This window comes from Actinomyces sp. HMSC08A09 (genome assembly GCF_001807465.1).
Lineage (GTDB): Bacteria > Actinomycetota > Actinomycetes > Actinomycetales > Actinomycetaceae > Actinomyces > Actinomyces oris.
In genome coordinates, this window is the sequence record NZ_KV789120.1 from 1 (window position 1) to 56,137 (window position 56,137).

The window sequence follows — 56,137 nt, forward strand, 5'->3', positions numbered from 1 at the left end:
GGCCGCCTCCCCTCCCGGGAGGCGGCCGACGCCGTTCTTCGCCTGCGGGGGCGTGCCAGTCCCCGGGGCCTGCCCGGGGACCGCCCGAGTCCTCCACGGGGGCATCTGCCCATGGTCCGCGGGGTGCCGCGCTGGCTACGGTGAAGGCGTTGGTGGTGCACCGAATGGGGGAGGGGAGTGGAGAAGCCGGTTGTCCCCGTCCTTGTCTCTCCCTCTCGCAAGGACGGGGACGACCTCTCCGCCTTGTGAGAGTCCCGGACAGACCTCAGCTGTTCTTGACGGGGATGTCGGTGAGGCGGAAGGCGAAGTCGGCGACTTCTTTCCATGCTGCGTGGTCGAGGGTGACGGTGTCGCCGCCGGGGTCGGGCCAGATGACGCAGACGGTGGTGGTACCGGCCTTGATAGTGGGAACGAGCTCGAGCTCGGTGAGGGGGACATGGGTCTTGAAGCCGGCGTCGAGGTAGTCGGCGGGGTAGATGCGCTCGCCGCCGGCCAGGAGGGTCAACCCGTCGGAAGAGAACTCGGTGGCCTCGTTGCTGCCGTCCTCGCTGCGGGAGTTGGAGAAGAGAACCTCTTTGTCGCCGAGCCAGATCTCGAGGCCTCTGGGGGTGGAGCCCTTCTTCGCGCTGATGGTGGTGTGGAGCTGGCCGAGGAGGTAGCCACCGGTGCGGGTGACGTGGTCGATGGTGATGGTGAGCTGGTCGTCGCCACTCTCACTTTTGACAGTGACGCCTTCAGATCCCTTGGCGACCGGGCCCTTGGTCTCGGGCAAGGAACCGGTTCCGGCGGACGGGGCAGTGTTCGTGGACGTGGTGCCGCCGGTGGGGGTCAGGGTGATCTCGACGCGTCGGTTGACGGCCCGTGCCTCGTCACTGGTGTCCTTGACCTTGGGCTCGGACTCGCCCTTGCCCGAGACGGATGTCTGCCACTTGTCGAGCGTGGTGAGCTGTGCGAGCCTGGTCTTGACCGCGTTGGCTCGTTTCTCGGAGAGGGTCTGGTTGTAGGCGTCGTCCTGGACGTCGTCAGTGTGCCCCACAATGGACAGGGTCCCACCGTTGGGGTGCTGCTCGAGCTGGCCGGCGACGGTCTTGAGCTGGGCGTCGGCGGCGGAGGTGAGGTCGGCTGAGTCTGAGGCGAAGGTGACGTCGCTGGCGAGGGTGACGGTGATGTCCTTGCTTCCGGTGTGGGTGCTGGTGGAGTTATCCAGGGCTCGTGCGAAGCGCTCAATGGGCACCGGGGCTTCCAGCGCCTCGTGGGGTTTGGCCTTGTCTCGGGAGTAGCCGATGGTGGCGACACTGTCAAAGGCCTTGTCCATGGCTGCAAGGTCAACGCCGGAGGCGGTAGGGGCGTCCTTGCCCACGACGTCGACAGTGACGAAGCCGGCCTGGGGGACGAAGACGGTGACCTGCTTGGCATCCACCGCCCCGAAGAGCACGAAGCAACTGGTGGACTCGCCCGGCTTAAGTGCCAGCTTGTTGTAGTTGTCCTTGACCTTGTTCTCCACACCGGTGGTGGCCACCCACACCCGGTTCGTGGACAGGTCCAGCGGGCGCACCCCGGTCGCACCCCAGTCGAAGGGCGAGAGCCGATTGCTGCTGGGGCGCGACAGTGGTCGGGTCGCCTCGAAGGTGTCGGTGTACTCATTGCCTGAGGAGTACACGGCCTGGGCGATGTCCTTGACTGCGGCGTCGTCCTTGGCCCGCGTCAGTCTCAGGGCCAGGACGGTGGTCTTGTCGTCGCGGCGCACCAGTGGTGAGACCTGGAACCCCAGGTGATGACCCATGACGTGAGCGTCGAGCTCCTGCCAACCCTGAGGCGCCGCCGACGCCGCAGGCACGGCCGCCCCTGACGCCCCACCCGCAGAGGCCGACGCCGAAGTCGGGCCGGCCTGATGCCTCGACTGCCAGGGCAGCTTGCACCCGGCCAGCATCGGCAACCCGACACCGGTCAGAATTGCTCCGGAGAGAAACACACGACGACGCATGGCTGCGGGTCCTTTCAGCTGTTCTTGATGGGGATGTCGGTGAGGCGGTAGGCGGTGTCGGGGGTTGAGTACTTGCCTTCGGGGTGGTCGAGGGTGATGGTGTCGCCGCCGGGGTCGGGCCAGACGACGCAGATGGTGGTGGCTCCGGTCTTGAGGTTGTCCACAAGACGTAGCTCGGTCAGGGGGAGGTGGTGGTCGACGTCGGCGTCGTTGTAGTCGGCGGGGAAGATGCGCTCGCCGTTGCTGAGGAGGGTCAGGCCGTCGCTGGCGTAGAAGGTTGAGATGGCGCCGCTCTCGGAGCGTTGGTTGGTCAGTGCGGTTTCGGGGTCGTCGAGCAGGGGGTGCAGTGGTGCGCCGGTGGATCCGTCCTTGACGGTGCAGGTAACGGTGCCCAGCAGGTAGCCGCCTTTGCGGGTGACCTGGTCCAGGGTGATGGTGACATCCCCCTGGGTGTTGAGGCCCTTGGTGGTGAGGGTGACGCCCTCGGATCCCTTGGCGACGGGGCCCTTCGGCTCGGGCAGCTTACCGCCACCACCGCTGTTGGTGGGGGTGGCGGTGCCGCTGTTCTTGGGGGTGGTGCCGCCGGTGGGGGTCAGAGTGATCTCGACGCGTCGGTTGGCGGCCCGGGCCTGGTCGGTGGTGTCCTTGATCTTGGGCTCGGACTCGCCCTTGCCGGACACGCTGGTTTGCCACTTGTCGAGCTTGGTGAGCTGTTCGAGGCGGGTCTTGACAGCGTTGGCGCGCTTTTCGGACAGGGTCTGGTTGTAGGCGTCGTCCTGGACGTCGTCGGTGTGCCCCACGATGGTGAGCGTCCCGCCATCGGGGTGCTGGCCCAGCTGGCCGGCGACGGTCTGGAGCTGGGCCTCGGCGCCGGAGGCGAGTTCGGCGGAGTCGGAGGCGAAGGTGACGTCTGATGCCAGGGTGACGGTGATGTCCTTGCCTCCGGCGTGGGTGCTGGTGGAGTCGTCCAGGGCGCGGGTGTAGCGCTCGATGGCGACGGGGTCGGCGAGCTCGGGGACGTCGTTGGAGGACTGCTTGAGTGCGGCCTGGGCGATGGACAGGTCGATCTTGGCTTTCTTGGCGTCTTTGGCGTCCAGGACTGAGACGGTGGTGAAGCCGGCCATGGGGACCATGACGGTGACGGTGTCGGTGTCGACCTTGCCGAAGGACAGGTAGGAGGTCATGTCCTCGCCGGGGGCGAGCTCGAGGAACAGTCCGCTGCCGTTGACGGCGCTCCACACGCGCCCCGAGGCGGTGTCCAGGAGCTTGACCAGCGAGGCCCCGGTACCAGCACGGAAGGGGCCTGCTCCCAGGTAGTCGGAGATGCTCAGCTTGTTGTCCTTGCTGCTGTAGGAGCTGGCGTCGACGGCGTCGATGGAGGCGTCGTCGGATGCGCGGGTGAGCTTCACGGCGATGTAGGAGCTCTTGTCGTCCTGGCGGACGACGGGGGAGACCTCCACACTCACCTTGTGGCCCATGATGTGACCGTCGAGCTTCTGCCACTCGGTGCTACCCGCCTGAGCCGGAGCGCTGGCCGAAGCAGATCCCCCGGCCGAGGCTGTGGAGCCCGACGGTGAGGCCGATCCACCCTTGTCCTTGGAGACTCCCGGCAGGTCACACCCGGCCAGTACCGGCAACCCGAGTCCCGCCAGGGCCGAGAGAACCACGAAGGACCGACGAGACGGTGCCGAAGGAACACAAGAAGAACCAGACAATGCGGGCAACACAAGAACTCCTTCATGGGTCCGCCGAAATTACTCAACGACCGAGAGTAATCATAACGTAATCATTACAGCAAGCGGGGCTCCCCGGGTACTCCCCATCGCTCCCCGGGTACTCCCCATCGCTCCCTGGGTACTCCCCATTGCTGCGTGGGGAGCATGTGAATCCCCTGGGGTCCCCGTAGAGCACCGGGTACTGCACAGTATTTCCCCGTGGGAGTCTCCCCATTTATCGAATGATGAGTGCTGCATAGAGTCTCGGTATTCCTCAGGCCGACATGGCCTGATCGAGAGCAACGGAGGTTCCATCATGATGACTGCTTCGAAGCGAATCCTGGCCGCCATGAGCGCCATTGGCGTGGCGGCAACCCTGGCGTCCTGCCAGCTGCCAGGAGGTTCGGGGGCGAACGGGGAGGGTGCGTCGGCGTCCGCGTCCGCATCGAAGTCGGCGCAGGCCGGGGGCGGCGGTCATGGCGCGGCCATTGAGTCTCATCCCACGACCGTTGACAGTAAACCCGGGACTGTCTCCCTGAACTCCGTGTCCGGGGCGGGAACCACGATCACCGTCATGTTCTCCGTGACGAATAATGACAAGAAGAACGACATGTGGATCTACGACTCATTCTCCGACGGAGACGACTCGGTGCCTCAGCCCAGTGGAAAGGCGAGCCCGGGAGGGAGCACGAACAACGCTGACGGGCTGACGCTCATTGAACCGTCCTCCTCAAGCATCTACCGCGTCTCCTACGACTCCCAGGGCGGCTGCCTGTGCTCCAGCGACCTCACGGAGTACATCAAACCCGGTCAGACGATCGCGCTTCAGGCGACCTTCACCGGTGTGCCGGCCGAGGCGAAGAACGTCACCATCACCATCCCGAATGGAGGGACCTTCAGCAACGTGGCGGTGACCCGATGAGACGGCAGATGAATGGGGGATGGGCAAGGGGCGCCACGTCTCGGCCTCGGTCAGGGGTGCTTGCCGCCGCGGTCGTCGTCGTGTGGGCAACATCGTGGTCAGTGTCCGCCTCGGCTGCTGCTGTACCCGCAGCACCGCAAGCGGGCCGCCCGTTGGCGGCTGCGAGTAACAGCGCCACAGCCGACCCGACGACGATCACCAAGCAACCGGAGAGCGCCGGGCCGGGCAACCCCCGGGTGGCTCAGACCGTGGACCGCGTCGTCACGCCGGTGTCGCGTTCGAGCAGCTCGGACAGCGCGGTCACCTACTCCTCGGACGGCCAGACCACGGTGGCCTCACTGTCCGGAGACGTCACCTTCGACGTCGACTCCTCGGCCCTGACCGACCGCGCCAAGCAGGTGCTCGACGAGATCGTCAAGCGCTGGAACGGTAAGCCGCCCGCCACGGTCACCGTGGTGGGGCACACGGACTCCGTCGCCGACGACGCTCACAACCAGACGCTCTCCGAGCAGCGGGCCAAGGCCGTCGCCGACTACCTGACCTCCAAGGTCCCCTCCCTGAACGTCCAGTCCTCCGGCAAGGGGGAGAGCGAGCCCGTGGCTTCCGAGACCAACGCGGACGGCAGTGTCAATGAGGCGGGCAAGGCCGCCAACCGTCACGTCGATGTGCGGTGGGGCTAAGTGCGCAAAATTGTCCCGTGGGGTCACGCCACTGCGAGCATCCATGCCAACCAGGCTCCTAGCGACAGATAGGGGCCGAAAGCAATGAGTGTCTTGCGGTCCGCCAGGCGACAGGCCATGAGCGCTACGGCGATGAAACCACCGATGAAGAATCCGAGGATAATGCCCATCGCGGCATAGGTTCCGCCGAAGTATCCGAGCCACAGGCCAAGAACCGCACACAGTTTCGCATCACCCAGGCCCATGCCCGATCCGGGCAGCAGCACCATGGCCCCCACGATGACTCCGGCACTCACTGCGCACAGGATGGACCTGAGGATCGCCCAGCTTGCTTCGGGGAGGGGCGTCCCCGTGGTCGCGTTGAACAAGCCAAGAGCCAGCGTCGCCGTGCCGGTCCACATAGCGGCCTGAGCGAGAAAGTGATTGGGGAGGCGGTGGCACACGGCGTCGACGCTGCATGCTGTGCCGAGCAGCGCCACGATGGGAAGAGCGACGATCGCCTCGCCCCATGCCCCGGCAGCCGCTCCCCGCATGAGCGTCGCCGCGCACAGGGCGGCGGCCAGAATGCCCTGAGAAGTGGGAGTCAGCAGCCACAGGGCACGGAGTTCTCGCGGCTTGGCGGTGGCGTCACGGGATGAGGCGGCCCCGGTCCGTGCCCTGGCCTGGTCCAGGTCGGACACATACCGGCGGGCGAAGGCTGAGGCTGGGCGGGTGACGACTGCGATGGCTGCGCCGCCAACGGCGATGGTGGCCAGTAATGCGGAGACGTTCACCTCCACACTCTCGCACGTTCGCTACCTTCGAGGTGGGGAAAAATGGAGAAGACTCATGCGTGTCTCGCGTCCTCCATTGAGTCCTCGGCCGTCGACATCAGTGTGCCCGCGCCTGTCCACACGGTCCTTCGGCGTGTCCAGCACCACGCCCTCACCTCGCCCTCCGCCCTGGCGCCCTGACGCGGCGAACGGGTAGCCTGGCCGACGGTGCCCGCAGACGGGTCACCGCATCTCCATTCCGTTCCCAGCGACGTCGGCTTCGTCCAGGCCTCAGGTCTGCTCGGCTCAAGTGCGACATCGTGACGCGGGTCTGCCGCGGCGGGAACCGACGGGCCCCTGACTGCGGGGCTCCGGACGTCGTCTTCGGGCTCGCCCCGATCCCGGCGGGCCGGCCCTCTCCGCGGTGGCGTGCGCCGTCGAGCCACCAATGGGGGAGCGGCCCGGCACGCAGGCAGCAGCCAGATACAGACTCACGTCCCCATGGAGAATCAGTAGTGCCTACCATTCAGCAGCTGGTCCGCAAGGGCCGCTCGACGAAGCGCTCCGCGTCCAAGACGCCGGCGCTCAAGGCCAGTCCGCAGCGCCGTGGCGTGTGCACCCGCGTGTACACCACGACCCCTAAGAAGCCGAACTCAGCCCTTCGTAAGGTCGCCCGTGTGCGCCTGTCCACCGGTATCGAGGTCACGGCCTACATCCCCGGTGAGGGCCACAACCTCCAGGAGCACTCCATCGTGCTCGTGCGCGGTGGTCGTGTGAAGGACCTTCCCGGTGTCCGCTACCACATCGTGCGCGGTGCCCTCGACACCCAGGGTGTCAAGGGCCGCCAGCAGGCACGTTCCAAGTACGGCGCCAAGAAGGAGAAGAAGTAATGCCTCGTAAGGGTCCCGCACCCAAGCGTCCGCTCGTCGTCGACCCCGTCTACGGCTCGCCGGTCGTCACCCAGCTCGTCAACCGCGTTCTGCTGGACGGCAAGAAGTCCACCGCCGAGCGGATCGTCTACGGCGCCCTGGAGGGCGTGCGTTCCAAGACGGACCAGGACCCGGTCTCGGTCCTCAAGCGCGCTCTGGACAACATCCGCCCCGCCCTGGAGGTCCGCTCCCGTCGCGTCGGTGGCGCCACCTACCAGGTGCCCGTCGAGGTCCGCCCCGGCCGCGCCACCACCCTGGCGCTGCGCTGGCTCGTGGACTTCTCCCGCCAGCGCCGCGAGAACACCATGACCGAGCGTCTCATGAACGAGATTCTCGACGCCTCCAACGGCCTGGGCGCCGCGGTCAAGCGCCGTGAGGACATGCACCGCATGGCCGAGTCCAACAAGGCCTTCGCCCACTACCGCTGGTAGTGCCGGAATCAGCTCCGTACCCCACACGAACGAAGGACACCACCAGTGGCACTTGACGTGCTGACAGACCTCACCAAGGTCCGCAACATCGGCATCATGGCCCACATCGATGCCGGTAAGACCACCGTGACAGAGCGCATCCTGTTCTACACGGGCATCAACTACAAGATCGGCGAGACGCACGACGGCGCCTCGACGATGGACTGGATGGAGCAGGAGCAGGAGCGCGGTATCACCATTACCTCCGCGGCCACCACCTGCTTCTGGAAGAACAACCAGATCAACATCATCGACACCCCCGGACACGTGGACTTCACGGTCGAGGTCGAGCGCTCCCTGCGCGTGCTCGACGGCGCCGTGGCGGTCTTCGACGGCAAGGAGGGTGTGGAGCCGCAGTCGGAGACGGTGTGGCGCCAGGCGGACAAGTACAACGTCCCGCGCATCTGCTACATCAACAAGATGGACAAGCTGGGCGCGGACTTCGACTTCTCCGTCCAGACCATCCGTGACCGCCTCCACGCCACCCCGATCGTCCTCAACTTCCCGATCGGCGCCGAGAACGACTTCTCCGGCCTCGTCGACGTCCTGGAGATGCGGGCCATCCGCTTCCCCGAGAAGGACGCCGACGGCAAGGAGACCCGCGGCTCCGTCGTCGAGTACGAGGAGATCCCCTCCGAGCTGGTCGCCAAGGCCGAGGAGCTGCGCGCCCAGCTGGTCGAGACGGTCGCCGAGGCCGACGACGCCCTCATGGAGAAGTACCTCGAGGGCGAAGAGCTCAGCATCGCCGAGCTCAAGTCCGGCATCCGCAAGCTCACCGTGGCCGGTGAGGCCTTCCCGGTCCTGGCCGGGTCCGCCTTCAAGAACAAGGGCATCCAGCCCGTGCTCGACGCCGTCCTGGACTACCTGCCCTCCCCGCTCGACGTTCCCGACGTCGAGGGCCACGCCGTCGGTAACGAGGAGGAGGTGCTCACCCGTCCGGCCGACGAGAAGGCTCCCTTCTCCGCCCTGGCCTTCAAGGTGGCCACCCACCCCTTCTACGGCAAGCTCGTCTACGTGCGCGTCTACTCCGGCAAGGTCTCCCAGGGTGAGATGGTCCTCAACGCCACCAAGGGCAAGAAGGAGCGCATCGGCAAGCTCTTCCAGATGCACTCCAACAAGGAGAACCCGGTGGAGGAGGCCCACGCCGGCCACATCTACGCCTTCATCGGCCTCAAGGACGTCACCACCGGTGACACCCTGTGCGCCCAGGGCTCCCCGATCGTCCTGGAGTCCATGACCTTCCCGGCCCCGGTCATCCACGTGGCCATCGAGCCCAAGACCAAGGGCGACCAGGAGAAGCTGGGTGTGGCCATCCAGAAGCTCTCCGAGGAGGACCCCACCTTCACCGTCTCCCTCGACGAGGAGACCGGCCAGACCGTCATCGGCGGTATGGGCGAGCTCCACCTGGACGTGTTCGTGGACCGTATGCGCCGCGAGTTCAAGGTCGAGGCCAACGTGGGTGCTCCGCAGGTCGCCTACCGCGAGACCATCCGCAAGAAGGTGGACAAGGTCGAGTACACCCACAAGAAGCAGACGGGTGGCTCCGGCCAGTTCGCCAAGGTGCAGATGAGCTTCGAGCCCCTCGTGGCCGACGAGGCTGCCGAGACCGCCGACGGCGAGAAGGCGCACTACGAGTTCGCCAACGCCGTCACCGGTGGCCGCGTGCCCCGCGAGTACATCCCCAGCGTGGATGCCGGGGTCCAGGACGCCATGCTCACCGGTGTCCTGGCCGGCTACCCGATGGTGGACATCAAGGCCACCCTCATCGACGGCGCCTACCACGAGGTCGACTCCTCCGAGATGGCCTTCAAGATCGCCGGCTCCATGGCGTTCAAGGAGGGTGCCAAGAAGGCCTCGCCGGTCCTCCTCGAGCCCGTCATGGCCGTCGAGGTCCGTACTCCCGAGGAGTACATGGGCGACGTCATCGGTGACCTCAACTCCCGTCGCGGCATGATCGCCTCGATGGAGGACGCCGTCGGCGTCAAGGTCATCCGCGCCAACGTGCCCCTGTCGGAGATGTTCGGCTACGTCGGTGACCTGCGCTCCAAGACGCAGGGACGTGCCGTGTACTCCATGACCTTCGACTCGTACGCCGAGGTTCCCAAGAACGTCGCCGACGAGATCATCGCCAAGGTCAAGGGCGCCTGACGCCCTGCCTCCGGGGTCCGCACCGGCTGCACGCAACCGCGGCGGACCCCGGCCCGACGGCGCCCCTCGGGTGCCGACCGGGACCCAGTTCAGTAAGATTTCCAACATCCACCAGTAGAGACTCTCGACGCCCGGGCGGCTAGCATGTGTGCTAGTCGAATCCCGACGAAGAGAACTACCCGAGTCCCAGGAGGACACCAGTGGCCAAGGCCAAGTTCGAGCGGACCAAGCCGCACGTCAACATCGGAACGATCGGTCACGTCGACCACGGTAAGACGACGCTGACCGCTGCGATCTCCAAGGTTCTGCACGACGAGTACCCCGAGCTGAACCCCTTCACCCCCTTCGACGAGATCGACAAGGCTCCTGAGGAGCGTCAGCGCGGTATCACCATCAACATCGCGCACGTCGAGTACGAGACCGACAAGCGCCACTACGCGCACGTCGACGCCCCCGGGCACGCCGACTACATCAAGAACATGATTACCGGTGCCGCCCAGATGGATGGCGCGATCCTCGTGGTCGCCGCCACCGACGGCCCGATGGCCCAGACCCGCGAGCACGTCCTGCTCGCCCGCCAGGTGGGCGTCCCCGCCCTCCTCGTGGCCCTCAACAAGTCCGACATGGTGGACGACGAGGAGCTCCTCGACCTGGTTGAGATGGAGGTGCGCGAGCTGCTGTCCTCCCAGGACTACGACGGCGACGAGGCTCCCGTCATCCGCGTCTCCGCTCTCAAGGCCCTCGAGGGCGACGCCGAGTGGGCCGGCAAGATCAAGGAGCTCATGGACGCGGTGGATGACTTCATCCCCACCCCCGAGCGTGACATGGACAAGCCCTTCCTCATGCCCATCGAGGATGTCTTCACCATCACCGGTCGCGGCACCGTCGTCACCGGTCGTGTGGAGCGCGGCAAGCTCCCGATCAACTCCGAGGTCGAGATCCTTGGTATCCGCGAGGCCCAGAAGACCACGGTCACCGGTATCGAGATGTTCCACAAGCAGATGGACGAGGCCTGGGCCGGCGAGAACTGCGGTCTGCTCCTGCGCGGCACCCGTCGCGAGGACGTCGAGCGCGGTCAGGTCGTCTGCAAGCCCGGCTCCATCACCCCGCACACCGAGTTCGAGGGCCACGTCTACATCCTCACCAAGGACGAGGGCGGCCGCCACAACCCCTTCTACTCGAACTACCGTCCGCAGTTCTACTTCCGTACCACGGACGTCACCGGTGTCATCACCCTCCCCGAGGGCACCGAGATGGTCATGCCCGGCGACACCACCGAGATGACCGTTCAGCTCATCCAGCCCATCGCCATGGAGGAGGGCCTCGGCTTCGCCATCCGTGAGGGTGGCCGCACCGTCGGCTCCGGCCGCGTCACCAAGGTCATCAAGTGACCCACTGACGCTCCGCGCCTCCGCGTAGCACCAGACCTCCCCGGTCAGAGCAGCCGCTCTGACCGGGGAGGTCTTTTTTGTGTTCCACCATGGGCAATGGCGCGGCCTACCGCGAATATGAATAGAAATGTGAATGACACTATTTCCTAGTTTTTGTGATACCGGCGTAATGAATGGTGTCGCAATGCTATAACGGACGATTTCAGATCCATCACCGATCCCGTATTGCCCGATTTCGTCAACTAGGTTATCCACTGTCACCAGGCACCTGGATGTCGACGCCCATTTACGGGCGAGCCCAGTGCCGTTGAGTTCTCATGAAGTGGAGTGTTTCCTTTGCTGCGTCGTCGTGCCATCCTGCCTCGCCTGCGTAAGCTCGTCGCCGGCGCTGCGGCACTCACCTGCGTCGCAGCGGCGCTTGTGGGCACTGAGCAGCCTTCTGCCGGAGCGGCCCCGAGGGGGCTTCCAGCCGATGCGCTTCCGGCGGTCTTCGCCCAGGGCGGTACCAGCTGGTACCGGGACACCATCCAGTGGCTCCAGTGGGCGGACTATGACAGCAACTTCGCCGGCCAAACCAAGCCGAATGTCCCCGTGCTCGACTACGGGCAGCGCAAGACCTTCACCAACTACCGCGACATGGGGGAGGCCGGCTATCTGGTCACCACCTGCAACCTGTCCAATCTCAGGCACATTGGCCATCAGAAGGGGTTTCCTGACGATCTTGCTCGTGGCCCGCTGGTCGCCACCATTCCCGGTACCTGGGCCGGCGACATCCTCGACAACCTCTACAACATCGGGGGCGCCGGGGGCTGGAGCGACGGCAGCTCGGAGTGGCACAGTGGTCTGACGTACCCGAGGGACTACGTCAACCACAACCAGATGGTCATTGGGCTGGCCAACGGCTACGCCTACAACGGGGACAAGACCTGGGACGGCAAGGACAAGAACGACCGCAGGGCGGACCGCACCCCCACGGGCGGATACTCGCGCATCAGCTTCGACGTCTCCTGCTCGGCGACCCTCCAGGCCCCCGACGGCAGCTCCACGCCGGTGGGTCTCAACGGTCTGGTCTTCGCCGACGCCGAGGCCTCAAACCCCGGGAGCACCAATGAGCCCTTCGACGGCGAGTGGATCCAGGCCCAGGTCCCCAACAACCAGCGAGTCACCTGGCGCCTCCTCGATGGCGGTCGTTCCAACAACTGCACCGACACGAGAGGAGGCACCGGGCGGCCGGTCACGACCCGCGCGACCCTGTCCAACGGGAACCGCACCCTGCGGTTGGACAACACGGCGCAGGAGTGCGTCTACCAGAACGGCGGAGGCTACTCCAAGCCCAACGGCATCGGCGGGCCCGCAGTGTCCATGTTCATGGAAGGGGCGACTAGCGCCACCATCACCATGCAAGGATCCGGCTACTCCGCCGTCGCCCTGGGGCTGGTCCTGGCCACCGACTTCGGGGATGCCCCCACTTCCTACGGCAGCGCCTCTGCTCTCCTGCAGCCCAAGTGGGACGGCGGTGAGGTCACGAGCCGCAACGGCTACGACCTCTTCGGCGGCCGTCTGATCAACACCACCCGCATGTACGCCTCCGGACCCTACCTGGGCTCCTTGATCGACGCCGAGTCCCAGCAGCATTTCAGCGACGGGGCCGACGGCGATGACAACGACGGCTGGTACGGCAACGACGAGGACGGTGTCACCATCCCCGCCGCAGGCATCGAAACCGCTCCGGGCCAGAACGTCACCCTCAACGCCCGTTGCAACGGAGGGGGAGCAGTCGCCGGCTGGATTGACTGGAACCACAACGGGGTGTTCGATCCCGCTGAGAAGAGCGCCCAGGTGACGTGTGACGGCAGGTCGAATGCCACGTTGAGATGGACCGTGCCCGAGGACGTCGTACGCAGCATCGACGGGGAAACCGGATCTCAGCCCCACACCTACCTGCGGGTGCGGACGGCTAAGGCAGGCGTCGACCTCAAACCCACCGGCAGCACGATGGACGGTGAGGTCGAGGACTACCGGCTCGCTGTTCGCGTCCCCACCATCCAGCTCGTCAAGAACGTCCAGGCCCCATACACCGGGCAGGTCAAGGCCCTCGGGGCCGACCAGTGGACCCTCAAGGCCCAGCAGGGCAATGGTGGGGCGGCGTCCCAGCAGGTGACCGGCAACGTTGACACCGGTATCAAGGCGGTGCGTCCAGGACAGTACGTGCTCAGCGAGTCCTCCACGAACCCCCAGGCACCGGGCTACGAGGCGAGCGCATGGCAGTGCGCCCAGACCCCCGGGACGCGCGGCAGCTGGAGCAGCTCGAGCCTGACAGGATCCAACATCCAGGTGCGGGGCACCGATCGCCTCACCTGCTGGGTCACCAACACGACCAAGCCCGGAGCGCTGTCCTGGACCAAGGTCGACCAGGACGGTCAGACACCCCTGGGCGGTACCAGCTGGACCCTGACCGGTCCCGGCGTCCCCGCCGGCACCGTCGTCGAGGACTGCCAGGCGGCGGGCTGCCGCGGCGGCGCCTACCGGGACACCAACCCGGCTCCGGGTGTCTTCGAGGTCAGTGGACTGGCGTGGGGGAGCTACTCCGTCACCGAGAGAACCGCCCCCAGTGGATACCAGCGCCTGGACAAGACCTTGGCCTTCAACGACGTCTCCGGCGCCAACCTCAAGGCTGGGCTCAAGGACACCACCGGTGTCACCAGGGGAGCCGTGACCAACCAGCGTCTGACCGGAGCCGTGTCCTGGAAGAAGCAGGACACGAGCGGACATGCCCTGGGCGGCTCGGAGTGGACGCTCAGCGGCCCCGGAGTCCCGGCCAGGACCACCGTCACCGACTGCGTCATCGCCGGTGGCAGGGGACGGTGCCCAGGCGGCCCCTACGCCGATACGGACCCCGCGGCCGGTTCCTTCACCGTGACCGGCCTGCCCTGGGACACGCGCTCCTACTCCCTGGTGGAGAAGCGGGCTCCCGCGGGATACCGGCTTGACACGACGAGCCGCAGCTTCGCCATCAAGCCCAACGCCCTCCAGTACTCCTTCTCGAAGGCCTTCACCAACGAGAAGGCGGCCACCCCCCGCTTGCCCCTGACAGGCGGACGCGGTGCGCACATCTTCCTGATCGCAGGAGCGGTCGTCTCCGCTCTGGCGATCTCCACCGGACTCCTCAGGAGGCGCCGTCACTGCAACCTCGACTGATCCGCCCACCGACCCACGCATGAAAGGTCGGAGGCGCCGGTGACGCCGTCGGACAAGACGGAGCCGTCCACCGGAGAAAGACTCCCTATCCATCTCCATACCACGCGTTCGCATCTCCCCGCGGCGCACAGTGAAAGGAAATCCCAACCCATGAAGCACAACGCCAGCACGCTGGGGCGTCGGGCTGCTGCCGCAGCCGGTGTCCTCACCCTGGCCTTCCTCGGCCTGGCCCCTTCGGCCGTGGCCACGGAAACGCCTAACTACGGCAACATCAAGACGGATGCGACGGGCTCGCTCGCCATCCACAAGCACCTCAACGGTGGTGGCAAGGACATCGGTAACCCCACCGGTACCCCGCAGAACGCGGACAGCAAGGGGGCTCCCGTCCAGGGCGTCGTCTTCACCGCCTACCCGATCACCGACATCAACCTGAAGGACCCCGCCGGGTGGGACACGATCAGTGACCTGTCCAAGGCCGGCGTGCCGGACAGCGCCTGCACCAACCCCGCCGCCCCCACGCTGGGAGCGCACAAGTTCGGCACCCCCAAGGTCTCCCCGGCCACCAACGGCGAGGGACTCGCCACGATTACGGACATGCCGGTTCAGGCCTACCTCGTGTGCGAGACCACGACCCCCGGCAACATCGTCCAGAAGGCCAAGCCCTTCGTGGTGACGGTTCCTCACCCGAACACCGCTGCGGGCGCCGACGGCCAGTGGATCTACGATGTCCACGTCTACCCCAAGAACGAGGCCATCAGCGTTGAGAAGAGCATCCAGGAGCAGAAGCTCAACGGCTACGGTGTCGGCTCCCTCGTCAAGTTCCCGGTGAGCTCGACGGCGCCGACTCTCGACGCCAAGTCCTTCTACAAGTACTTCCAGCTCAGGGACACCCTGGACGACCGCCTCACGGCGGTGACCGCCACGGAGGTCTCCCTCGAGGGTACGACCCTGGATCCCACCGACTACAAGGTGGACACCAAGGGGCAGACCGTCACCGTCACCTTCTCCGCCGAGGGTCTGAAGAAGATCAAGGCCGCCCCCGGCAAGAAGGTGTCCGCCGTCTTCCAGGGCAAGGTGACCGAGGCCCGCAACGGCGCCATCACGAACCGGGCTCAGGTGATCAGCGACACCGTCTACGCCGAGCAGCCCCCGACGCCCGAGGAGCCCCCGGCGAACCCCAACGACCCGCCGACCTCTAACGAGGTGACTTCCCGCTGGGGCGACCTGCTCATCAAGAAGGTGGACAACCACCAGCAGGGCCAGGACAAAGCCGGCCTCGAGGGCGCTCAGTTCCAGCTGTACAAGGCCAAGGACGCCTACGCCGGTACCTGCACCAAGGACAAGGAAGGCGACCCCATCGCCATCAACGGCGAGACCACGCTGACCACGGACGCCCAGGGCGCCATCAACGTCAAGGGCCTGTTCATCTCCGACTCCATCGACGGTGCGAACCGTGACAACCAGAAGGATGCCACCGCGCGCTGCTACGTCCTGGTCGAGACCAAGGCTCCGGCCGGCTACGTCCTGCCCGCCGGTGACGGCGCCGTGACCCCCGTCAAGATTGAGGTCGGTGCGGTGACCACGGACAACGTCACCATCGAGAACACCAAGCAGTCGGTTCCGGGCCTGCCCCTGACCGGTGCCAACGGCATGCTCATCCTGACCGCCTCCGGTGCGTCCCTGCTGATGATCGCCGTCGGCTCCGTCCTCGTGGCCCGCTACCGCGAGCGCAAGCAGAACGCGAACCTCGCCGCCTGATGACGACCGCTGTCGGCCGGGGCGTATGAGCCGCGGCCGACAGCCACAACCGCACGAGCCCCGCCTCAACCGCGTCGTGACCGGGTGCTGAACCCGTCTCGATCGTGAGGCCGTGGCCCGAGCGGAAACGGTGCAGGCACTCGACGGACCCCGATCCGGCGAGCGCCTGCACCGTCATGTACCAACCTCCATCATCCCCGCCCCGAACACCCCGACCCTGGAAGCGCACGAGGCCCATGATCTTCCGCAAAGCACGCACGCCCCGCACCGCCCGGACTCCGCGCACACGCGCCTCGAGCGCCCAGAAGCATCGCCGTCCGCGTACCTGGCGCCTGTCGGTCTCAGCCCTGGTCACCTCCATCATGGCGCTGGTGGGCATGGGGCTGCTGACCTATCCGACGGCGGCCTCCTGGGTCGCCCAGTACAACCAGTCGAAGGTGACTGCCGACTACTCCGCCCAGGTCGATGGGGCCCGTCCCGACGCCAAGACCCAGGTCGAGCAGGCGCACGCCTACAACGACGCGCTCTCGGCCGGAGCGGTCCTGGAGGCCAACAACCACGTCCCCACCGGCGCTGGCTCCAGCAAGGACAGCTCCCTGCAGTACGCCAACATCCTCAAGGCCAACAACGAGGGACTCATGGCCCGTCTGAAGATCCCCTCCATCTCCCTGGACCTGCCCGTCTACCACGGCACGGCCGACGACACCCTCCTCAAGGGCCTGGGGCACCTGGAGGGCACCTCGTTGCCGGTCGGGGGAGAGGGGACCCGCTCGGTCATCACCGGGCACCGCGGCCTGGCCGAGGCCACCATGTTCACCAACCTGGACAAGGTCAAGACCGGTGACAGCCTCATCGTCGAGGTCTTCGGAGAGGTCCTCACCTACCGGGTCACCAGCACCAAGGTCGTCGAGCCCGAGGAGACCGAGGCCCTGCGCGCCGAGGAGGGCAAGGACCTGCTCACCCTGGTGACCTGCACGCCCCTGGGCATCAACACCCACCGCATCCTGCTGACCGGCGAGCGCATCTACCCGACCCCTGCCAAGGACCTCGCGGCGGCGGGCAAGCGCCCTGACGTTCCCCACTTCCCCTGGTGGGCCGTGGGTCTGGCCGCGGGGCTCATCGTCATCGGGCTGTACCTGTGGCGCTCGGGCTACGCGGCGGCGCGGGCCAAGGAGCGGGCGCTGGCCAGGGCCCGTGCTGCGCAGGAGGAGCCGCGCCCCCAGACCTGGGCGGAGCAGATGCGGATCTGGATGGATGACGACGCCGGTGTCGAGCCCCAACGGTGGTTCACCGACCTTCCGGTCCCGCCCCAGCCCTCTGAGATGGAGAACCTGGCGCTTCTGGAGGAGATCGCGTCGCTGTCGGCGCCGTCGGGACAATCGGACAACCAGGAGCTCATCGACACCGCGGAGATCCCGGTGCTGGGCGCGACACGCCCGAGCGCGGGGGCCAGTGGGCGGACTCACAGCCTCTAGGCCCAATCCTGGGTTCCGCTGCCCGCGCGAGCCCTGATAACGTAATCCGGCCGGCCAAGGGCGTGCACTCGCGTGCCCCTGGTTGTGCCGCCCCGGGATCACCCCGGGATTCATTCTGACGGACCCGTTCCTCCTGAACGGGTTTCCGTGTGTCCAGACCGGTTCACCGCCTTCCATCACGGGAGAGGCGTGCGTCCTCAAGCGACACGCCCGAGCGCGTGGACCGGCCAGAAGCAAGTACAAGAGAGGTTAGGCGCCATGGCGGGACAGAAGATCCGCATCCGGCTCAAGTCCTACGACCACGAGGTCATTGACTCCTCGGCGCGCAAGATCGTCGACGTCGTGACCCGCGCTGGCGCGACGGTCGTGGGCCCGGTGCCGCTGCCGACCGAGAAGAACGTGTTCTGCGTGATCCGGTCGCCGCACAAGGACAAGGACAGCCGCGAGCACTTCGAGATGCGCACGCACAAGCGGCTGATCGACATCGTCGACCCGACGCCCAAGGCCGTCGACTCGCTCATGCGTCTCGACCTGCCCGCTGACGTCAACATCGAGATCAAGCTCTGAGGACTGCCATGACAACGCTTAACACGCCGGCTGCCGCCGCGCCTGCCAAGGCGCTGCTCGGCACCAAGCTCGGCATGACGCAGATCTGGGACGAGAACGGGGTCCTGCGCCCCGTGACCGTCGTCCGGGTCGACACCAACGTCGTGACCCAGGTCCGCACCATCGAGACCGATGGCTACGAGGCCGTTCAGCTCGCCTTCGGCGACATCGACGCCCGCAAGGTCACCAAGCCGCTCGCCGGCCACTTCGCCAAGGCCGGGGTCGAGCCCCGCCGTCACGTGGCGGAGATCCGCACCTCCCTGGCGTCGGAGTTCACCCCCGGCCAGGTGCTGGCCGCCGACACCTTCGAGGTCGGCCAGCTGGTCGACGTCACCGGGACCTCCAAGGGTAAGGGTTTCGCCGGTGTCATGAAGCGCCACGGCTTCGCCGGTGTGGGCGCCTCCCACGGTGCTCACCGCAACCACCGCAAGCCCGGCTCCATCGGCGCCTGCGCCACCCCCGGGCGCATCTTCAAGGGCCTGCGCATGGCCGGTCGTATGGGTCACGCGCGCCGCACCGTCCAGAACCTCAAGATCCGCGGCATCGACGTTGACAAGGGCGTTCTGCTCGTCAACGGCGCGATCCCCGGCCCCAAGGGCTCGGTCGTCGTCGTCCGCACCGCCGTGAAGGGAGCCTGAGACCATGACTGAGGCACTCACCGTCGACGTCGTCGACTCCGCGGGCAAGAAGACCGGCAGCGTCGAGCTGCCCGCCGAGGTCTTCGACGCCCCCCTCAACATTCCGCTCATGCACCAGGTGGTCGTCGGCCAGCTGGCCGCGGCCCGCCAGGGCACCCACGCCACCAAGACCCGCGGCGATGTCCGCGGCGGTGGTCGCAAGCCCTACCGCCAGAAGGGCACCGGCCGCGCCCGCCAGGGCTCGACCCGAGCCCCGCAGTTCGTCGGCGGTGGCACCGTCCACGGCCCGCAGCCGCGCGACTACACCCAGCGGACCCCCAAGAAGATGAAGGCCGCCGCCCTGCGCAGCGCCCTGTCCGACCGCGCCCGCAACGGCCGCGTCCACGTCATCACCGAGTTCGTCACCACCACGGTGCCCTCCACCAAGAACGCCCTGGTCGCGCTGCGCAACCTCACCGACCGTAAGGCCCTGGTGATTGTGGACCGTCAGGACGACCTGTCCAGGCTCAGCCTGCGCAACGCCCCCGAGGCGCACGTCCTGTGGGCCGACCAGCTCAACACCTACGACGTCCTCAAGTCCGACGACGTCGTCTTCACGGCCTCTGGCCTGGACGCGTTCCTGGGCAAGGGTGAGGAGGAGTCCAAGTGAGCCTCGAGAAGTCCAAGAACCCCCGCGACGTCATCATCGCGCCGGTGGTCTCCGAGAAGTCCTACGCCTGCATGGACCGTGGCCAGTACACGTTCATCGTGGCGCCGGGATCCAACAAGACCGAGATCAAGCAGGCCGTTGAGGCCATCTTCGATGTCAAGGTCTCCTCGGTGAACACCATCAACCGCAAGGGCAAGACGCACCGCACCCGCACCGGGATCGGCAAGTCCAAGGACACCCGCCGTGCGATCGTCACCCTGCGCGAGGGGACCATCGACATCTTCGGTGATGTGGCCTAGTGCGCCACGGAAGGTAAAGGATCGATATGGGAATCCGTAAGTACAAGCCCACGACCCCGGGTCGTCGCGGCTCCTCCGTGGCCGACTTCGTGGAGATCACGCGCAGCACGCCCGAGAAGTCGCTGGTGCGCCCGCTGAGCAAGTCCGGTGGACGTAACTCCTCCGGTCGTATCACCACCCGCCACAAGGGTGGTGGCCACAAGCGCGCCTACCGTCTCATCGACTTCCGTCGTCACGACAAGGACGGCGTGCCCGCGAAGGTCGCTCACATCGAGTACGACCCCAACCGCACCGCGCGCATCGCCCTGCTCCACTACATGGACGGCGAGAAGCGCTACATCATCGCCCCGAACAAGCTCCGTCAGGGCGACGTCGTCGAGGCCGGCCCCAGCGCCGACATCAAGCCCGGCAACAACCTGCAGCTGCGTCACATCCCCACCGGTACGGTCGTCCACGCGGTCGAGCTGCGTCCCGGTGGCGGGGCCAAGATCGCTCGCAGCGCCGGCACCTCCGTCCAGCTGGTTGCCAAGGAGGGCAAGTACGCGCAGCTGCGCATGCCCTCCGGGGAGATCCGCAACGTGGAGGCCGCCTGCCGCGCCACCATCGGCGAGGTCGGCAACGCCGAGCAGTCCAACATCAACTGGGGCAAGGCCGGCCGTATGCGCTGGAAGGGCGTGCGCCCGACCGTCCGCGGTGTCGTCATGAACCCGGTGGACCACCCGCACGGTGGTGGTGAGGGCAAGACCTCCGGTGGTCGTCACCCCGTCTCGCCGTGGGGCAAGCCCGAGGGCCGCACCCGCCGTCCCAACAAGTCCAGCGACCGCCTCATCGTGCGTCGTCGTCGGACCGGCAAGAAGCGCTGATAGGAGCCTGAATCATGCCGCGTAGTCTGAAGAAGGGTCCCTTCGTCGACGACCACCTCCTTAAGAAGGTGGACGCTCAGAACGAGAAGGGCACCAAGAACGTCATTAAGACCTGGTCCCGCCGTTCGGTCATCACGCCGGACTTCCTGGGGCACACCTTCGCCGTCCACGACGGTCGCAAGCACGTGCCGGTCTTCGTTACCGAGTCCATGGTGGGCCACAAGCTCGGTGAGTTCGCTCCGACCCGCACCTTCCGCGGGCACGTCAAGGACGACCGCAAGTCGCGTCGCTGACGGACGTCGGAAAGTTTGAGAGGCAGAGAACATGGAAGCCAAGGCGCAGGCCAAGTACGTGCGCTGCACGCCGATGAAGGCGCGCCGGGTCGTGGACGTCGTCCGCGGCAAGCGCGCCGTCGAGGCCGTCAACGTGCTCCGATTCGCCCCGCAGGCCGCTGCGGTGCCGGTGCGCAAGGTCCTCGAGTCCGCAATCGCCAACGCCCGGTTCAAGGCTGAGCGTGACGGTGAGCGTTTCGACGAGAACGACCTGTTCATCATCGAGGCGTTCGCCGACGAGGGTCCCACCCTGAAGCGGTTCCGTCCCCGTGCGCAGGGCCGGGCCAGCAGGATCCTCAAGCGGACCAGCCACATCACCGTCATCGTCGGGGACAAGTCCGACGCCGCAACGAAGGAAGGAGCCCGGTAATGGGGCAGAAGGTCAACCCGACCGGGTTCCGCCTGGGCATCACCACGGACCACCGCTCGCGCTGGTTCGCCGACTCCACCAAGCCCGGTCAGCGTTACCGCGACTTCGTGGAGGAGGATGTCAAGATTCGCCGCCTCATGGAGGACGGCATGGAGCGGGCCGGAATCTCCAAGGTCGACATCGAGCGTACCCGTGACCGCGTGCGCGTCGACCTGCACACCGCCCGTCCCGGCATCGTCATCGGTCGCCGTGGTGCCGAGGCCGAGCGCCTGCGCGGTCAGCTCGAGAAGCTGACCGGCAAGCAGGTCCAGCTCAACATCCTCGAGGTCAAGAGCCCCGACCTGGACGCCCAGCTGGTCGCCCAGGGCATCGCCGAGCAGCTCGCCTCCCGTGTGTCCTTCCGTCGCGCCATGCGCAAGGGCATGCAGTCAGCGATGCGCGCCGGCGCCAAGGGCATCCGGGTGCAGTGCTCCGGCCGCCTGGGCGGCGCCGAGATGAGCCGCAGCGAGTTCTACCGCGAGGGACGCGTGCCGCTGCACACCCTGCGCGCGAACATCGACTACGGCTTCTACGAGGCCAAGACCACCTTCGGCCGCCTCGGCGTCAAGGTGTGGATCTACAAGGGCGACATCACCGAGCGCGAGTTCGCCCGCCAGCAGGCCGAGTCCGGCTCCCGTGGCCGGGGCCGGGGCGAGCGCCGCGGCGGCCGTCGTGGCGACCGCGGTGAGCGCGGTTCGCGTCAGAACACCGAGCAGCAGCAGGCAGCCGAGCAGACGCCGGCCGCCGAGACCGCTGCCGCAGACCAGGGAACGGAGGCCTGAGCCGTGCTCATCCCCCGCCGGACCAAGTTCCGCAAGCAGCACCGCCCGCACCGCACGGGCCTTTCCAAGGGCGGCAACCAGATCGCCTTCGGTGAGTACGGCATCCAGGCCCTCGAGCCCGCCTACATCACCAACCGCCAGATCGAGGCGGCCCGTATCGCCATGACCCGCCACATCAAGCGTGGCGGCAAGGTGTGGATCAACATCTTCCCGGACCGCCCCCTGACCAAGAAGCCCGCCGAGACCCGTATGGGTTCCGGTAAGGGTGCACCCGAGTGGTGGATCGCCAACGTCAAGCCCGGACGCATCCTGTTCGAGCTCGGCGGTGTCGACGAGGCCCTCGCCCGCGAGGCCATGCGCCGCGCACAGCACAAGCTTCCGATGAAGACCCGTTTCGTGACTCGTGAGGGTGGTGACGTCTGATGGCAATCGGTTCCAAGGGCCTGACCCCCGCCGACCTCGACGGCATGGACAACGAGCGCCTCTCCGAGGAGCTCTCCAAGGCCAAGGCCGAGCTGTTCAACCTCCGGTTCGCCTCGGCGACCGGCCAGCTCGAGGACCACGGACGTCTCAAGGCTGTGCGTCGCGACATCGCCCGCATCTACACGATCGTGCGCGAGCGTGAGCTCGGCATTCGCACCGCCCCGAGCACGGAGGAGTCCAAGTGAGCGAGCAGACCAGCACTGAGAACGTCGAGCAGTCCACCGAGCGCCCCCAGCGCAAGGTGCGTCGCGGCTACGTCGTCTCCGACAAGATGGACAAGACGGTCGTCGTCCTCGTCGAGGAGCGCTACAAGCACTCCCTGTACGGCAAGGTCCTCCGTCGCTCCAAGAAGGTCAAGGTCCACGACGAGAACAACGAGGCCGGTGTCGGCGATCTCGTCTCCATCATGGAGACCCGCCCGCTGAGCGCCACCAAGCACTTCCGCCTCCTGGAGATCCTCGAGCGCGCCAAGTGACCCTCGCCTGAACGCCGCCCTCGACGCCGTCGAGACGGCCCCCGACGCCGCAGCATCCCACCCGGGAGGCTGCGGCGTCGGCGTTGTTGATATGGCCGGCCGTTACATCCGACAGTGAGTGCTGCTCACCAGTAACCTTGCATGAAAGTCAAAGCCGCGGTCCACAGCGCGTTTCCGGATGCTGCCCCGAGAGCATTCACGAGTGTGTCCCGTCCGAGTTCTCGTAGGCCTTCGGCCGTGCTGCGCTTGTCGTTCTGATCAACAGCTACACGGATTCGCTCAACGATAGCGCGGTCTGTCAGTTGGGTTACCTTTTCGGCAAGACGATCAACGAGATCGGCAATTCTTTGGTCTTGCCCATCGATCTGTAACATAAGGTCGCCGTTAACTATTACGATGACTGAACCGGTTTGAGCGAGTGCGTCCTGCTGCGAATCTGTGTGCTCAGCTATGGCCGCATTGGCGTATGATATTGCTGCTTTGGACCATCTTTCGCCGCCTCGTAGAGGCTTCTTCTCAACAAGGCCGAGTCGCCGTGCGATCCGCTGTTCGTCATCTGTAGCGATACGAAACCAGCTGTCGTCCAAGCGCGTGGCAGCCGCGAGCACCTGTTCGACTATTTCTGTCTCCTCTGAGGAGTGTGAGCGCGGCTTGAGGTCGATAGGTTGAATCGTATTCACTTCTCCTTCGCAACCGTAGATAAGTGGGTGGGTACGTCCTGCTAGGACTACTTCTACCTGAGGGGATGCATCAAGGATGGTGTTCCTACTGAGCACTGGGGTGGCTGACGTGAGAAACCCTTCCTCGTTTGGGGGGACAACAAGATCGTTGGGTAAGAGATCCACAACCCGTCTGCGTTCAACCTCAGCCGGTGACAGCCAGGTCTTGATCGCCAGTGCAGTTAGCGGCACTGCGACTGCTGTGACTAGCCATGACAGCCAAGGGAAGGTAGAGCTAGTCCAGTACCGTGCAGCGACGGCTACCAGAAACGGTGCAGCCACTATTGTGGCGCTGAAGAGTGGAAGTGGAGTGAAAACTGTGCGAGTCGGTGATGCGAGAGCAATATCGTTGAATGTTGGATGAAACTTCTGCATTGGATGCCCCTTTTGGTGCGGTCGAACTGATAGCGACTACGGTATGGTGCGGCTCTGACATCCATTTGAGGGCCTTAATGAGGTGGTTGGTTCCTGTGCTCGGAGTTCCAGGTCTATAAATGCGTCTTGCGAACGTCGGTCGCGCAGTGAAGTTTCCCAAGCAGTGGCTCGTCGAAGGGGGTTGGGGTGTTGGCTGTTAATGCATGTGTTCATGCGCATCGATAGGTGCTGTGTTAGTTGGGACTTAGTGGTTTGGGGCGTGGTCTTCCTTGCTGTGCGCCGTTGATGCATGACCGGGCGGTACTGCACGAGGGTCGGGCACTACTGGAGGAGGATCGGGTGTACTGCGGGCAGGTAGGGCCTTCGTGCAGTGTGCCCAACCCTTGGCCAGTAGATCCCGTCCCTCGTGGAGTAGAGGCGGTTCTGAAAAGGCCAGGGCCAGGGCCGACGTCGGACCGCGGATCTCCCGGCCCCGAGTGAGCGCCACGCTGAGAGCCAGCGGGGTGCCGACCTGGGGAGGGCGCCGGACGGTGCCGCAAGAACCCCGCGGCCCAGTGTCCACAGCGCTGACATTGACGACTCCGCCATCACTGCGCCCAGCAGGGATCGTTGGAATGTTGCGGTTTCTCCACGGCGTGCAACGAAAATGCCGGGTTGATGTCAGTACCATGGACACTGCGGGTCCGCCGGGTGTCCCGGGTGGTGGCGTCGTCAGGCGCCTACCGCGGGAACCGATCCGGTTCAGGTCGCCCCTGACTGGAGCCGGCCGCGGATCACGGATGACAGTCGGGCGGATCGGGGACTGCGGTGTGCGACGGGGACGTCCTGTTCCTCCAAAGGACGACGTTCGTACCCCAGTCGTCTGGAGGACAACGCAGTCCTCGGCGGGCAGGTACGTCCTCGATCAGGGGCCGGCGGGCCTGCCGGGTGCATCGAGCGTCGGTGCGGAAGGCCCGGGAAAGGCCGGTGAGCAAAGGCACAGGTCCCGGTGGTCATCTCAGGTTCCGCGTGATGCGGCGGCTGGACTAGGCTAATGGAGTTGCGCGCGCCCTCGGTGCGCCCGGCAGAGACCTCGTGCAGTCTGCGCCTGTGTCTGTCGGGACAACGTACCGCGGGAATCCCCTATCCCTGGGTCAGCCTCGTGCGGCCTGCGGCCGGGGGAGACGTGTGCAAGACCAGAAGAACGTTCGGCCAGGCTCAGGAGCTTCCTGAGAACCGGCTCGACGACAGGAGAACACTCAATGATCCAGCAGGAGTCGCGACTGAAGGTCGCCGACAACACCGGTGCCAAGGAGATCCTTTGCATCCGTGTTCTCGGTGGATCGGGTCGGCGCTATGCGGGTATCGGCGACACGATCGTCGCCACCGTCAAGGACGCCATTCCCGGCGGCAACGTGAAGAAGGGCGAGGTCGTCAAGGCCGTCGTCGTGCGTGCCCGCAAGGAGCGTCGTCGTCCCGACGGCTCATACATCCGCTTCGACGAGAACGCCGCCGTCATCCTCAAGAACGATGGGGAGCCGCGCGGTACGCGCATCTTCGGCCCCGTCGGCCGTGAGCTTCGTGAAAAGAAGTTCATGCGCATCGTCTCGCTCGCCCCGGAGGTGATCTGAACATGGCACGCATTAAGAAGGGCGACCAGGTCATCGTCATCGCCGGTAAGGACAAGGGCAAGACCGGCCGCGTTCTGGAGGTCCTCAAGGGCACTGACCGTGTCATCGTCGAGGGCGTCCAGCGCGTGACCAAGCACACCAAGGTGGGGCAGTCCCAGCAGGGCGCCCGCACCGGCGGCATCGAGACCGTTGAGGCGCCCATCCACGCCTCCAACGTCATGCTCGTCGACCCCAAGACGAAGAAGCGCACCCGCGTGGGCTTCCGCGTCGAGGAGGGCGTGCGTCCCGACGGCCGCAAGCGCACCGTCCGCGTGCGTTACGCCAAGAAGAGCGGGGAGGACCTGTGACCATGGCTGAGAAGACCACCCCCCGTCTCAAGACGAAGTACACCGAGGAGGTGCGCCCCGCCCTGCTCAAGGAGTTCCAGCACGGCAACGTGATGGAGGTCGGGCGCGTCGTCAAGGTCGTCGTCAACATGGGTGTGGGCGAGGCCGCCCACGACTCCAAGATGATCGAGGGCGCCGTGCGCGACCTCGCCGCCATCACCGGCCAGAAGCCCCAGGTCACCCGGGCCCGCAAGTCCATCGCGCAGTTCAAGCTGCGTGAGGGCATGCCGATCGGCGCGCACTCCACGCTGCGCGGCGACCGCATGTGGGAGTTCCTGGACCGTCTGGTCTCGATCTCGCTGCCCCGTATCCGCGACTTCCGCGGTCTGAGCCCCAAGCAGTTCGACGGGAACGGCAACTACACCTTCGGTCTGACCGAGCAGGCTGTCTTCCACGAGATCGACCAGGACCAGATCGACCGCGTCCGCGGCATGGACATCACCGTGGTGACCACGGCCAAGACCGACGAGGAGGCCCGCTCGCTGCTCAAGCAGCTCGGCTTCCCCTTCAAGGAGAAGTGAGATGGCGAAGACCGCACTGATTGAGAAGGCGAACCGCAAGCCCAAGTTCGGTGTCCGTGCCTACACGCGCTGCCAGCGCTGCGGCCGCCCGCACTCGGTCTACCGCAAGTTCGGCCTGTGCCGTATCTGCCTGCGTGAGATGGCCCTTCGCGGCGAGCTCCCGGGCGTGAGCAAGTCCAGCTGGTAAGAACTTACGTCGCAGGTCCGCTGAGGAAACCACGACGAGGAAGGGCCAAGGCCCACTCATGACAATGACAGACCCCATCGCAGACATGCTGACCCGTCTGCGCAACGCAAACAGCGCCTACCACGACACCGTGTCGATGCCGTCGAGCAAGCTCAAGGTGAACATCGCTGAGATGCTCAAGGCCGAGGGCTACATCGCCGGCTACGAGGTCACGGACGCCGAGGTCGGCAAGACGCTCACGCTGAGCCTCAAGTACGGAGCCAACCGCCAGCGGGCCATCCAGGGCCTGCGCCGGATCTCCAAGCCCGGCCTGCGCGTCTACGCCAAGTCCACCAACCTGCCCAAGGTCCTCGGCGGCCTGGGAGTGGCGATCCTGTCCACCTCCTCCGGCCTCCTGACCGACAAGCAGGCCGAGTCGCGTGGCGTGGGCGGCGAAGTCCTCGCCTACGTCTGGTAAGAGAAGGAACGGAGGAAAACCATGTCTCGTATTGGACGGCTCCCCGTTCCGGTTCCTGCCGGAGTGGACGTCACCATCGACGGCCAGGACGTGACGGTCAAGGGCCCCAAGGGCACCCTGTCCCGCACGATCAGCGAGCCCCTGAGCGTCACCCGCCAGGAGGACGGCTCCATCCTGGTCACGCGCCCCGACGACGAGCGCCGCTCGCGCTCGCTGCACGGACTGTCGCGCACCCTCATCAACAACATGGTGATCGGCGTCACCGAGGGCTACTCCAAGCAGCTCGAGATCGTCGGCACCGGTTACCGCGTCGCCGCCAAGGGCCAGGGCATCGAGCTCTCCCTCGGCTTCTCCCACACCGTGACCGTTGAGCCCCCCGAGGGCATCACCTTCACGGTCGACGGCAACCTGAAGATCACCGTCTCCGGTATCTCCAAGGAGCAGGTCGGCGAGGTCGCGGCGAACATTCGCAAGATCCGTCCGCCGGAGCCCTACAAGGGCAAGGGCGTGCGCTACGCCGGCGAGAACGTGCGCCGCAAGGTCGGAAAGGCTGGTAAGTGACCATGGCTTACTCGATCAAGAGGGGCAAGGGCAACCCCCGCGCCATCGCCCGCAAGATCCGTCACCAGCGCGTGCGCAAGCACATCTCCGGCACGCCCGAGCGTCCCCGCCTGGTGGTCACCCGGTCCAACCGCCACATGGTGGCTCAGGTCGTGGACGACACCATCGGCCACACCCTGTGCGCCGCCTCCACCCTGGAGGAGGCCGCCAAGGGCGTCGAGGGCCACAAGGTGGGCGCCGCCCACAAGGTCGGCGAGCTCATCGCCGAGCGGGCCAAGGCACTGGGCATCGAGGCAGTCGTGTTCGACCGCGGCGGCAACAAGTACCACGGCCGTGTCGCGGCCGTCGCCGAGGGCGCCCGTGAGGGCGGCCTGAAGCTGTGAGCACTAAGACGACGAGAAAGCAGAGGAACATCTGATGGCTGCACCGCAGCGAGACAGGTCCGCGTCGTCCGACGGCTCGGCCCAGCGCGAGAACGACGAGCGCCGGGGCGAGGGCCGCGGCCGCCGCGACCGCAACAACGACCGCCGCGACCGTGGTCGCGGCAACGACGACAAGTACATCGAGCGCGTCGTCACCATCAACCGCGTGTCCAAGGTCGTCAAGGGCGGCCGCCGTTTCACCTTCACGGCCCTCGTGGTCGTCGGTGACGGTGAGGGCACCGTCGGCGTGGGCTACGGCAAGGCGAAGGAAGTTCCCTCCGCCATCGCCAAGGCCGTCGAGATCGCGAAGAAGAACTTCTTCCACGTCCCGATGATCCGCCGCACCATCCCGCACCTGGTCCAGGGTGAGGACTCCGCCGGAGTCGTCCTCCTGCGCCCGGCGTCCCCCGGTACCGGTGTTATCGCCGGCGGTCCGGTGCGCGCCGTGCTGGACTGCGCCGGTGTCCACGACATCCTGTCCAAGTCGCTGGGCTCCTCCAACGCGATCAACATCGTGCACGCCACGGTGGACGCCCTCAAGCAGCTGGAGCAGCCCGAGGCCGTTGCGGCCCGCCGTGGCCTGCCCCTGGAGGACGTCGCCCCGCAGTCCATGCTGCGGGCCCGCGCCGAGGGCGAGGCCGACAAGCGCGCTCAGGCTGAGAAGCAGGAGGCCGAGAAGGCCGCTGAAGGAGTGGGTGCGTGATGGCTGAGACCGCATCGAAGCAGATGACCAAGCAGCTCAAGGTCACTCAGGTCCGCTCTGGCATCGGGGGCACCCACCGCCAGCGCGAGTCCCTCAAGACCCTGGGTCTGCGCAAGATCCGCCAGTCCGTCGTGCGCGAGGACAGCCCCAGCGTGCGCGGCCTGATTGCCACGGTGCACCACCTGGTCACCGTTGAGGAGGTCTGAGATGGCTGACACCGAGAACACGCAGGAGGAGAAGGTGCGCGTCGTCAAGCTGCACCACCTGCGTCCCGCCCCCGGCGCCAAGAAGGCCAAGACCCGCGTGGGTCGTGGTGAGGCGTCCAAGGGTAAGACCGCCGGTCGCGGTACCAAGGGCACCAAGGCTCGTTACCAGGTCCGTCCTGGTTTCGAGGGTGGCCAGATGCCGCTGCACATGCGTCTTCCCAAGCTGCGCGGCTTCCGCAACCCCAACCGGGTCGAGTTCCAGCCCGTGAACGTCGGCCGCATCGCCGAGCTGTTCCCCGAGGGCGGCACGGTGACCGTGGAGGACCTCGTCGCCAAGGGCGCGGTTCGCAAGAACCAGCTCGTCAAGGTCCTCGGCGGCGGTGACGTCACCGTGGCCCTGACGCTCACGGTCGACGCCTGGTCCGGCTCCGCCAAGGAGAAGATCGAGGCCGCCGGCGGCACCATCGCCACGCGCTGAACGTCGTCGGGCCGAGGCCGGCACGGGTGACACCCCGACGGCGCGGCCCTGACGAGAAGCGACATCACAGACCCCGGCGGTCCAGGGAAACCTGGGCCGCCGGGGTCTGTCGTGCGCGGGCGTCGCACCGCACGACGGCTCCTGCGCACCTGCGGCCGGGTGCCTTGGATCACCCCGGGCAACCGCACCGGGACGAGACGTGAGAAAACCCGCACCCCAGCCACGTTGCAAGCCCATCTCAGCGCCCAGGTGGCGAGCTCGGCGGGGTAGTCTGGGCCGGGCGCAGTTCCCCTGCGCTCCGCCTTGCTGCCCGCAAGGCCGAAACCCACCCCCGAGTCCACAGGAGATCGAGTGCTCAGCGCGTTCACTCAGGCGTTCAGAACGCCAGACCTCAGGGCGAAGCTGCTCTTCACCCTCGGCATCATGGCCCTGTTCCGGCTCGGGTCGATCCTGCCTGCGCCCGGCGTCAACCTGGCCAACGCCAAGTACTGCATCGGGGAGGCCGGCAAGGACCAGAACCTCCTCAGCCTGGTCAACGTCTTCTCCGGTGGTGCGCTGCTCCAGCTGAGCGTCTTCGCGCTAGGCATCATGCCCTACATCACCGCCTCCATCATCATCCAGCTCCTCCGGGTCGTCATCCCCCGCTTCGAGGAGCTCCACAAGGAGGGGCAGGCGGGCACCGCCAAACTCACCGAGTACACCCGCTACCTCACCATCGGCCTGGGGCTGCTGCAGTCCAGCACCATCGTGGCCACGGCCAAGAGCGGTCAGCTCTTCCAGGGGTGCGCCAGGGCCCAGCACATCATCGCCGGCGACTCGATCGTCACCCCGCTGCTCATCATCATCACCATGACCGCCGGCACCGGCCTCATCATGTGGCTGGGTGAGCTCATCACCGAGCGCGGCATCGGCAACGGCATGTCGCTGCTCATCTTCACCTCCATCGTGGCCCAGTTCCCCTCCAACATGTTCTCCATCGCCGGAGGCAACAACGGCGCGGCCAACTTCGCCATCATCGTGGCCGTCGTCCTCCTGGCGACCCTTGCGGTCGTGTACATCGAGCAGGCCCAGCGGCGCATCCCCGTGCAGTACGCCAAGCGGATGATCGGGCGGCGCCAGTACGGCGGCTCGACCACCTACATCCCGGTCAAGATCAACACCGCCGGCGTCATCCCCGTCATCTTCGCCTCCTCGATCCTGGCCATGCCCCAGCTCATCGCCGGCTTCGGCAACCAGACGAGCAAGTGGGTGCAGTGGATCCTGACGAACCTGCAGCAGACGAGCCCGATCTACCTGACCGCCTACGGCGTCCTCATCCTCTTCTTCGCCTTCTTCTACACGGCCATCACCTTCGACGCCGAGGAGATCGCGGACAACATGAAGCGCTACGGCGGCTTCATCCCCGGCATCCGCGCCGGTGAGCCCACCGTGCGCTACCTGTCCTACGTCATCAACCGCATCACGACGGCCGGCTCCATCTACCTGGTGGTCCTCGCCCTCATCCCGACGCTCGCCGTCATCTGGCTGGACCTGGCTCAGCACCTGCCCTTCGGTGGAACCACTATCCTCATCATGGTGGGTGTGGGCCTCCAGACCGTTAAGGAAGTCAACTCCCAGCTGCAGCAGCGTCACTACGAAGGGTTCTTGTCATGAGCGCACGCATGGTTCTTCTCGGTCCCCCCGGAGCGGGTAAGGGCACCCAGGCCGCCCGGATCGCCGAGCGCCTGAGCATCCCGGCCATCTCCACCGGAGACATCTTCCGCGCCAACGTCGCCGGCGCCACCGAGCTCGGCACCCAGGCCAAGGCCTACATGGACAAGGGCGAGTACGTCCCCGACTCCATCACCAACGCCATGGTGGCCGACCGCATCGCCCAGGCCGACTGCGAGAACGGATTCCTCCTGGACGGCTACCCGCGCACCACCGCGCAGGTCGGAGAGCTCGACTCCATGCTGAAGGTCTCGGGCCTGGCCCTCGATGTCGTCGTCGAGATCACCGCCGACGCCGAGGCCGTCGTCGCCCGCCTGCTCAAGCGGGCCGGCGAGCAGGGGCGCGCTGACGACACCGAGCCCGTCATCCGCCGCCGCCTCGAGGTCTACGCCGAGTCCACGGCGCCGCTGGCCGGGCTCTACGCTGAGCGCGACCTGCTGGTTCAGGTCGACGGCATGGGCGAGATCGACGTCGTCACCGGCCGCATCATGGAGGCCCTCGCCTCCCGCGGCATCACCGGCTCCTGAAGCCCACGCTCACCGGCGGGTCGTCTGCTCACGCGGACGACCCGCCTGCGCATGCTCCGGCGTCCCCGTCCCTGACGGGGGAGCCGGAACCGCCCCAGGCCCAGCCCGCTTCACACGACCCAGGAGGCACCCGTGCTCTCACGCGAACAGATCCAGATCAAGACGCCGGAGCAGGTCCGCCTCATGCGCCGGGCCGGGCTCGTCGTCGCCGACATCCACGCCGCCCTGCGCGAGGCGGTGCGCGCCGGCATCACCACCGCCGAGCTCGACGCCGTCTCGGCCGGGGTCATCAAGGCCGCCGGCGCCCACTCCAACTTCCTGGGCTACTACGACTACCCGGCCACCGTGTGCATCTCCGTTAACGACGAGGTTGTCCACGGCATCCCCGGTGAGCGGGTTCTGGCCGACGGCGACCTGGTCACCTTCGACTGCGGCGCCTATATCCTCGACGAGGACGGCACCCAGTGGCACGGCGACGCAGCCTTCACCACCGTCGTCGGCGGCAACTACCTGAGCGAGACGGACCGGCTCGTGGACACCACCACCCGCCAGGCCCTGTGGGAGGCCATCGCTGCCGTCGCCCGTGCCGCAGCGGGGGAGGGGCGCGGACGTCAGCTGTGCCTCAACGCGGTCGGCGACGCCGTCGAGACCGTTGTCGCGGACGTGGCCGAGCGGGAGGGGCACGAGCTGGGGATCCTCCAGGAGTACGTGGGCCACGGCATCGGCACGAGCATGCATATGGCCCCCGACGTCCTCAACTACTCCGTCAAACGGCGCGGCGCCCGCCTGCGCTCCGGCATGGTGCTGGCCATCGAGCCCATGCTCACCGCCGGCAGCCCGGCCACTCGCGAGCTCGACGACGGCTGGACCGTCGTCACCCGGGACGGCTCCCACGCCGCCCAGTGGGAGCACACCGTGGCCGTCGTTCCCGGAGGCGTGTGGGTCCTCACCGCGCCCGACGGCGGAGCCGAGGGCCTGGCCCCCTACGGCATCGAGCCCAAGGCGCTGGGCTGAGTCGCTGATGCGGGGACTGCTGCGGGGGTGCGTCCTCGACGACGCATGCGCCTACGGTGTGTCAGGAAACACCGCGTGATCGCGCCATCTGGCATGGTGGAGCCCGGGCCGTCTGCCGTAAAGTTATCCGCTGGACGCGCGTCCGTCGATGACGCATGCCCTCATACCGCATTCACGACCCTGGCAACGGGGACCCGCCTGCGGTGGGCCTGCGCAACGGCGACCGCGGCTGCCCGGCGGCGACGTCGTCGGGGTGAACTCGAGCGAGAAAGCACCGATGGAGGAACATGGCTAAGAAGGACGGAGTCATCGAGGTCGAGGGATCGGTCGTCGAGGCCCTTCCGAACGCGATGTTCCGGGTGGAGCTGAGCAACGGGCACGTCGTGCTCGCGCACATCTCCGGAAAGATGCGGCAGCACTACATCCGCATCCTCCCCGAGGACCGGGTGGTCGTGGAGCTGAGCCCCTACGACCTGTCCCGCGGCCGAATCGTCTACCGGTACAAGTGACATGTCGGCTCTCAGAGCCGGCGGAGGAACATCATGAAGGTCAAGCCGAGCGTCAAGAAGATCTGTGACAGCTGCAAGGTGATTCGTCGCCACGGCCGCGTCATGGTCATCTGCGAGAACCCGCGGCACAAGCAGCGTCAGGGCTGAGTCCCCGGCGCCGGGCCGCCCAGTCAGCTGGACGGCCCTTTCCAGCACCCATCCCAGCGCACCCGCACCGCGGGTCCGCAACCCCCGGTTCTCGGAGGCCGGGGCCACCAGGCGAGGTGGGGGAGATGGGTGACGACCTCCGGGAGCACACAGGAGAACCACACCGTGGCACGCATTTCCGGTGTCGACCTGCCTCGCGAGAAGCGAGTCGAGATCGCACTCACCTACATCTTCGGGATCGGACGCACCCGCGCGGACGAGACCCTGAAGGCGACGGGCGTCAACCCCGACACCCGCGTCAAGGACCTCACCGAGGAGGAGCTGGTCAAGCTCCGTACCCACATCGACGGCAACTACCAGGTTGAGGGTGACCTGCGTCGTGAGGTTCAGGCGGACATCCGCCGCAAGATCGAGATCGGCTGCTACCAGGGCCTGCGCCACCGCCGCCACCTGCCGGTGCACGGTCAGCGCACCAAGACCAACGCGCGTACCCGCAAGGGCCCCAAGCGCACCGTGGCCGGTAAGAAGAAGGCCAAGTAAGCAGCAGCTCGCGCCCCGCCCAGCGCAGGGCGCAGTGACGACCTCATCACGAAGAAGGAAGAATGCCTCCCAAGACCCGCGCCGCCGCGCGCAAGACGCGCCGCAAGGACCGCAAGAACGTTACCCACGGTCACGCCTACATCAAGTCCACCTTCAACAACACCATCGTCTCGCTGACGGACCCGCAGGGCGCCGTCATCGCCTGGTGCTCCTCCGGCCAGGTCGGCTTCAAGGGCTCGCGCAAGTCGACCCCCTACGCCGCCCAGCTCGCCGCCGAGGCCGCCGCCCGGCGCGCCCAGGAGCACGGCATGAAGAAGGTTGACGTCTTCGTCAAGGGTCCCGGCTCCGGCCGCGAGACCGCGATCCGCTCCCTCCAGGCCGCCGGCCTCGAGGTCGGCTCGATCACCGACGTCACCCCCCAGGCCTTCAACGGCTGCCGCCCGCCCAAGCGCCGTCGCGTCTGAGCTTTAAGGGGACGACGGCGCAGCCGGTTGCTGCGTCGTCGTCTCACCACGTTCCGCCCCCACGGCGGGACGCGGAGTAGGGCCGGCCCGGTCGGGCCGGCTGCTCCACCCATGAGGAACGGCGTCATATAGCGGGCGCCGCGACGAAAGGAAACCACGTGCTCATTGCACAGCGACCCACGCTCACCGAGGAGGTCGTGGTCGAGGACCGCCGCTCGCGCTTCGTGCTCGAGCCCCTCGAGCCCGGCTTCGGCTACACGCTCGGCAACTCCCTGCGCCGCACGCTGCTGTCCTCCATCCCGGGGGCGGCCGTGACCAGCGTTCGCATCGACGGGGTGCCCCACGAGTTCCGCACGATCCCCGGGGTCAAGGAGGATGTCGCCCAGATCATCCTCAACATCAAGGAGATCGTCCTGTCCTCGGAGAACGACGAGCCGGTCGTCATGTATCTGCGCAAGTCCGGTCCGAGCGAGGTCACCGCCGGTGACATCACCCCGCCGGCCGGCGTCGAGATCCACAACCCCGATCTGGTCATCGCCACTCTCAACGAGAAGGGCAAGCTGGAGATCGAGCTGACGGTCGAGCGCGGCCGCGGCTACGTCTCCGCCAACCAGAACAAGGACCCCAACGCGGAGATCTCCCGCATCCCGGTGGACTCGATCTACTCGCCGGTCAAGAAGGTCTCCTACTCCGTCGAGGCCACCCGTGTGGAGCAGCGCACCGACTTCGACCGTCTCATCGTCGACGTCGAGACCAAGTCCTCCATCACCCCGCGTGACGCCCTGGCCTCCGCCGGTAAGACGCTCGTGGAGCTCTTCGGCCTGGCCCGTGAGCTCAACGTCGAGGCCGAGGGTATCGAGGTCGGCCCCTCGCCGATCGACGAGGCCTTCCAGCAGGACCTGGCCCTCATGATCGACGAGCTCGACCTGCAGGCCCGCTCCTCCAACGCCCTCAAGCGCGAGGGCATCCACACCGTCGGCGAGCTCGTCTCGCGCAGCGAGGCCGACCTGCTCGACATCCGTAACTTCGGCGCCAAGTCCATCTCCGAGATCAAGGACAAGCTGGCCGAGCTGGGGCTCTCCCTCAAGGGCTCCCCGGTCGACTACGTCTCGGACGACGACTACGCCAACCCCACGTTCAGCGACGAGACCCAGGCCTGAGCCGGCTCGTTATTTACCTAGGAGACAACCATGCCTCGCCCCACTAAGGGTCCCCGTCTGGGCGGCAGCGCCCAGCACGAGCGTCACCTGCTCGCCAACCTGGCCACGCAGCTCATCGTTCACGAGTCGATCAAGACCACGGAGGCTCGCGCTCGTCGCCTGCGTCCCTACGTCGAGAAGCTCATCACCAAGGGCAAGCGCGGTGACCTGCACGCCCGCCGCACCGTGCTGAAGAAGGTGACGGACAAGTACGCCGTCTACCGCCTCTTCGAGGAGCTCGCTCCCAAGTTCGAGGGCCGCGAGGGCGGTTACACCCGCATCATCAAGACGACCCCCCGCAAGGGCGACAACGCCCCCATGGCGGTCATCTCCCTGGTGCTGGAGCCGGTTGCCCGCAAGGAGATCGTGGAGGACGCGGTCGCCACCGCCAAGAAGGCCGCCCAGAAGGCCGTCGCCGACGAGGACAAGGCCGAGAAGAAGGCTACGACCGAGAAGGCTGAGAAGGCTGACAAGGCTGACAAGGCCGAGTACGCCGGCGCGGTCCGCCTCGAGGAGGGCGCCACCGACGCTCCTGACGACGACCACCTGGTCAAGGGCAACGAGGACTCCATGAAGTACCACGTTCCCGGCTCGCGCTGGTACGACGCCACGGTCGCCGAGGTCTGGTTCGCCAGCGCCGAGGACGCCGAGGCCGCGGGCTTCGCCCCCGCCGGCGGCGCCGCTGCCCAGAAGGTCGAGAAGTGAGCCAGAGCTGACGCTCTGAGCGAGAACTCCGGGAGGGCCGGTCACCTGATGGTGACCGGCCCTCCCTGTGTGTGTCGGAAGATGGTGGCCGATGGCATCGGTACTGGCCGGGGCCCGCCACGCACCAGAGGAGAAAGCGGCCTGCTCGTGTTGACTCCCCGCAGTAGTACACGATGACCACCAGGTATCCCGCGATAGGGCGGGGCTGATGAGGCAGGCGGGAAGATCAGGGCAGGCCGGTAGATCGGGACCGTGTGCGTCGGACATCGCGATCGGGGACGTTCTTCTTCGACGAGAACTGCGATGTCCTCCAGATCACTGGGGACGGGCCCCAGTCGTGTGGGGGAAAAGTACGTTCTGGGCGCAGATCGCAGTTCCCGATCCGCCCGGCTTCGAGTCCACCACGTGCGCCAGCGCCGCCGGGCCGGCGCCGCCCCTCAGAATCCCCTGATGGAGTCCTCCAAGGCCTTCTCCTCTGTCATGGCCTCGCTCTCCTGGCGGATGCGGGCGGCGTCGGCCTCCCTGCCCGCCCACTCAAGGACTGACGCATAGGTCCCCAGCGCGCCGGCTAGCCCTTGGCCGAAGTCCTCTGGGCGCCTGCGGGCCAGGCTCCGGTAGGCGGCGACCGCCTCCCGTGCGGTCTCCAGGGCCTCGCCTCGGTGACCGGCCTCGGCCAGGCGCTTGGTGAGTCGGTGCAGGCACGGTGCCAGCGCCGGGGCGTGCGTCGCTGGGTCGCGCACTGCCAGCTCCCGACGGATCTCCGCCGTCTCTCGGATCGCGGCGAGCGCGGCAGAGCGGTCCCCGACGTCACCCAGGCACGTGGCCAGGTTGTGCAGGCATGCCGCCAGGTCCGGCTTGTAGGCGGTCGGATCGATCTGGGCCAGGCTCCGGTAGAAGGTGACCGCCTCCTGCACCGCAGCCAGGGCCTCGTGCGCACGCCCGGCCCGGCTGAGGTTCAAGGTGAGGATGTTGAGCGCCCGAGCCAGGTCGGCGGTATGAGGGGCAGGGTTGGTACGGACCAGCTGCCGGTAGATGTCGATGGCCTCCCAGGCCATCGCGAAGGACTCCTGCAGCTGCCCGGCCGTGTACAGGTAGACGGCGAGGACGTACAGGGACTCAGCCAGGGCTGGGGTCTCAGTGCTGGGGCGGCTGTGCTCCAGGGCGCGTCGAATGCTGACCGCCTCCCGCGCCGAAGCCAGAGCGAGGTTCAGGCTGCCGCCGTCACGTAGGCAGGCGGCCTGGACCGTGAGGGCGCCGGCCAGGTCAGGCAGGTGGCTGTCGGGGGCGCTGTGGGCCAGAGCACGAGCGAGGTGAACTGCCTCCTCGCCCGCGGCGAGTGCTTCGCGGTGCCGACCTACGTCACTCAGGCGCCGAGCCAGTATCGCCAGAGTGTGGGCGGCCTTCGGCGAGTAGAGCGTCGGCGTGCGGCGGGCCAGTCCCCGGTAGAGTGCAGCGGCCTCCTCGGCCGCCTCCAGGGCCTTGGTTCGACGCCCGACGGCGGCCCTACAGGCGGCCAGCACCTCCAGGGCACCGGCAAGATCGCCGGTGCAGGAACCGATCTCCTCCTCATCGAGGCGGCGGTAGAGACCCACGGCCTCCTGGGCCAGCTCGAGGGCCTCATCGACATATCCCACCGTGCGCAGTCTGGGAGCCAGACGGGCCAGGTCCGCCGCGAGTCGGCGCGTGTGCACATCCGGATCAGCCCGGACCAGACGCCGTCGGACGGTGAGGGCCTGCTGGGCGGTGACGAAGGCGGCGCTGGGCCGACCGGACTCACTCAGGCAGCAGGCGAGTGTGACCAGTGCCTGAGCCAACCCGGTCTCGTCGTCGAAGGGATCATCCCGGCGCAGGCCCCGGTAGAGGTCCACGGACTCCTGAGCGCTGGCCAGGGCGTCACGCAGCTCGCCGGAAGCGCTCAGGTCGACGGCGAGACGGCACAGAGCCTGCGCCAGGCCGGAGGCGTGGGCGTCGTAGTCGTATCGGGTCAGGCGCCGTCGGATCCGGACCGTCTCCTGCGAGGCCGCAACTCCCTCACGCATGCGGCGGGCCTCGCGCAGACGGTCCGCCATGACGGACAGCCCCTCGGCGAGATCTGGCAGGTACGTGCCTGAATCGAGCCGGGCCAGGTCCCGGAGAACCTGGCAGGCCTCCCGTGCGGCATCCAGTGCCTCTCCCCGACGGCCCGACTCTGCCAAGCGCTCACTGAGCTCCAGCAGCCGACCGGCGCGAGCAGCCCCCTCAGGGGCGGCGCAGGGGGAGAGCAACACGTCTGACAAGCCTCAGGAACAGGGGGGAAGATGGTGAGCTCACGCTAAACGGTGCCTGAGCGCCGCCGCGATGGGGAGACATCACCAAAGGCGCGCCCGGCCAGGGGCTCCTTTAGAATCGGCGCAGTGCTGGCAGCAGGCCGGCAGGTGGCCGGCGGCGGCCGGCAGGACAGGCACGGTGACGACACGGAAGGGAGTCGGTGTGGACACGCTGTTCAGCCTGAACCACGTGGGGGTCCAGGTCGTCGCGATGCTCGCCACCTTCGTCCTGTGCCTGACGCTGGGCGCCGAGCGCCACCTGCGCCACAAGGACGCCGGCGTCAAGACGCACGTCCTGGTGGGACTGGGCTCGTGCCTGTTCACCCTGGTGTCCGCCTACGGCTTCGCCCCGATCACCGGCTCGGATGTCGCGGTGGACCCCAGCCGTGTGGCCGCGCAGATCGTCTCCGGTATCGGCTTCCTGGGTGCCGGGGTCATCTTCGTCAACAACGACACCGTCCGGGGTCTGACCACCGCCGCGACCGTCTGGCTCAGTGCCGCCATCGGCATGGCCTGCGGGGCGGGCATGATCCCCCTGGCGGCCACGGCGGTCGCGCTGGACTACATCGTCGTCCTGTTCCTGGGCCCTCTCACCTCGCGCCTGCAGCGCCGCCGCGGCGAGGTGACCGTGCGCATCGACTACGAGATCGGCAGCGCCGTCATGCCCGAGATCCTCCAGGTCGCCACCGCATCGGGCTTCACCGCCACCTTGGAGGAGACCGAGGTGACCCGCGGCGAGCACGGGCGCACCATGAACGCCGTCATGCGCTTCCACGGGCAGCGCCCCGCCGTCAACCTCATCGAGGCACTCTCCGGACTCGACGGCGTCGACGGCGTCGAGTGCCTCGAGGGAGGCCGGCTCGACTGAGCCCGCCGGGTTGGAGCGGCCGGGTGCCTCGACGCGGCCCACCGCACCACGCCGAGCAGATCTCGGATGAGCTGAACCCGCTCCAGGGAAGGGCTGCGGCGGTGTCCGGAATACGGAGTAACGGGAATTAGGGGCGGGCCATGTCCCAGCAGCGGGCGCCCCCGGTCATGCCGGCCTCGTTGGGGACCACGACGACGTCGTCGCCGATCTTGGCGAGCTGGGCCGCCGTGATCCGCCGCGAGTTGCCGCCGCCCAGGTAGAGGCGGTCCCACAGGTACATGGGGCGCAGGGCGTCGACGACGCGGCGCACTCGGCGCGACCAGTGCGCGTCGCCCAGGCGCAGGCGCTCGTGCTCGCCGATGTAGTCGTCGTACGTCAGTCCCCAGCGCACCGGCCCCTGGGAGACCTCCACGTGCGGGGCCAGGACCCCGTTGTCGAAAACGGCGTTGCCCAGGCCCGTGCCCAGGGTCACGATCATCTCCAGGCCGTGGCCCGTGACGACACCGGCCCCGGCGACCTCGGCGTCGTTGAGGACCAGGGAGGGGATTCCCAGGGCCCTGGAGACGGCGGTGCCCATGTCGAAGCGGCCCCAGGCCTCCACCAGGTCGGGCAGCACCCTGGAGCGCGGGCCGTCCTTGGTGATGTAGTGCGGCGTGGCGACGACGACCCCGTGGCGGATCATGCCCGGCATCCCCACTGTCACCCGGTCCGCGCCCGGCAGCTGGGAGGCCAGCGAGGCGATGGTCTCCACCAGCTTCTCCGGCGGCAGCGGGTAGGGGGTCGGGGTGCGCACGGCGCGGGAGATGATGTTGCCCTCGCAGTCCAGCACCGAGGCCTTGATGCCGCCGCCTCCGCAGTCCACGGACAGAGTCGTTGTGCTCACGGCCGCGAGCCTAGTGGAAGCGCGAAGCCGGTGCGGTTTCAATGTGGGCATGCCACGCATCCGCCTCGACCTGGCCTACGACGGCACCTTCTTCTCCGGGTGGGCCGCCCAGCCCGGGCTGCGCACCGTCGAGGGGGTCCTCACCTCCGCCCTGGCCACCGTGCTGCGTGAGCCCGTCCGCCTCACCGTGGCCGGACGCACCGACGCCGGCGTCCACGCCGCCGCCCAGGTGGCCCACCTCGACGTGAGCCCCGAGGCCTGGGCCGCACTGCCCGGACGCTCCGAGCGCCTCCCCGAGACCGCCCTGCTCACCCGGGTGGCGGGCGTCCTGGCCCGTGAGGCCCAGGAGAGCCTGGCGCGCACGCCGCGCGGGGCCGGCGACGTCGTCATCACCGGGGCGCGCACCGTGCCGGAGGCCTTCGACGCCCGCTTCGGCGCCCTGAGCCGCCGCTACACCTACCGGATCGCCGACGCCGCCGCCCCGCGCGACCCCGCCCGGCGCGCCACCGTCCTATGGCTGCCCGATGTGCTCGACGTCGAGGCCATGGACGCCTCTGCCCGCGCCCTGCTCGGCGAGCACGACTTCCTGTCCTACTGCAAGCCCCGCGAGGGTGCCACGACCATCCGCACCCTGCGCACCCTGCAGTGGCGCCGGGCCGAGGCCGGGCCGGACTCGGGGCCGGACGCCGGGCTCGTGACCCTGAGTGTCATCGCCGACGCCTTCTGCCACTCCATGGTCCGCTCCCTGGTGGGGGCGGGCCTGGCCGTCGGGCAGGGACGCAAGCCGGTCACCTGGCCGCGCGAGCTCCTGGACGCCCGCACACGGCAGGGCGCCGCCCCCGTCGCCCCGCCGCACGGGCTGACCCTGGAGGAGGTCACCTACCCGGCCGATGATGAGCTCGCCGCCCAGGCCGAGCGCGCCCGCACCACCCGGCGTCTGAGCTGCTGATCGGCGGTCAGGGGCTCGCCTGGCCGCGTGGTGCGATTCACGGAACTGGGAAGCCGCACCTTTTGACCCTTCCGCGGGGCGCCCGGTACTGTTGGCAATCGTCGTGCAGCACACGTGTGCGTGTCCGCGGTGCCGTCCCACTCGCCCCGGATCGCCTGTGCTCCGACCACTCACCTGACCATGGTGGTCTCGCCGAACCGCGAACGCTTCACCGCGCTTCGGCGTGCCCACTCGCCAAGAGAAACGAAGGCAACGCCCGTGCGCACGTACACACCGAAGCCCGGCGACGTCGAGAAGAACTGGTACGTCATCGACGCCACCGACGTCGTCCTGGGTCGACTCGCGGCCCAGGCCGCCACCCTGCTCCGTGGGAAGCACAAGCCCCAGTTCGCCCCCAACGAGGACTGTGGCGACTACGTCGTCATCATCAATGCCGACAAGGTGGCTCTCACCAACGGCAAGGCTGACAAGAAGTTCGCCTACCGCCACTCCGGCCACCCGGGTGGCCTGACCGCCGTCTCCTACCGCGAGCTGCTGGCCACCCGCCCTGAGCGCGCCGTCGAGAAGGCCATCAAGGGCATGGTTCCCCACACCAAGCTCGGTCGCGCCCAGCTCAAGAAGCTCAAGGTCTACGCAGGTGCCGAGCACCCGCACGCCTCCCAGAGCCCGAAGACGTTCGAAATCACCCAGGTCGCCCAGTAAGCGCTCCAGCGCTCGGCACCCCGCGACAAGCAAAGGACATATCGTGGCTGAGACCACTGTCGACATTGACGCGCTGGACGAGGAGAACGCCCCCTCCAGCTACACCACCGAGACCGAGGAGTCCGCTCCGGGTCGCGGCCAGTCCATCACCGCCCCCGGCTCCGGCCTGGGTCGCCGCAAGGAGGCCGTCGCTCGCGTGCGCCTCGTTCCCGGCACCGGCCAGTGGACGCTCAACGGCCGCTCCCTGGAGGACTACTTCCCCAACAAGCTGCACCAGCAGCTCGTGCGCGCCCCCTTCACCATCCTGGACCTCGAGGGCCGCTTCGACGTCGTCGCCCGCATCAACGGCGGTGGCGTCTCCGGCCAGGCCGGCGCCCTGCGCCTGGGCATCGCCCGCGCGCTCAACGAGATCGACCGTGAGGCCAACCGCGCCACCCTGAAGAAGGCCGGTTTCCTCACTCGCGACTCGCGCATCGTGGAGCGCAAGAAGGCCGGTCTGCACAAGGCCCGCCGCGCCCCTCAGTACTCCAAGCGCTGATCGGGTCAGGTCCTGGCCGAGCCGGCCGGGCCTTCCCTCCGCTTACCTACGACGGCGGTCGTCCCCTTCCTGGGGCGGCCGTCGTCGTCATGTGTCAGGGGTGGTGGGGAGCCTCCCGGGCGGCGGCGCCAAAGCCGATATGCGGCCGACAGACGTCCGAGGCGCGGCGGTGAGGGGCGCGATCTCGGGCGCGAGCCGCCGGGCCGGGGTTGGCGCAGGACATCAGACCTTGTGCGCTGGCCGAAGGTTGGGCCCCGATGTTCGGCGCCCCGTGGCAGGATGGTGCTGTTTCGTCACCCTTCAGGAGGATTTCCATGGCTCGTCTCTTCGGAACCGACGGCGTACGCGGCCTGGCCAACGACCTGCTCACGCCCACCCTGGCCGTACAGCTCGGTGAGGCCGCGGCCCGCGTTCTGACCAAGGACACGTCCGCCGCACGGAGCTCACGCAGCGGCCGCCCCCGCGCGATCGTGGGCCGCGACACCCGCGCCTCCGGAGAGTTCCTCGACCACGCCATCAGCGCGGGCCTGGCCTCCTCCGGCATCGACGTCACCCGCGTGGGCGTCCTACCCACCCCGGCGATCGCCCACCTGACGGCCACCCAGGACATCGAGCTGGGCGTCATGATCTCCGCCTCCCACAACCCCTTCCCGGACAACGGCATCAAGTTCATCGCCCGTGGCGGCTACAAGCTCGCCGACGCCGTCGAGGACGAGATCGAGGCCATCCTGGGCAAGGTCAACGACCGCCCCACCGGCGCCGACGTCGGCCGCGTCATCAAGGGGGAGACCGTCGCGGATCAGAACTACATCAACCACCTCGTCGACTCCGTCGCCACTGACCTGTCCGGTCTGCGCATCGTCGTCGACGCCTCCAACGGCGCCGCCTCCGTCGTCGGCCCGGCCGCGCTGCGGGCCGCCGGCGCCGAGGTCATCGTCATCAACGCCTCCCCGGACGGCCTCAACATCAACGACAACTGCGGCTCCACCCACCCCGAGCAGCTGCAGAACTACGTCACGGCGGTCGGGGCGGACATGGGGGTGGCCTACGACGGCGACGCCGACCGCTGCCTGGCCGTGGACGCCGACGGCCAGCTCGTCGACGGTGACCAGATCATGGGCATGCTCGCCATCGGCATGAAGGCCGACGGCACTCTCGGCTCCGACACGCTCGTCGTGACCGTCATGAGCAACCTCGGCCTCATCCTGGCCATGCGTGAGCACGGCATCCGCACCGTCCAGACCGGCGTGGGCGACCGCTACGTGCTCGAGCGGATGCTCCAGGGTGGCTACACCCTGGGCGGCGAGCAGTCCGGGCACGTCATCGACACCGTCCACGCCACCACCGGTGACGGCGTGCTCACCTCCCTGCACGTGGCCGCGCGCGTCAAGCGCACCGGCAAGACGCTGGCCGAGCTCGCCAGCGTCGTCACCCGCCTGCCCCAGACCCTCATCAACGTCAAGAATGTCGACAAGGGCGCCGCCAGCACCAACAAGGCCGTGCAGGACGCCGTGGCCTCCGCGGAGAAGGACCTGGGCGAGACCGGCCGGGTCCTGCTGCGCCCCTCGGGCACCGAGCCGCTCGTGCGCGTCATGGTCGAGGCCGCCACCCAGGAGGAGGCCGACCGCGTCGCCCGCTCCCTGGCCGACACCGTCAAGAACAACCTCAGCCTGTGAGCTGACGGCGGTTTCCTCCCCTGCCTTCAAAAGGCATCATGCCCGATCTATGTGCCCCGCCCAGAACCTATGGGCGGGGCACAGGCCATTGAAGGTTCTGGGACTGCAGGTGCACGGCGTGGCCGTGTAGTGGGTGACGTCTATGCCTCAGCCCCAATGTTATTGCCGATCTACTTCTGATATAACCGTTGGGATACAGCGTCTAACAAATCGAGCGGAGCGAGCATGGACCTGCCCGACGGCGGATACCGTCCTCCGCCGATCCACGTATGTGAGGACGAGACCTACCCAATCGATGTCGGCCCGATCTCCGGGCCAGGGCGCCACCGGATAGTCATACGGTTGAGGACCTACAGGGGGCGCGTGGTCGACTATGCGCTCCAGCATGAGTGGCGATCCAGCCTGGATGACGGCTGGCAGCCCGTGTTTCGGATCGACACGCGTCATGGTTGCATCCACTCTCACCAGTACCATCGGGACCGCGACCGTGAAACCCGTCCCATCCAAGTACTGGGGAGGAACGACCATGCCATACTGGGGGCGTCTTACGACGAGTCATACAAGCAGGTAATCGACTGGATGGAACAGCACTTCAGGAGCTGGCAGAGATGAGTGACACCAAGACGACGCGGCGTGATGCGGCGCGCGCTGTGGGGCTCTTCCTCGGTACGACTCAGGGGCGGGAGCTGTTCAGGCGCAACCACTACCTCAATGAGACCAGGATCCTTGCGGTCCCTGAGTCCGAGCCCATCGACTCCGTGATCGCCGATCACCTCGACCACGGTGGCGACACGATAGTCGCCGTGTTCTTCCCCGATCGCCAGGGCAGCAAGCGCTTCGGCTTTTTCAGGTGGGAGATGCCTTCAAAGCGGGCCCCCGAAGGCTGGTGTGCTGCCGAAGGGGTGACGCTTGGGACCGGACCTCAGGGCCACGCATCGTCCATCGGTGCTGTCATGAATACGATGAAGGCTCAACGTTTTGCTCTTTCTGACGATGGTCCTCACGATGACGTCCCGGATGTGTCTGCCCTGCTCAAGCGCATGTCGTCTCAAGCCTTCGCTGCTTCCTAGCGCCTGAGTCTCACCTGAGGTTCTTGGGGCCGGCGTACCGTCATGACGGTGGCCGGCCCCGCGGCTTTCCTCGACCGCTGAACGCTACCTTGGGGTGATGGGTGAGAATGGACCCGTGACCTCCCCGTACCGCCTGGCTCTCCTGACGGAGCCGCCGACCTGGCAAGGCCGGCCCCTGAGCGGAAGGAGCCTTGACCTGCTCGCCGTGCTCGCCGGCAGCCAGGACGCCAGGGTGAGCGACGGCGCCCTCATTGAGGCCCTGTGGCCCGACGACGCCCCGGCCCGGCCGCTGCGGGCCCTGCACGTCGTCGTCTCCCGGCTGCGTGCCGTCGTGGGGGAGGGCGTCGTCGAGCGCAGCGGCGACGGCTACCGACTGGAGCTGGCGGAGGCGGAGGCTGATGTCCGGGACCTGTCGGATCGGGCGGAGCGCGCCCGAGCCTGCGCCGCCGCCGGCCAGTGGGAGCAGGTCCTCGATCTCACCGACCGACTGCCCCAGGTACCCGTTCCCGACGAGGCCGATGACAATGGTGGAGCCGGAGCCGCCCCTATGGCCCTCTTGCGAGAGCGGGCTGCAGCCCTGACCGAGGGGGCCCGCCGCGACCGGGGGCTCGCCCTGGAGGCCACCGGTGAGCACGAGCGGGCCGTGGACCTGCTGCGTGAGGCCTCCCAGCGCGACGGCGGCGACGAGACCGTCCTGGCCGCCCTCATGCGCGCCGAGTCCTGGGCGCGCTCACCGGCTGCGGCCCTGGAGATCTACGAGCACTACCGCCGTCGACTGCGTGAGCTGGGAGCCGTGCCCGGTCCGGCCACACGCGCCGCCCACGAGGCGGTCCTGGCCGCCGAGAGCCCTGTGCGCCACGGCCTGCAGCCCGAGCCCGAGCACTTCCTGGGGCGCGAGGCGGACGTGACCGGTGTTCTCAAGGCCCTGAGCACCCACCGTCTGGTGACGCTCACCGGCCCCGGCGGGGTCGGCAAGACCACCCTGGCCCAGGTGGTGGCGGCCCGCAGCCGCCGCCCCGCCGTCTACGTCGTCGCCCTCGCCGAGGTGTCACCCGGAGCCGATCTGGCCAGGGTCGTGCTCGACGCGATCGGAGGCTCCGCAGTCGTCAACGGTGACCTGCACCGCGATCTGGCCGCCGCCCTCTCCCAGCCCGGAACCGTCCTGGTGCTGGACAACTGCGAGCACCTGGCCGGCGAGGCGGCCGACCTCATCGGGCCGCTCCTGGTCGCCTGTCCCGACCTGCGCGTCCTGGCGACCTCGCGCCGCCCCCTCGACCTGGCCGCGGAGCATGTCCACCGCCTCGAGGCCCTCAATGCCACCTCCTCCGCCGAGCTCTTCCGCGCCCGCGCTCTGGCCGCTCGCCCCGGCCAGGTCATCGACGATGACGACTTAGGCGAGCTCCTGAGCCGGTTGGAGGGCATCCCCTTGGCCATTGAGCTGGCCGCCGCGCGCACCCGCAGCCTGTCGGTCGGCCAGATCGCCGAGCGACTGCCCGGCAGACCCGATCTGCTCACCGCCGCCCGTGACGCCCCCGCCCGTCAGCGCACCCTGACAGCGGTCATCGACTGGTCCTGGAACCTGCTCGACGCCGCCGAACGCCGAGCCCTGGCCCGGCTGGCCCTGCTCGCCGACGGCTTCACCCTCCTGCCCGCGGAGGCGCTCATCGGCGCGCAGGCCGCCGACCTCCTCGACGCCCTGGTCTCCCACTCCCTGCTCGTGGTGCGCGACCACGGCCTGCCCCGCTTCCACATGCTCGTCACCGTCCGCGACTTCGCTCTGGCGCAGCTGTCCGCCTCCGGTGACGAGGCCGAGGCCCGCGCGGCTCTGCGCCAGTGGGCGGTGGACCTGTGCTCCCAGATCCGTTTTCCCGTGGACGCCGGCGACTTCGGCGACGCCCGTCACCCTGAGGCGCGCCGCCACGACCGCCTCTTCCGGCAGGTCGCCCACGATGAGGCCGTCATCCTTCAACAGCTCGACCGACTCCTGGCACAGGCCGACGCCCACGGCACGGATCACCTGCCGGCGGAGCTGCGCGACGCCATCTGCCTCATCGGTGCCGCCCTCATGCGCCTGTGGAGCGTCACCTGGAGCTATGAGCGCATCGCCGACTACGGTGCGCGCCTCATTGCTTCCGCTGTCCAACCCGCCCAGGACTCATGCGGCAATGAGGCAGGCCTGAGCGTCCTGGCCCTGTGCGTCACCCTCTTCGGGCTCCTGAGCCACGTGCCCGTACAGGTCCGCTCCCTGCTGCCGGCCTCCTTCGACAGTGAGGGACCGTTCAGCCGGGTCAGGCGCTTCCTGCGTGCGGGCGACGAGCAGTGGCCCGAGCTGACCGGCGACGCCGACCCCTGGGTCGCCTGGGCGGCGACCCGCTGCCTGGCCGCCCAGCAGGAGGACGACGGCGATCCTCAGGCCTCCCTGGAGACCATCGAGGCCCTCCTGGGGCGGCTCCGCGGTCATGACCTGGCCGGCATTCACCTGCTCGAGCTGCACCTCCACCGGCTGCAGGTGCTCATGTCTCTGGGGCGTTACAGCCAGGTCGTCGAGGCCTGCTCGCGCGCCCAGGTGCTCCTGGAGCGGGTCCTGCCCAGCTGGGGCGAGTTCTTCCGCACGACACTGCACATGGAGGGGGCCTACTGCGCGGTGTACCTCGATCCGCGCCCCGAGACGGCGGGCAGGCTGCTGGAGAGCCTGGAACCGGTCGACCTGCCGGGAACCATGCGCTTCATCGCCCGCTCCGTGCGCGGCGAGCTGGAGCTCACCCGCGGGAACGTGCGCACCGCCGCCCTCATCCAGCGCGTGAGCCTGCGCTACGCCGGGAACTGGCGCTCCATCCTGGGATCGGGCTCCCAGTGGGAGCTCTACATCCTGAGCATGTGCCTGGTCACCGACGTCGAGCTCAGCCCCGACGACGCCGTCGAGCTTGATGCCCGAGCCGTCCGTGCCCGAGCCACCTCCCTGCTGCGCGAGATCCTCTCCGATCCGGCTCCACTGCAGCGTGACATTCCCACGCTCATGGCTTTCGCGGCGGCCGTCGGCCTGTCCGCCGTGGCTGCTGAGGACGCGGGCTCCGACCGGCGGGCAGTAGGGGCCGAGCTGGTCGCCACCGCCCTGGCGGTGGGCACCAACCAGACCTGCCGCCTGCTCTCCCACGACTACCTGCGCAGCCGCACTGAGCGGCTGGACGCCCGGGCGCTGGCGCAGGCTGAGGAGAGGATCCGGTCCCTGGACCGCGGCGGGCTCGTGGCTCACGCCGCCGACCTCGCCGGCCGTCTGGCGGGCGAGGTCGGCTGAGTCCCTGAGGTGCGGCTCAGGCGTTGCGCCGCTGGTAGCGCACGACCGTCAGGGGAGCCATGATGGCCAGGATCAGCAGCGAGCCGATGATCGCGGCCCGCACGTCCCCGGCCGAGCCCGCTGTTCCGTCCAGCAGGTACCGGCCGCCGTCGACGATGTGCGAGACCGGGTTGTGGCGCACGAAGGCCTTGAGCCAGCCCGGTAGCGTCGAGGTGGGCACCATGGCGTTGGACAGGAAGGTCAGCGGGAACAGGACGATCACCGTGAAGGAGGTCACCGCCTGGGCCGAGGAGAACACCGTCCCCAGGAAGAGGAAGATCCAGGCGATGGCCCAGGCGCAGCCCGCCGCCAGGGCGATGGCGCCAATCGTCCCCGACCAGCCGTTGGCAGGCCGGTAGCCCAGGATGTAGCCGGTGAGTACGGTCAGTGAGGTGCAGATGAGGTAGCGCAGCACGTCGGAGACCATGGGCCCCAGGACCGGCGCGATACGGGACATCGGCATGGTGCGGAAGCGGTCGAAGACGCCCTTGTCCATGTCCTCGCGCAGGTCCACGCCCACGCTCTGGCTCGTGGTCAAGGCATTCATGATGATGAGACCCGGGACGATCGTGGGCAGGTAGGCCTTGACGTCGCCGGCGATGGCGCCGCCGAAGAGCTCGCCGAACAGGACGGTGAACATGACCGGCTGGATGAGGATGTCGTAGAACTCCCCGGGGTTGCGCACCATGGTGATGAGTGAGCGCCAGGCCATGGCCAGGGTGTCAGGGACGAGCCGGGCCTCGCTGAAACGCCAGACGCCGGGGGAGAGGGAGGTACTGGTCGGTGCGGTCGCGGTGGCGGGGACGGTCATGACTGCTCCTGAGAGTCTGCGGGACGGGAGGACGAGGAAGCGGGTGATGGCGCTGACGGTGCGGCGGCATCGGGTGAGGCCGCGTCATCGTGCTTCGTGGGTTGCCCGGTCAGGGCCATGAAGACCGAGTCCATGCTGGGGCGGTCCACCGAGACGGTTCTGGGGGACAGGCCGGCGTCGCGCAGGGCCACGAGCACCTCGGTGGCCACCGACGCCTCGCTCAGCGGCGCCTGCAGGTGGGTGCCCTGGTCGACGGTCGCCGGGGCGTGACCGGTCACCCGCTCGATGACGGCAGCGGTAGCGGCCTGGTCCTCGGGGGTCGCCGGCGTCAGCACCAGAGAGCTGCTGCCCACCCGGTCCTTGAGCTCATCGGGGGTGCCCTCGGCGATGAGAGATCCGGCATCGATGATGCCGACCCGGTGAGCCAGGCGGTCGGCCTCCTCCAGGTACTGAGTGGTCAGCAGGATCGTCGAGCCGCCCTCCACCAGGGAACGGATGACGTCCCACATCTGCTCACGCGTACGCGGGTCCAGACCAGTGGTGGGCTCGTCGAGGAAGATGAGCGGGGGACGGGAGATGAGTGAGACCGCCAGGTCCAGTCGCCGCCGCATCCCACCGGAGTATCCGCTCACCCGCTTGCCGCCTGCCTCGGTCAGGCTGAAGGCGGCCAGCAGCTCCTCGGCCCGCTCCCGCGCCCGACGCCGGCCAAGGCCCAGCAGGCGCCCGAAGAGGCGCAGGTTCTCCGAGCCGGTGAGCGTCTCATCGACGCTGGCGTACTGTCCCGTCACCCCGATGAGGCCGCGCACCGCGTGGCGCTCGCGGACGACGTCGTGCCCCAGGACCATCGCCCGGCCCCGGGTGGGGGCCAGCAGGGTGGTCATCATGCGCAGCGCCGTCGACTTGCCGGCACCGTTGGGGCCGAGCAGGCCGTAGACGATGCCGGTGGGGATCTCCAGGTCCAGGCGGTCGACGGCGGTGAAGGAGCCGAAGGTGCGGGTCAGGCCATCGGTCCTGATGGCCGGTGTCTCGCCCGGTGAGAGCGATTCGTTTGCTGTTCGTGTTGCCATGCCGCCAAGGCTGGACCCCAGCGGTTTCACCGCGGCTTCACTGCGACGCCACTCGGTTTCACGCCGTTTCGTTCCGTTCACGGACCATGCCAGGTAGGTGCTGATCGTGACGGGTGGCCTTGTCTTGGGCCGCCTCGTAGCTTCTGTAGAAGATGGGCGCAGAGACTCCGTTGGCCCGGCCCTGCTCGTAGACGGTCCGGCACACGAACAACAGGTCAGCGGTGTTGCCATGCAGTGTCATGATCCGTCGGGTGAGGAGATTCCTGGCGAACATCCGCTTCATGAGGGGTGCGGACACGGCGGTCGGCAGCCGATAGACGAGCATCTCGCTGCGATAGCGCCTCAGATCAACGCCGCGCGAGGCCACGATCCTTGATGCTTCCCGGATCGCCTTGACCACCCGGGCGAGCATCCTGGTAGAGCCCATGAGCTGCTCGGCGGCGCGCGTCGTGTCCTCGACGTCGCCGTACATTGCTGCCACGGCACCGACACCGGCGTTGATCGCCATATGCAGCCAGATCCACTCGAGCATGTCATGGGGGTGCTCGAGGCTGATGCCGCAGGAGCCGAACAGCGCCTCCACCCCCTCGTAGCCCGGGAAACGGGCTTTGTCGTGCCGCTCCAGCATGACGTGGTCGAAGACGCAGCAGGTGAGCCGTTCTCCCGTGATGCTCCCGCCCGCCACCGGGTACCCCAGGAGGACATCGCGGCCGGCCATCAAACGGTCGAGCTCCTTGCGTTCTCCCCAGAACCCGCAGAACAGAAGCACAGGTCCCTCGATCCCACCCGTACGGAGGGCGGCCATTGCCTCGGCGATCCTGCCCTGCGGCACCGAGACCACGATGAGGTCGTAGCTCGTGTGTCCCCGGTGGTGAACGGTGTACTGGTCCTGGGACAGCGAGCCTTTCGGGTCACGCCTGCCATCGAGGATCTCGACCTCGAGCGAGCTGACTGAGGCCCTCGTACTGCTTTGTCGCACCAGGTGCTCGACGTGGTGACCGGCCTTCTGAAAAAGGTATCCGTAGGTTGTCCCGATGACTCCGAGGCCGACGACGAGGATGCTCATCGGAGCCGTGCATGTCTCCTGTGCTGTCATGACCTTGAGTCTGCTGCCCTCCGGTTTCAGACCGCCTTCACGGTGGCTTCAGGGACGGGCGCTCAGGACTTGCGCAGCAGGACCCGGCTCATGCGGTGCTCGGCGTCCTTGGTCAGGACCAGGGTGGCCCGCCCCAGGAAGGTCGTCAGATCAGACTGGTGAAGAGTGGGTTCTGGTGTGATTCAAACAGGTGCGGATGCCACTATTTTTAACATGCAAACCTCATTGTGTCTGTATTGTTTGATTGACGACCACAGTGTGCTGTTTTATTATTTGTTTATGATTAGTAGCAACATCGCCACCTTGCGTAAAAAGCATCGCTGGACTCAGGAAGCGTTGGCAAACAAAGTTGGTGTCTCTCGACAGACCATTGCCAAGTGGGAGGCTCCGGGTGGTAATCCCGACATTTCCTCATGTGTTCGGTTAGCGCAGGTGTTCGATGTTGCGATCGACGATCTTGTCAACGGTGACACTTCATTTGTTGCCATGCTCGATCGCCCCGGCAAATACATATTTGGCACCGTTGTGATCGATCAGGATGGAAGACTTACGCTTCCGGTCCGTGCCAGAAAGGTTTTCAATATTAAGGCTGGTGATGAGCTCCTACTGATTGGCGATGTCGACCGGGGGCTCGCCTTGATGGATACGCAGTTCTTTGTGCAGGCTGCTCGTCATGTGGAGGGGGACCATCGTGCGGCACATGACAATACTGAAAACTAAGCGAAAGAGGGTGCGTGTGCTGATAATAATGTGCTCCGTGCTTGGCCTGCTCGGAGGGGGTGTGACTTATTATGCTCATCGAAATATGACGTATGATCGGGCTGCGGAGGCGGTTGTTCGTCGTGCTGGTTTTGTCGAAAGGCAGGTAACGCTGCCGAGCGGTTCAGTCATTCACTATGGTGAGGGGCCGGCCAATGGTTCGCCGCTCATGTTGGTCCACGGTCAACAAACAACGTGGAGGGACTATAGTGCGGTGCTCGGAGAACTATCTCAACGCTATCACGTGTTTGCGGTCGACTGTTATGGCCATGGTGGATCGAGTAAAAATCCGGCAGATTATACGGCGATCAAGAATGCGATTGATTTCGTGTGGTTTATCCAGCACGTTATCAAGTCTCCAGTCTTGATCTCCGGTCACTCTTCGGGAGGTCTGTTGGCGACTATCGTTGCCGCCAGGGCTCCGCAGCTTGTCACTGGTTTGTTGATTGAGGATGCGCCATTCTTTGCGACTGAACCTGGAAGGGCTGAGAAGACATTTGCTTGGCTCGGGTTTCGCGATATGCATCGTTTTTTGCGAAGCGGTGAACGAAATTTCACCCGCTACTCGCTTGAGCACACCTATCTTGCGCAAGTTCTTGGGCAAAAGAACTTTGATGTGTTTGTTAAGCGTCCTGCCCTCGATTACATGAGGCGCCACCCTGGCGAAATACCGCGCCTTTGGTATTATCCTCCTGAGCTGCATGTCAATGAGTTCTTCGACTTGACGGCTAACTTGCAGGATGGTACGGGCGCTTATGATTTACGATTTGGTGAGACCTTCTATGATTTCTCGTGGTTTGCTGGTTTTAATCAGGCGGAAACACTGAAGGCTGTTCGCTGTCCGTCAATTATTTTACATGCTGCTCATCCATCAAATATGCGGGGCTACTATGATGGTCGTGGGGTGCTGCTCGGTGCTATGGATGATCGTGATGCGTCGCGTGTCCACTCGCTTCTCTCTCGTGGCACTCTAGTCGACAACGTTAAAAGCGGTCATGATATTCATTCTGAACAACCTGAGGTTTTTATCAAGGCCGTCGATGATCTTCGTTAACCTTGTTGCAGGAGTGGGATAGGAGTGTTTTCTGAAAATTAAAATCGGTGCCGACACCGCGGTGTTAACGCTGGGTGCTGCACTGGACTCTTCGGGGAATCGGCCTGTTGGTGTCCATATCGGTGACAAAGGGATGTTCGAACTCCAGGTCGCGTGAACGATAACCTTGAAATCATGCGGTTTTGTTTCGTCACCACGAGAACGGCCTGGGCCTTTTGTCACCGATGTGGACATCCTTGGCCCCTCTTCGGGTTGCTGACGGTGCACGCTTGATGCCGGTTCGGGCATGTCCCTCTTCTGGTGCGGTCTACTCCACGAGGGTGGGGATCTACTGGCCAGGGGTTGTGCGCACTGCACGAAGGTCCTACCTACCCGGAGTACACCCAACCCTCCCGCAGTAGCACCCGACCCTCGTGCAGTGCGCGCCCAAGGCCTGCACGGCGACAGCGGGCGGCCCGCCCCTCCAAGGAGCCGGCGGACGACTCCCACCCCCAGGCGGCTCGCCCCCGCTGGAGTCTCAGCGCGAGGAGGAATCAGGACTTGCGCAGCAGGACCCGGCTCATGCGGTGCTCGGCGTCCTTGGTCAGGACCAGGGTGGCCCGCCCTCGGGTGGGGGCGATGTTCTCGCGCAGGTTGACCAGGTTGACACTCTCCCAGATCTCGTTCGCTCCAGCCAGGGCCACGTCGTCAGGGATCTCGGCGAAGCGCCGGAAGTAGGAGCCCGGCTGGGTGAAGGCCGTGTGCTTGAGGGTGAGAAACCGGTCCAGATACCAGCGGCGGATGTCGTCGGGGTCGGCGTCGACGTAGATCGAGAAGTCGATGAAGTCGCTCACCGCCAGCGCCGAGGCCCCCGGCCGCGATCCCCGCGGGGCGGGCTGGAGCACGTTGAGTCCCTCCAGCACGAGAATGTCGGGGCGCTCCACCGTCACGTGCCGGTCCGGGATGATGTCGTAGACCGTGTGGGAGTAGACGGGCGCCTGGACGCGCTCGCTGCCGGACTTCACCGCCGCGACGAACTCCAGCAGGGCGCGACGGTCGTAGGACTCGGGGAATCCCTTGCGGGCCATGAGTCCTCGCTCCTCAAGGACCCGGTTGGGCAGCAGGAAACCGTCGGTGGTCACCAGATCCACCCGGGGCGTATCCGGGAAGCGGGCGAGCAAGTGGGCGATGAGACGCGCCGTCGTCGACTTGCCCACGGCGACCGACCCGGCCACCGCGACGATGAAGGGCGTGGGCGGCTCGCTCACCCCCAGGAAGGCGCCGGTGCGGTGCGCCCGCTCGCGCGAGGTGGCGATGTAGTCCTCCAGCAGGGCAGTCAGGGGCCGGTAGACGGCGTCGACCTCCGCCAGGTCGATGGGGTCTCCCAGTCCCCGCAGCTTCTCCACATCGGCCTGGGTCAGCGGCAGCGGCGCCGAGGACGCCAGGGCGGACCACTGGTCCCGGTCCAGCTCGATGTAGGGCGAGGCGTCCGGAATACCCAGGTCACTCGGGTCGCTCAGCTCGGATGTCACTGACACAGTGTCGCAAATGAAGACGCCCGGCGGACAATCCCCGAGGAACGAATGGGGCCCGTCGGGGCGCCTGTGGGGTGCTGGCGGGGAACGGGATCACGCAGAGATCACGCCGAGATCACATCGACGTGTGCCTGCGCTCGTTGTCAACGCCGCGCCGGCATGATTCGATCGGAGCATGTGTGGAATTGTCGGCCACGTCGGCCCTCTGAGTGAAACTGGTTCCTCCCGTTCCCTGACCGTTCTCATGGATGGCCTCGGCCGTCTGGAGTACCGCGGCTACGACTCTGCGGGCGTCGCGCTGGTGGGGCCCTCCGGTCTGGATGTCATCAAGGAGGCGGGCAAGCTCTCCGGGCTGCGCGCCATCCTTGAGGCCACCCCGCCGGCTCCCGCCACCGCAGGCATCGGACACACCCGCTGGGCCACCCACGGCGGCCCGACGACGGCCAACGCCCACCCCCACCGCGCCGGCCACCTCGCCGTGGTCCACAACGGCATCATCGAGAACTTCCGTCCGCTGCGTGAGGAGGTCGAGGCTGCCGGGCGCGAGCTCCTCTCCGACACCGACACCGAGGTCGTCGCCCACGTCCTGGACATCGACTTCACCGCCCGTCTGCGCCAGGACCCGTCCGCCGCCTCCGACCCGACCCGGGTCGCCGACCTCCTGGTCGCCTCGATGCAGGCCGTCACCGCCCGCCTCGAGGGCGCCTTCGCGCTGCTGGCCGTCACCGACCTGGCCCCCGCAGCGATCGTCGCCGCCCGCCGCTCCAGCCCCCTGGTCATCGGCCTGGGCGAGGGCGAGAACTTCCTGGGCAGCGACGTCGCCGCCTTCGTCGCCTTCACCAAGAAGGCCGCCGAGGTCGACGACGACCAGGTCCTCCTGCTGACCGCCGACGCCGTCCACGTCTGGGACAAGGACGGTAACGCCGTCGAGCCCAAGACCTGGGAGGTCTCCTGGGACGCCTCCGCAGCCGTCAAGGGCGGCTACGACACCTTCATGGACAAGGAGATCCACGAGCAGCCCACCGCCGTGGCCGACACCCTGCGCGGCCGCGTCGACGAGCGCGGTGAGCTTCAGCTCGACGAGATGCGCATCGACCCCGCCGTTCTGCGCA

59 protein-coding genes (1 of these 59 cut by a window edge) are annotated in these 56,137 nt (G+C 67.1%); 49 read left to right on the forward strand and 10 right to left on the reverse strand.

Annotation, left to right across the window (positions count from 1 at the left end):
• Window positions 1-265 precede the first annotated feature (265 nt).
• Together HMPREF3165_RS06155 and HMPREF3165_RS06160 are read right to left on the reverse strand one after the other, a co-directional pair.
• Entirely contained in the window at window positions 266-1,783 is a 1,518-nt protein-coding gene (locus HMPREF3165_RS06155) for an OmpA family protein (RefSeq protein ID WP_083303227.1), read from the reverse strand.
• A gap of 215 nt (window positions 1,784-1,998) precedes the next feature.
• On the reverse strand, window positions 1,999-3,651 hold the full coding sequence (locus tag HMPREF3165_RS06160; protein WP_256275113.1) for an OmpA family protein: 1,653 nt from the start codon (window positions 3,649-3,651) through the stop codon (window positions 1,999-2,001).
• A gap of 367 nt (window positions 3,652-4,018) precedes the next feature.
• On the opposite strand from HMPREF3165_RS06160, the gene HMPREF3165_RS13770 reads away from it, so the two are divergent.
• The gene (locus HMPREF3165_RS13770) at window positions 4,019-4,621 is read left to right on the forward strand and encodes a hypothetical protein (RefSeq protein ID WP_256275115.1); all 603 of its coding nucleotides are present in this window, start codon (window positions 4,019-4,021) and stop codon (window positions 4,619-4,621) included.
• Between the two features lie 101 nt (window positions 4,622-4,722).
• Complete coding sequence (locus tag HMPREF3165_RS06170) at window positions 4,723-5,301, forward strand: OmpA family protein (protein WP_070511594.1); 579 nt, start codon at window positions 4,723-4,725, stop codon at window positions 5,299-5,301.
• A gap of 23 nt (window positions 5,302-5,324) precedes the next feature.
• On the opposite strand, the gene HMPREF3165_RS06175 is transcribed toward HMPREF3165_RS06170, so the two are convergent.
• Window positions 5,325-6,074 carry an A24 family peptidase gene (locus HMPREF3165_RS06175; protein WP_256275117.1) on the reverse strand — a complete coding sequence of 250 codons (750 nt, stop codon included), beginning with the start codon at window positions 6,072-6,074 and terminating at the stop codon, window positions 5,325-5,327.
• Between the two features lie 494 nt (window positions 6,075-6,568).
• Between HMPREF3165_RS06175 and rpsL the strand changes: the two genes are divergently transcribed.
• From rpsL to rpsQ, 18 genes are all read left to right on the forward strand, one after another.
• Window positions 6,569-6,943, forward strand: a complete 375-nt coding sequence (gene rpsL, locus HMPREF3165_RS06180) for a 30S ribosomal protein S12 (RefSeq protein ID WP_003786082.1) — start codon at window positions 6,569-6,571, stop codon at window positions 6,941-6,943.
• Window positions 6,943-7,413 carry a 30S ribosomal protein S7 gene (rpsG, locus tag HMPREF3165_RS06185; protein ID WP_003786052.1) on the forward strand — a complete coding sequence of 157 codons (471 nt, stop codon included), beginning with the start codon at window positions 6,943-6,945 and terminating at the stop codon, window positions 7,411-7,413. The genes rpsL and rpsG overlap by 1 nt, the downstream gene beginning before the upstream one ends.
• A 45-nt stretch (window positions 7,414-7,458) precedes the next feature.
• Window positions 7,459-9,600 (forward strand): elongation factor G, encoded by a 2,142-nt coding sequence (fusA, locus tag HMPREF3165_RS06190; RefSeq protein ID WP_009405721.1) that lies wholly within the window; start codon window positions 7,459-7,461, stop codon window positions 9,598-9,600.
• Between the two features lie 200 nt (window positions 9,601-9,800).
• On the forward strand, window positions 9,801-10,991 hold the full coding sequence (tuf, locus tag HMPREF3165_RS06195; RefSeq protein ID WP_003789287.1) for an elongation factor Tu: 1,191 nt from the start codon (window positions 9,801-9,803) through the stop codon (window positions 10,989-10,991).
• A 336-nt stretch (window positions 10,992-11,327) separates the two neighbouring features.
• Complete coding sequence (locus HMPREF3165_RS06200; protein WP_070511598.1) at window positions 11,328-14,189, forward strand: CshA/CshB family fibrillar adhesin-related protein; 2,862 nt, start codon at window positions 11,328-11,330, stop codon at window positions 14,187-14,189.
• 150 nt (window positions 14,190-14,339) lie between these two features.
• Window positions 14,340-15,947: a SpaH/EbpB family LPXTG-anchored major pilin gene (locus HMPREF3165_RS06205; RefSeq protein WP_070511600.1), complete on the forward strand. Its 1,608-nt coding sequence runs from the start codon at window positions 14,340-14,342 to the stop codon at window positions 15,945-15,947.
• Between the two features lie 236 nt (window positions 15,948-16,183).
• Window positions 16,184-17,422 (forward strand): class C sortase, encoded by a 1,239-nt coding sequence (locus HMPREF3165_RS06210; RefSeq protein ID WP_070511602.1) that lies wholly within the window; start codon window positions 16,184-16,186, stop codon window positions 17,420-17,422.
• 258 nt (window positions 17,423-17,680) lie between these two features.
• On the forward strand, window positions 17,681-17,989 hold the full coding sequence (rpsJ, locus tag HMPREF3165_RS06215) for a 30S ribosomal protein S10 (protein WP_070511604.1): 309 nt from the start codon (window positions 17,681-17,683) through the stop codon (window positions 17,987-17,989).
• 8 nt (window positions 17,990-17,997) lie between these two features.
• Complete coding sequence (rplC, locus tag HMPREF3165_RS06220) at window positions 17,998-18,666, forward strand: 50S ribosomal protein L3 (RefSeq protein ID WP_070511605.1); 669 nt, start codon at window positions 17,998-18,000, stop codon at window positions 18,664-18,666.
• 4 nt (window positions 18,667-18,670) lie between these two features.
• Complete coding sequence (rplD, locus tag HMPREF3165_RS06225; protein WP_009403568.1) at window positions 18,671-19,315, forward strand: 50S ribosomal protein L4; 645 nt, start codon at window positions 18,671-18,673, stop codon at window positions 19,313-19,315.
• Window positions 19,312-19,614, forward strand: coding sequence for a 50S ribosomal protein L23 (rplW, locus tag HMPREF3165_RS06230; protein WP_003786064.1), 303 nt, complete (start codon window positions 19,312-19,314; stop codon window positions 19,612-19,614). The genes rplD and rplW overlap by 4 nt, the downstream gene beginning before the upstream one ends.
• Window positions 19,615-19,640: 26 nt before the next feature.
• Window positions 19,641-20,477: a 50S ribosomal protein L2 gene (gene rplB / locus HMPREF3165_RS06235; protein ID WP_009747234.1), complete on the forward strand. Its 837-nt coding sequence runs from the start codon at window positions 19,641-19,643 to the stop codon at window positions 20,475-20,477.
• A gap of 14 nt (window positions 20,478-20,491) precedes the next feature.
• Window positions 20,492-20,770 (forward strand): 30S ribosomal protein S19, encoded by a 279-nt coding sequence (gene rpsS, locus HMPREF3165_RS06240; protein WP_003786073.1) that lies wholly within the window; start codon window positions 20,492-20,494, stop codon window positions 20,768-20,770.
• A gap of 31 nt (window positions 20,771-20,801) precedes the next feature.
• Window positions 20,802-21,179, forward strand: coding sequence for a 50S ribosomal protein L22 (gene rplV / locus HMPREF3165_RS06245; protein WP_003789298.1), 378 nt, complete (start codon window positions 20,802-20,804; stop codon window positions 21,177-21,179).
• Window positions 21,179-22,000 carry a 30S ribosomal protein S3 gene (rpsC, locus tag HMPREF3165_RS06250; protein WP_003789299.1) on the forward strand — a complete coding sequence of 274 codons (822 nt, stop codon included), beginning with the start codon at window positions 21,179-21,181 and terminating at the stop codon, window positions 21,998-22,000. The genes rplV and rpsC overlap by 1 nt, the downstream gene beginning before the upstream one ends.
• Window positions 22,001-22,003: 3 nt before the next feature.
• Window positions 22,004-22,423, forward strand: a complete 420-nt coding sequence (gene rplP / locus HMPREF3165_RS06255; RefSeq protein WP_003781881.1) for a 50S ribosomal protein L16 — start codon at window positions 22,004-22,006, stop codon at window positions 22,421-22,423.
• Entirely contained in the window at window positions 22,423-22,668 is a 246-nt protein-coding gene (gene rpmC / locus HMPREF3165_RS06260) for a 50S ribosomal protein L29 (RefSeq protein WP_009403578.1), read from the forward strand. Before rplP ends, rpmC begins: the two co-directional genes overlap by 1 nt.
• Window positions 22,665-22,958, forward strand: coding sequence for a 30S ribosomal protein S17 (gene rpsQ / locus HMPREF3165_RS06265; protein ID WP_003789301.1), 294 nt, complete (start codon window positions 22,665-22,667; stop codon window positions 22,956-22,958). The genes rpmC and rpsQ overlap by 4 nt, the downstream gene beginning before the upstream one ends.
• Window positions 22,959-23,083: 125 nt before the next feature.
• Here the strand turns inward: rpsQ and HMPREF3165_RS13250 are convergent, their stop codons facing one another.
• Window positions 23,084-24,052: a hypothetical protein gene (locus HMPREF3165_RS13250; RefSeq protein ID WP_141745023.1), complete on the reverse strand. Its 969-nt coding sequence runs from the start codon at window positions 24,050-24,052 to the stop codon at window positions 23,084-23,086.
• A 1,241-nt stretch (window positions 24,053-25,293) separates the two neighbouring features.
• Between HMPREF3165_RS13250 and rplN the strand changes: the two genes are divergently transcribed.
• The 19 genes from rplN to rplQ all read left to right on the forward strand — a co-directional run bounded on the left by rplN (window position 25,294) and on the right by rplQ (window position 36,398).
• Entirely contained in the window at window positions 25,294-25,662 is a 369-nt protein-coding gene (gene rplN / locus HMPREF3165_RS06270) for a 50S ribosomal protein L14 (RefSeq protein WP_003781898.1), read from the forward strand.
• A 2-nt stretch (window positions 25,663-25,664) separates the two neighbouring features.
• Window positions 25,665-26,009 (forward strand): 50S ribosomal protein L24, encoded by a 345-nt coding sequence (gene rplX / locus HMPREF3165_RS06275; protein WP_003781892.1) that lies wholly within the window; start codon window positions 25,665-25,667, stop codon window positions 26,007-26,009.
• Window positions 26,010-26,011: 2 nt separating this feature from the next.
• A complete protein-coding gene (gene rplE / locus HMPREF3165_RS06280) occupies window positions 26,012-26,569 on the forward strand; it encodes a 50S ribosomal protein L5 (protein WP_009396382.1) in 558 nt (185 codons plus the stop codon).
• Window position 26,570: 1 nt separating this feature from the next.
• Window positions 26,571-26,756 (forward strand): type Z 30S ribosomal protein S14, encoded by a 186-nt coding sequence (locus HMPREF3165_RS06285; protein WP_003781856.1) that lies wholly within the window; start codon window positions 26,571-26,573, stop codon window positions 26,754-26,756.
• Window positions 26,757-26,814: 58 nt separating this feature from the next.
• Entirely contained in the window at window positions 26,815-27,213 is a 399-nt protein-coding gene (gene rpsH / locus HMPREF3165_RS06290; protein ID WP_003789305.1) for a 30S ribosomal protein S8, read from the forward strand.
• 21 nt (window positions 27,214-27,234) lie between these two features.
• Entirely contained in the window at window positions 27,235-27,774 is a 540-nt protein-coding gene (gene rplF / locus HMPREF3165_RS06295; protein ID WP_003781878.1) for a 50S ribosomal protein L6, read from the forward strand.
• 2 nt (window positions 27,775-27,776) lie between these two features.
• Window positions 27,777-28,157 carry a 50S ribosomal protein L18 gene (rplR, locus tag HMPREF3165_RS06300; protein WP_003789309.1) on the forward strand — a complete coding sequence of 127 codons (381 nt, stop codon included), beginning with the start codon at window positions 27,777-27,779 and terminating at the stop codon, window positions 28,155-28,157.
• 34 nt (window positions 28,158-28,191) lie between these two features.
• Window positions 28,192-28,899: a 30S ribosomal protein S5 gene (rpsE, locus tag HMPREF3165_RS06305; protein ID WP_003789310.1), complete on the forward strand. Its 708-nt coding sequence runs from the start codon at window positions 28,192-28,194 to the stop codon at window positions 28,897-28,899.
• Window positions 28,899-29,105 (forward strand): 50S ribosomal protein L30, encoded by a 207-nt coding sequence (rpmD, locus tag HMPREF3165_RS06310; protein ID WP_070511660.1) that lies wholly within the window; start codon window positions 28,899-28,901, stop codon window positions 29,103-29,105. Before rpsE ends, rpmD begins: the two co-directional genes overlap by 1 nt.
• Window position 29,106: 1 nt before the next feature.
• On the forward strand, window positions 29,107-29,583 hold the full coding sequence (gene rplO / locus HMPREF3165_RS06315) for a 50S ribosomal protein L15 (protein WP_003789315.1): 477 nt from the start codon (window positions 29,107-29,109) through the stop codon (window positions 29,581-29,583).
• Window positions 29,584-29,934: 351 nt separating this feature from the next.
• On the forward strand, window positions 29,935-31,236 hold the full coding sequence (gene secY, locus HMPREF3165_RS06320) for a preprotein translocase subunit SecY (protein ID WP_070511607.1): 1,302 nt from the start codon (window positions 29,935-29,937) through the stop codon (window positions 31,234-31,236).
• Window positions 31,233-31,820, forward strand: a complete 588-nt coding sequence (locus tag HMPREF3165_RS06325; protein ID WP_176747011.1) for an adenylate kinase — start codon at window positions 31,233-31,235, stop codon at window positions 31,818-31,820. The genes secY and HMPREF3165_RS06325 overlap by 4 nt, the downstream gene beginning before the upstream one ends.
• A gap of 132 nt (window positions 31,821-31,952) precedes the next feature.
• Window positions 31,953-32,834 (forward strand): type I methionyl aminopeptidase, encoded by an 882-nt coding sequence (gene map, locus HMPREF3165_RS06330; RefSeq protein ID WP_003789320.1) that lies wholly within the window; start codon window positions 31,953-31,955, stop codon window positions 32,832-32,834.
• A gap of 287 nt (window positions 32,835-33,121) precedes the next feature.
• Complete coding sequence (gene infA, locus HMPREF3165_RS06335) at window positions 33,122-33,343, forward strand: translation initiation factor IF-1 (RefSeq protein ID WP_003781847.1); 222 nt, start codon at window positions 33,122-33,124, stop codon at window positions 33,341-33,343.
• A gap of 33 nt (window positions 33,344-33,376) precedes the next feature.
• Entirely contained in the window at window positions 33,377-33,490 is a 114-nt protein-coding gene (rpmJ, locus tag HMPREF3165_RS06340) for a 50S ribosomal protein L36 (protein WP_003781903.1), read from the forward strand.
• A 165-nt stretch (window positions 33,491-33,655) separates the two neighbouring features.
• Window positions 33,656-34,030 (forward strand): 30S ribosomal protein S13, encoded by a 375-nt coding sequence (gene rpsM / locus HMPREF3165_RS06345; RefSeq protein WP_010614542.1) that lies wholly within the window; start codon window positions 33,656-33,658, stop codon window positions 34,028-34,030.
• A 62-nt stretch (window positions 34,031-34,092) separates the two neighbouring features.
• Entirely contained in the window at window positions 34,093-34,494 is a 402-nt protein-coding gene (gene rpsK / locus HMPREF3165_RS06350) for a 30S ribosomal protein S11 (RefSeq protein WP_003781888.1), read from the forward strand.
• Window positions 34,495-34,652: 158 nt separating this feature from the next.
• Window positions 34,653-35,654 (forward strand): DNA-directed RNA polymerase subunit alpha, encoded by a 1,002-nt coding sequence (locus HMPREF3165_RS06355; RefSeq protein ID WP_003789324.1) that lies wholly within the window; start codon window positions 34,653-34,655, stop codon window positions 35,652-35,654.
• Between the two features lie 30 nt (window positions 35,655-35,684).
• The gene (rplQ, locus tag HMPREF3165_RS06360) at window positions 35,685-36,398 is read left to right on the forward strand and encodes a 50S ribosomal protein L17, sunset domain variant (RefSeq protein ID WP_070511610.1); all 714 of its coding nucleotides are present in this window, start codon (window positions 35,685-35,687) and stop codon (window positions 36,396-36,398) included.
• Window positions 36,399-36,835: 437 nt separating this feature from the next.
• On the opposite strand, the gene HMPREF3165_RS06365 is transcribed toward rplQ, so the two are convergent.
• Window positions 36,836-38,665, reverse strand: a complete 1,830-nt coding sequence (locus HMPREF3165_RS06365) for a tetratricopeptide repeat protein (RefSeq protein ID WP_070511613.1) — start codon at window positions 38,663-38,665, stop codon at window positions 36,836-36,838.
• A gap of 178 nt (window positions 38,666-38,843) precedes the next feature.
• On the opposite strand from HMPREF3165_RS06365, the gene HMPREF3165_RS06370 reads away from it, so the two are divergent.
• Window positions 38,844-39,572, forward strand: coding sequence for an MgtC/SapB family protein (locus tag HMPREF3165_RS06370; RefSeq protein ID WP_003789333.1), 729 nt, complete (start codon window positions 38,844-38,846; stop codon window positions 39,570-39,572).
• Window positions 39,573-39,699: 127 nt separating this feature from the next.
• Here the strand turns inward: HMPREF3165_RS06370 and HMPREF3165_RS06375 are convergent, their stop codons facing one another.
• Complete coding sequence (locus HMPREF3165_RS06375; RefSeq protein ID WP_101559485.1) at window positions 39,700-40,455, reverse strand: ROK family protein; 756 nt, start codon at window positions 40,453-40,455, stop codon at window positions 39,700-39,702.
• Between the two features lie 49 nt (window positions 40,456-40,504).
• Between HMPREF3165_RS06375 and truA the strand changes: the two genes are divergently transcribed.
• The 6 genes from truA to HMPREF3165_RS06410 all read left to right on the forward strand — a co-directional run bounded on the left by truA (window position 40,505) and on the right by HMPREF3165_RS06410 (window position 48,685).
• A complete protein-coding gene (truA, locus tag HMPREF3165_RS06380; protein WP_070511615.1) occupies window positions 40,505-41,404 on the forward strand; it encodes a tRNA pseudouridine(38-40) synthase TruA in 900 nt (299 codons plus the stop codon).
• A gap of 258 nt (window positions 41,405-41,662) precedes the next feature.
• Entirely contained in the window at window positions 41,663-42,106 is a 444-nt protein-coding gene (gene rplM, locus HMPREF3165_RS06385) for a 50S ribosomal protein L13 (RefSeq protein ID WP_003789346.1), read from the forward strand.
• A gap of 43 nt (window positions 42,107-42,149) precedes the next feature.
• Window positions 42,150-42,644 (forward strand): 30S ribosomal protein S9, encoded by a 495-nt coding sequence (gene rpsI, locus HMPREF3165_RS06390; protein ID WP_003789348.1) that lies wholly within the window; start codon window positions 42,150-42,152, stop codon window positions 42,642-42,644.
• Between the two features lie 314 nt (window positions 42,645-42,958).
• Window positions 42,959-44,320, forward strand: coding sequence for a phosphoglucosamine mutase (gene glmM / locus HMPREF3165_RS06395; protein WP_070511616.1), 1,362 nt, complete (start codon window positions 42,959-42,961; stop codon window positions 44,318-44,320).
• 608 nt (window positions 44,321-44,928) lie between these two features.
• Window positions 44,929-45,390, forward strand: a complete 462-nt coding sequence (locus tag HMPREF3165_RS06405; RefSeq protein ID WP_070511624.1) for a hypothetical protein — start codon at window positions 44,929-44,931, stop codon at window positions 45,388-45,390.
• 97 nt (window positions 45,391-45,487) lie between these two features.
• Window positions 45,488-48,685, forward strand: coding sequence for an AfsR/SARP family transcriptional regulator (locus tag HMPREF3165_RS06410; protein ID WP_070511625.1), 3,198 nt, complete (start codon window positions 45,488-45,490; stop codon window positions 48,683-48,685).
• Between the two features lie 16 nt (window positions 48,686-48,701).
• Here HMPREF3165_RS06410 and HMPREF3165_RS06415 read toward each other — a convergent pair whose 3' ends face one another.
• From HMPREF3165_RS06415 to HMPREF3165_RS06425, 3 genes are read right to left on the reverse strand one after another with little or no spacing between them, the layout of a single operon-like run.
• The gene (locus HMPREF3165_RS06415) at window positions 48,702-49,535 is read right to left on the reverse strand and encodes an ABC transporter permease (RefSeq protein WP_070511626.1); all 834 of its coding nucleotides are present in this window, start codon (window positions 49,533-49,535) and stop codon (window positions 48,702-48,704) included.
• Window positions 49,532-50,602: an ATP-binding cassette domain-containing protein gene (locus HMPREF3165_RS06420; protein WP_070511661.1), complete on the reverse strand. Its 1,071-nt coding sequence runs from the start codon at window positions 50,600-50,602 to the stop codon at window positions 49,532-49,534. Before HMPREF3165_RS06420 ends, HMPREF3165_RS06415 begins: the two co-directional genes overlap by 4 nt.
• Before the next feature lie 58 nt (window positions 50,603-50,660).
• Window positions 50,661-51,668, reverse strand: coding sequence for a ketopantoate reductase family protein (locus HMPREF3165_RS06425; protein ID WP_070511627.1), 1,008 nt, complete (start codon window positions 51,666-51,668; stop codon window positions 50,661-50,663).
• Window positions 51,669-51,977: 309 nt separating this feature from the next.
• Here HMPREF3165_RS06425 and HMPREF3165_RS12865 point away from each other — a divergent pair, with 309 nt between their 5' ends.
• Together HMPREF3165_RS12865 and HMPREF3165_RS12870 are read left to right on the forward strand one after the other, a co-directional pair.
• Complete coding sequence (locus HMPREF3165_RS12865; RefSeq protein ID WP_083303232.1) at window positions 51,978-52,418, forward strand: helix-turn-helix domain-containing protein; 441 nt, start codon at window positions 51,978-51,980, stop codon at window positions 52,416-52,418.
• 28 nt (window positions 52,419-52,446) lie between these two features.
• The gene (locus HMPREF3165_RS12870) at window positions 52,447-53,511 is read left to right on the forward strand and encodes an alpha/beta fold hydrolase (protein ID WP_141745024.1); all 1,065 of its coding nucleotides are present in this window, start codon (window positions 52,447-52,449) and stop codon (window positions 53,509-53,511) included.
• 533 nt (window positions 53,512-54,044) lie between these two features.
• Here the strand turns inward: HMPREF3165_RS12870 and coaA are convergent.
• Window positions 54,045-55,028, reverse strand: coding sequence for a type I pantothenate kinase (coaA, locus tag HMPREF3165_RS06430; protein ID WP_070511629.1), 984 nt, complete (start codon window positions 55,026-55,028; stop codon window positions 54,045-54,047).
• Between the two features lie 172 nt (window positions 55,029-55,200).
• Between coaA and glmS the strand changes: the two genes are divergently transcribed.
• A protein-coding gene (gene glmS, locus HMPREF3165_RS06435; RefSeq protein ID WP_070511631.1) for a glutamine--fructose-6-phosphate transaminase (isomerizing) crosses the window boundary here: on the forward strand, window positions 55,201-56,137 show its 5' portion. 968 nt of this gene lie beyond the right edge of the window; 937 of the gene's 1,905 nt are visible here — the first part of the coding sequence; its start codon is at window positions 55,201-55,203; the stop codon falls past the right edge of the window.

What these genes read in the sequence shown, in the direction of transcription:
- rpsH (WP_003789305.1), top strand. Translation starts at nt 26,815, where the DNA reads ATGACAATGACAGACCCCATCGCAGACATGCTGACCCGTCTGCGCAAC.
- rplC (WP_070511605.1), top strand. Translation starts at nt 17,998, where the DNA reads ATGACAACGCTTAACACGCCGGCTGCCGCCGCGCCTGCCAAGGCGCTG.
- rpsG (WP_003786052.1), top strand. Translation starts at nt 6,943, where the DNA reads ATGCCTCGTAAGGGTCCCGCACCCAAGCGTCCGCTCGTCGTCGACCCC.
- rplF (WP_003781878.1), top strand. Translation starts at nt 27,235, where the DNA reads ATGTCTCGTATTGGACGGCTCCCCGTTCCGGTTCCTGCCGGAGTGGAC.
- HMPREF3165_RS06210 (WP_070511602.1), top strand. Translation starts at nt 16,184, where the DNA reads ATGATCTTCCGCAAAGCACGCACGCCCCGCACCGCCCGGACTCCGCGC.
- HMPREF3165_RS12865 (WP_083303232.1), top strand. Translation starts at nt 51,978, where the DNA reads ATGATTAGTAGCAACATCGCCACCTTGCGTAAAAAGCATCGCTGGACT.
- rplN (WP_003781898.1), top strand. Translation starts at nt 25,294, where the DNA reads ATGATCCAGCAGGAGTCGCGACTGAAGGTCGCCGACAACACCGGTGCC.
- HMPREF3165_RS12870 (WP_141745024.1), top strand. Translation starts at nt 52,447, where the DNA reads ATGTGCTCCGTGCTTGGCCTGCTCGGAGGGGGTGTGACTTATTATGCT.
- rplE (WP_009396382.1), top strand. Translation starts at nt 26,012, where the DNA reads ATGGCTGAGAAGACCACCCCCCGTCTCAAGACGAAGTACACCGAGGAG.
- HMPREF3165_RS13250 (WP_141745023.1), bottom strand. Translation starts at nt 24,052, where the DNA reads ATGCAGAAGTTTCATCCAACATTCAACGATATTGCTCTCGCATCACCG.
- rpsE (WP_003789310.1), top strand. Translation starts at nt 28,192, where the DNA reads ATGGCTGCACCGCAGCGAGACAGGTCCGCGTCGTCCGACGGCTCGGCC.
- rpsS (WP_003786073.1), top strand. Translation starts at nt 20,492, where the DNA reads ATGCCGCGTAGTCTGAAGAAGGGTCCCTTCGTCGACGACCACCTCCTT.
- rplV (WP_003789298.1), top strand. Translation starts at nt 20,802, where the DNA reads ATGGAAGCCAAGGCGCAGGCCAAGTACGTGCGCTGCACGCCGATGAAG.
- HMPREF3165_RS06325 (WP_176747011.1), top strand. Translation starts at nt 31,233, where the DNA reads ATGAGCGCACGCATGGTTCTTCTCGGTCCCCCCGGAGCGGGTAAGGGC.
- rpmD (WP_070511660.1), top strand. Translation starts at nt 28,899, where the DNA reads ATGGCTGAGACCGCATCGAAGCAGATGACCAAGCAGCTCAAGGTCACT.
- rplX (WP_003781892.1), top strand. Translation starts at nt 25,665, where the DNA reads ATGGCACGCATTAAGAAGGGCGACCAGGTCATCGTCATCGCCGGTAAG.
- HMPREF3165_RS06425 (WP_070511627.1), bottom strand. Translation starts at nt 51,668, where the DNA reads ATGAGCATCCTCGTCGTCGGCCTCGGAGTCATCGGGACAACCTACGGA.
- rpsK (WP_003781888.1), top strand. Translation starts at nt 34,093, where the DNA reads ATGCCTCCCAAGACCCGCGCCGCCGCGCGCAAGACGCGCCGCAAGGAC.
- HMPREF3165_RS06155 (WP_083303227.1), bottom strand. Translation starts at nt 1,783, where the DNA reads ATGGGTCATCACCTGGGGTTCCAGGTCTCACCACTGGTGCGCCGCGAC.
- HMPREF3165_RS06285 (WP_003781856.1), top strand. Translation starts at nt 26,571, where the DNA reads ATGGCGAAGACCGCACTGATTGAGAAGGCGAACCGCAAGCCCAAGTTC.
- rpmC (WP_009403578.1), top strand. Translation starts at nt 22,423, where the DNA reads ATGGCAATCGGTTCCAAGGGCCTGACCCCCGCCGACCTCGACGGCATG.
- HMPREF3165_RS06405 (WP_070511624.1), top strand. Translation starts at nt 44,929, where the DNA reads ATGAGTGACACCAAGACGACGCGGCGTGATGCGGCGCGCGCTGTGGGG.
- rplQ (WP_070511610.1), top strand. Translation starts at nt 35,685, where the DNA reads ATGCCTCGCCCCACTAAGGGTCCCCGTCTGGGCGGCAGCGCCCAGCAC.
- HMPREF3165_RS06410 (WP_070511625.1), top strand. Translation starts at nt 45,488, where the DNA reads ATGGGTGAGAATGGACCCGTGACCTCCCCGTACCGCCTGGCTCTCCTG.
- truA (WP_070511615.1), top strand. Translation starts at nt 40,505, where the DNA reads ATGCCACGCATCCGCCTCGACCTGGCCTACGACGGCACCTTCTTCTCC.
- rplO (WP_003789315.1), top strand. Translation starts at nt 29,107, where the DNA reads ATGGCTGACACCGAGAACACGCAGGAGGAGAAGGTGCGCGTCGTCAAG.
- HMPREF3165_RS06420 (WP_070511661.1), bottom strand. Translation starts at nt 50,602, where the DNA reads ATGGCAACACGAACAGCAAACGAATCGCTCTCACCGGGCGAGACACCG.
- rplD (WP_009403568.1), top strand. Translation starts at nt 18,671, where the DNA reads ATGACTGAGGCACTCACCGTCGACGTCGTCGACTCCGCGGGCAAGAAG.
- rpsC (WP_003789299.1), top strand. Translation starts at nt 21,179, where the DNA reads ATGGGGCAGAAGGTCAACCCGACCGGGTTCCGCCTGGGCATCACCACG.
- rpsJ (WP_070511604.1), top strand. Translation starts at nt 17,681, where the DNA reads ATGGCGGGACAGAAGATCCGCATCCGGCTCAAGTCCTACGACCACGAG.
- rplR (WP_003789309.1), top strand. Translation starts at nt 27,777, where the DNA reads ATGGCTTACTCGATCAAGAGGGGCAAGGGCAACCCCCGCGCCATCGCC.
- HMPREF3165_RS06205 (WP_070511600.1), top strand. Translation starts at nt 14,340, where the DNA reads ATGAAGCACAACGCCAGCACGCTGGGGCGTCGGGCTGCTGCCGCAGCC.
- glmM (WP_070511616.1), top strand. Translation starts at nt 42,959, where the DNA reads ATGGCTCGTCTCTTCGGAACCGACGGCGTACGCGGCCTGGCCAACGAC.
- rpmJ (WP_003781903.1), top strand. Translation starts at nt 33,377, where the DNA reads ATGAAGGTCAAGCCGAGCGTCAAGAAGATCTGTGACAGCTGCAAGGTG.
- rplB (WP_009747234.1), top strand. Translation starts at nt 19,641, where the DNA reads ATGGGAATCCGTAAGTACAAGCCCACGACCCCGGGTCGTCGCGGCTCC.
- HMPREF3165_RS13770 (WP_256275115.1), top strand. Translation starts at nt 4,019, where the DNA reads ATGACTGCTTCGAAGCGAATCCTGGCCGCCATGAGCGCCATTGGCGTG.
- infA (WP_003781847.1), top strand. Translation starts at nt 33,122, where the DNA reads ATGGCTAAGAAGGACGGAGTCATCGAGGTCGAGGGATCGGTCGTCGAG.
- HMPREF3165_RS06415 (WP_070511626.1), bottom strand. Translation starts at nt 49,535, where the DNA reads ATGACCGTCCCCGCCACCGCGACCGCACCGACCAGTACCTCCCTCTCC.